Origin of the sequence: Streptomyces sp. NPDC093544, assembly GCF_040683495.1 — a bacterium.
Lineage (GTDB): Bacteria > Actinomycetota > Actinomycetes > Streptomycetales > Streptomycetaceae > Streptomyces.
Genome location: NZ_JBFBEA010000039.1, coordinates 1 through 55718, shown reverse-complemented (window position 1 = coordinate 55718; position 55718 = coordinate 1). Strand labels below are relative to the sequence as shown.

39 protein-coding genes are annotated in these 55718 nt (G+C 70.2%); 17 read left to right on the top strand and 22 right to left on the bottom strand.

Annotation, left to right across the window (positions count from 1 at the left end; translation table 11 throughout):
- Nucleotides 1–147: 147 nt before the first annotated feature.
- Genes AB0N66_RS38540 through AB0N66_RS38520 form a run of 5 tightly spaced genes read right to left on the bottom strand, consistent with a single transcriptional unit; the run spans nucleotide 148 to nucleotide 5803 of the window.
- The gene (locus AB0N66_RS38540) at nucleotides 148–1458 is read right to left on the bottom strand and encodes a DUF58 domain-containing protein (protein ID WP_365444217.1); all 1311 of its coding nucleotides are present in this window, start codon (nucleotides 1456–1458) and stop codon (nucleotides 148–150) included.
- Complete coding sequence (locus AB0N66_RS38535) at nucleotides 1458–2447, bottom strand: MoxR family ATPase (RefSeq protein WP_365444226.1); 990 nt, start codon at nucleotides 2445–2447, stop codon at nucleotides 1458–1460. Before AB0N66_RS38535 ends, AB0N66_RS38540 begins: the two co-directional genes overlap by 1 nt.
- Nucleotides 2447–3661 carry a DUF4350 domain-containing protein gene (locus tag AB0N66_RS38530; RefSeq protein WP_365444214.1) on the bottom strand — a complete coding sequence of 405 codons (1215 nt, stop codon included), beginning with the start codon at nucleotides 3659–3661 and terminating at the stop codon, nucleotides 2447–2449. The genes AB0N66_RS38535 and AB0N66_RS38530 overlap by 1 nt, the downstream gene beginning before the upstream one ends.
- Nucleotides 3658–4410: a DUF4129 domain-containing protein gene (locus tag AB0N66_RS38525; protein ID WP_365444211.1), complete on the bottom strand. Its 753-nt coding sequence runs from the start codon at nucleotides 4408–4410 to the stop codon at nucleotides 3658–3660. The genes AB0N66_RS38530 and AB0N66_RS38525 overlap by 4 nt, the downstream gene beginning before the upstream one ends.
- Nucleotides 4411–4414: 4 nt before the next feature.
- Nucleotides 4415–5803 carry a hypothetical protein gene (locus tag AB0N66_RS38520; RefSeq protein ID WP_365444208.1) on the bottom strand — a complete coding sequence of 463 codons (1389 nt, stop codon included), beginning with the start codon at nucleotides 5801–5803 and terminating at the stop codon, nucleotides 4415–4417.
- A gap of 141 nt (nucleotides 5804–5944) precedes the next feature.
- On the opposite strand from AB0N66_RS38520, the gene mtnA reads away from it, so the two are divergent.
- From mtnA to AB0N66_RS38485, 7 genes are all read left to right on the top strand, one after another.
- Nucleotides 5945–7090, top strand: a complete 1146-nt coding sequence (gene mtnA / locus AB0N66_RS38515) for an S-methyl-5-thioribose-1-phosphate isomerase (protein ID WP_365444205.1) — start codon at nucleotides 5945–5947, stop codon at nucleotides 7088–7090.
- 8 nt (nucleotides 7091–7098) lie between these two features.
- On the top strand, nucleotides 7099–7788 hold the full coding sequence (gene mtrA, locus AB0N66_RS38510; RefSeq protein ID WP_199820881.1) for a two-component system response regulator MtrA: 690 nt from the start codon (nucleotides 7099–7101) through the stop codon (nucleotides 7786–7788).
- 1 nt (nucleotide 7789) lies between these two features.
- Complete coding sequence (gene mtrB / locus AB0N66_RS38505) at nucleotides 7790–9883, top strand: MtrAB system histidine kinase MtrB (RefSeq protein WP_365444201.1); 2094 nt, start codon at nucleotides 7790–7792, stop codon at nucleotides 9881–9883.
- Nucleotides 9873–11717, top strand: coding sequence for an LpqB family beta-propeller domain-containing protein (locus AB0N66_RS38500; protein WP_365444198.1), 1845 nt, complete (start codon nucleotides 9873–9875; stop codon nucleotides 11715–11717). Before mtrB ends, AB0N66_RS38500 begins: the two co-directional genes overlap by 11 nt.
- A 184-nt stretch (nucleotides 11718–11901) precedes the next feature.
- Complete coding sequence (locus tag AB0N66_RS38495) at nucleotides 11902–13053, top strand: ComF family protein (protein ID WP_365444195.1); 1152 nt, start codon at nucleotides 11902–11904, stop codon at nucleotides 13051–13053.
- A gap of 283 nt (nucleotides 13054–13336) precedes the next feature.
- Nucleotides 13337–14062, top strand: coding sequence for a ribosome-associated translation inhibitor RaiA (gene raiA / locus AB0N66_RS38490; protein ID WP_365444192.1), 726 nt, complete (start codon nucleotides 13337–13339; stop codon nucleotides 14060–14062).
- 204 nt (nucleotides 14063–14266) lie between these two features.
- Nucleotides 14267–15013 (top strand): response regulator transcription factor, encoded by a 747-nt coding sequence (locus AB0N66_RS38485; RefSeq protein WP_365444189.1) that lies wholly within the window; start codon nucleotides 14267–14269, stop codon nucleotides 15011–15013.
- 48 nt (nucleotides 15014–15061) lie between these two features.
- On the opposite strand, the gene AB0N66_RS38480 is transcribed toward AB0N66_RS38485, so the two are convergent.
- A complete protein-coding gene (locus tag AB0N66_RS38480; protein WP_365444186.1) occupies nucleotides 15062–16252 on the bottom strand; it encodes a crosslink repair DNA glycosylase YcaQ family protein in 1191 nt (396 codons plus the stop codon).
- A 213-nt stretch (nucleotides 16253–16465) separates the two neighbouring features.
- Entirely contained in the window at nucleotides 16466–17047 is a 582-nt protein-coding gene (locus AB0N66_RS38475) for a GNAT family N-acetyltransferase (RefSeq protein ID WP_365444183.1), read from the bottom strand.
- Nucleotides 17048–17291: 244 nt separating this feature from the next.
- Between AB0N66_RS38475 and secA the strand changes: the two genes are divergently transcribed.
- On the top strand, nucleotides 17292–20105 hold the full coding sequence (gene secA, locus AB0N66_RS38470) for a preprotein translocase subunit SecA (protein ID WP_365444180.1): 2814 nt from the start codon (nucleotides 17292–17294) through the stop codon (nucleotides 20103–20105).
- 91 nt (nucleotides 20106–20196) lie between these two features.
- Here the strand turns inward: secA and AB0N66_RS38465 are convergent, their stop codons facing one another.
- Entirely contained in the window at nucleotides 20197–20868 is a 672-nt protein-coding gene (locus tag AB0N66_RS38465; RefSeq protein WP_365444177.1) for an Rv3235 family protein, read from the bottom strand.
- Nucleotides 20869–21190: 322 nt separating this feature from the next.
- On the opposite strand from AB0N66_RS38465, the gene AB0N66_RS38460 reads away from it, so the two are divergent.
- The 4 genes from AB0N66_RS38460 to AB0N66_RS38445 all read left to right on the top strand — a co-directional run bounded on the left by AB0N66_RS38460 (nucleotide 21191) and on the right by AB0N66_RS38445 (nucleotide 31103).
- The gene (locus AB0N66_RS38460; protein ID WP_365444174.1) at nucleotides 21191–21706 is read left to right on the top strand and encodes a hypothetical protein; all 516 of its coding nucleotides are present in this window, start codon (nucleotides 21191–21193) and stop codon (nucleotides 21704–21706) included.
- Between the two features lie 77 nt (nucleotides 21707–21783).
- Complete coding sequence (locus tag AB0N66_RS38455; RefSeq protein WP_365444171.1) at nucleotides 21784–22449, top strand: HAD family hydrolase; 666 nt, start codon at nucleotides 21784–21786, stop codon at nucleotides 22447–22449.
- A gap of 307 nt (nucleotides 22450–22756) precedes the next feature.
- Nucleotides 22757–25063 (top strand): LuxR C-terminal-related transcriptional regulator, encoded by a 2307-nt coding sequence (locus AB0N66_RS38450; RefSeq protein ID WP_365444168.1) that lies wholly within the window; start codon nucleotides 22757–22759, stop codon nucleotides 25061–25063.
- A gap of 1102 nt (nucleotides 25064–26165) precedes the next feature.
- Nucleotides 26166–31103, top strand: a complete 4938-nt coding sequence (locus AB0N66_RS38445; RefSeq protein ID WP_365444165.1) for an NAD-glutamate dehydrogenase — start codon at nucleotides 26166–26168, stop codon at nucleotides 31101–31103.
- A 62-nt stretch (nucleotides 31104–31165) separates the two neighbouring features.
- Here AB0N66_RS38445 and AB0N66_RS38440 read toward each other — a convergent pair whose 3' ends face one another.
- Together AB0N66_RS38440 and AB0N66_RS38435 are read right to left on the bottom strand one after the other, a co-directional pair.
- On the bottom strand, nucleotides 31166–31981 hold the full coding sequence (locus AB0N66_RS38440; RefSeq protein WP_365444223.1) for an ABC transporter ATP-binding protein: 816 nt from the start codon (nucleotides 31979–31981) through the stop codon (nucleotides 31166–31168).
- Nucleotide 31982: 1 nt separating this feature from the next.
- Nucleotides 31983–32924, bottom strand: coding sequence for an ABC transporter permease (locus tag AB0N66_RS38435; RefSeq protein ID WP_365444162.1), 942 nt, complete (start codon nucleotides 32922–32924; stop codon nucleotides 31983–31985).
- A gap of 184 nt (nucleotides 32925–33108) precedes the next feature.
- Between AB0N66_RS38435 and AB0N66_RS38430 the strand changes: the two genes are divergently transcribed.
- Entirely contained in the window at nucleotides 33109–33813 is a 705-nt protein-coding gene (locus AB0N66_RS38430) for a TetR/AcrR family transcriptional regulator (protein WP_365444159.1), read from the top strand.
- Nucleotides 33814–33846: 33 nt separating this feature from the next.
- Here AB0N66_RS38430 and AB0N66_RS38425 read toward each other — a convergent pair whose 3' ends face one another.
- The 3 genes from AB0N66_RS38425 to AB0N66_RS38415 are packed head-to-tail and all read right to left on the bottom strand — an operon-like array spanning nucleotide 33847 to nucleotide 36156.
- A complete protein-coding gene (locus tag AB0N66_RS38425; protein ID WP_365444156.1) occupies nucleotides 33847–34536 on the bottom strand; it encodes a methyltransferase domain-containing protein in 690 nt (229 codons plus the stop codon).
- Between the two features lie 10 nt (nucleotides 34537–34546).
- Nucleotides 34547–35518, bottom strand: coding sequence for an ADP-ribosylglycohydrolase family protein (locus AB0N66_RS38420; RefSeq protein ID WP_365444153.1), 972 nt, complete (start codon nucleotides 35516–35518; stop codon nucleotides 34547–34549).
- Nucleotides 35515–36156 carry a TetR/AcrR family transcriptional regulator gene (locus AB0N66_RS38415; RefSeq protein WP_365444150.1) on the bottom strand — a complete coding sequence of 214 codons (642 nt, stop codon included), beginning with the start codon at nucleotides 36154–36156 and terminating at the stop codon, nucleotides 35515–35517. The genes AB0N66_RS38420 and AB0N66_RS38415 overlap by 4 nt, the downstream gene beginning before the upstream one ends.
- Nucleotides 36157–36177: 21 nt before the next feature.
- On the opposite strand from AB0N66_RS38415, the gene AB0N66_RS38410 reads away from it, so the two are divergent.
- Nucleotides 36178–36315 (top strand): hypothetical protein, encoded by a 138-nt coding sequence (locus AB0N66_RS38410; RefSeq protein WP_365444147.1) that lies wholly within the window; start codon nucleotides 36178–36180, stop codon nucleotides 36313–36315.
- A complete protein-coding gene (locus AB0N66_RS38405) occupies nucleotides 36275–37198 on the top strand; it encodes an oxidoreductase (protein ID WP_365444144.1) in 924 nt (307 codons plus the stop codon). Before AB0N66_RS38410 ends, AB0N66_RS38405 begins: the two co-directional genes overlap by 41 nt.
- Here the strand turns inward: AB0N66_RS38405 and AB0N66_RS38400 are convergent.
- The 3 genes from AB0N66_RS38400 to AB0N66_RS38390 form a co-directional block, all read right to left on the bottom strand.
- Nucleotides 37195–42219 carry an amino acid adenylation domain-containing protein gene (locus AB0N66_RS38400; protein WP_365444142.1) on the bottom strand — a complete coding sequence of 1675 codons (5025 nt, stop codon included), beginning with the start codon at nucleotides 42217–42219 and terminating at the stop codon, nucleotides 37195–37197. The two genes, AB0N66_RS38405 and AB0N66_RS38400, sit on opposite strands and share 4 nt — an antisense overlap.
- Before the next feature lie 215 nt (nucleotides 42220–42434).
- Nucleotides 42435–43415: a UDP-glucose 4-epimerase GalE gene (gene galE, locus AB0N66_RS38395; protein ID WP_365444140.1), complete on the bottom strand. Its 981-nt coding sequence runs from the start codon at nucleotides 43413–43415 to the stop codon at nucleotides 42435–42437.
- 111 nt (nucleotides 43416–43526) lie between these two features.
- Nucleotides 43527–44804, bottom strand: a complete 1278-nt coding sequence (locus tag AB0N66_RS38390; protein ID WP_365444220.1) for a glycosyltransferase 87 family protein — start codon at nucleotides 44802–44804, stop codon at nucleotides 43527–43529.
- 93 nt (nucleotides 44805–44897) lie between these two features.
- Here AB0N66_RS38390 and AB0N66_RS38385 point away from each other — a divergent pair, with 93 nt between their 5' ends.
- Nucleotides 44898–46448 (top strand): glycosyltransferase family 39 protein, encoded by a 1551-nt coding sequence (locus AB0N66_RS38385; protein ID WP_365444137.1) that lies wholly within the window; start codon nucleotides 44898–44900, stop codon nucleotides 46446–46448.
- On the opposite strand, the gene AB0N66_RS38380 is transcribed toward AB0N66_RS38385, so the two are convergent.
- The gene (locus AB0N66_RS38380) at nucleotides 46445–46969 is read right to left on the bottom strand and encodes a MarR family transcriptional regulator (RefSeq protein ID WP_365444134.1); all 525 of its coding nucleotides are present in this window, start codon (nucleotides 46967–46969) and stop codon (nucleotides 46445–46447) included. The two genes, AB0N66_RS38385 and AB0N66_RS38380, sit on opposite strands and share 4 nt — an antisense overlap.
- 151 nt (nucleotides 46970–47120) lie before the next feature.
- Between AB0N66_RS38380 and AB0N66_RS38375 the strand changes: the two genes are divergently transcribed.
- Nucleotides 47121–47534: an organic hydroperoxide resistance protein gene (locus tag AB0N66_RS38375; RefSeq protein WP_365444131.1), complete on the top strand. Its 414-nt coding sequence runs from the start codon at nucleotides 47121–47123 to the stop codon at nucleotides 47532–47534.
- Here the strand turns inward: AB0N66_RS38375 and AB0N66_RS38370 are convergent.
- The 5 genes from AB0N66_RS38370 to AB0N66_RS38350 form a co-directional block, all read right to left on the bottom strand.
- Complete coding sequence (locus AB0N66_RS38370; RefSeq protein ID WP_365444128.1) at nucleotides 47524–49113, bottom strand: hypothetical protein; 1590 nt, start codon at nucleotides 49111–49113, stop codon at nucleotides 47524–47526. The two genes, AB0N66_RS38375 and AB0N66_RS38370, sit on opposite strands and share 11 nt — an antisense overlap.
- Before the next feature lie 222 nt (nucleotides 49114–49335).
- Nucleotides 49336–51630 carry a bifunctional glycosyltransferase family 2 protein/CDP-glycerol:glycerophosphate glycerophosphotransferase gene (locus AB0N66_RS38365; RefSeq protein WP_365444125.1) on the bottom strand — a complete coding sequence of 765 codons (2295 nt, stop codon included), beginning with the start codon at nucleotides 51628–51630 and terminating at the stop codon, nucleotides 49336–49338.
- 134 nt (nucleotides 51631–51764) lie between these two features.
- Nucleotides 51765–52646, bottom strand: a complete 882-nt coding sequence (locus tag AB0N66_RS38360) for a carbohydrate ABC transporter permease (RefSeq protein WP_365444122.1) — start codon at nucleotides 52644–52646, stop codon at nucleotides 51765–51767.
- Nucleotides 52643–54001, bottom strand: a complete 1359-nt coding sequence (locus AB0N66_RS38355; RefSeq protein ID WP_365444119.1) for a sugar ABC transporter permease — start codon at nucleotides 53999–54001, stop codon at nucleotides 52643–52645. The genes AB0N66_RS38360 and AB0N66_RS38355 overlap by 4 nt, the downstream gene beginning before the upstream one ends.
- Before the next feature lie 11 nt (nucleotides 54002–54012).
- Nucleotides 54013–55419: an ABC transporter substrate-binding protein gene (locus tag AB0N66_RS38350; protein ID WP_365444116.1), complete on the bottom strand. Its 1407-nt coding sequence runs from the start codon at nucleotides 55417–55419 to the stop codon at nucleotides 54013–54015.
- Nucleotides 55420–55718 lie beyond the last annotated feature (299 nt).

Here is a 55718-nt window from a genome sequence, read left to right as displayed (position 1 = left end):
ACTGCAGGGGGGACCCTGTGGGAGAGTAGGACGCCGCCGAACAAGTTTTGGAGAAAACCCCTGTACCGGGAAACGGTACGGGGGTTTTCTGCGTTTGAAGGGGAGTCTTCTGGCACAGGAGACTCCCCTTTCTTCTTTTGTGCTTGCTTATAGTCGGCCGGCGGCCTTCAGTGCCAGATACACGTCCGCGAGAGCCGGTGCCAGGTTCTCCGGAGTCGCGTCGACGACAGTGACACCGTGGCGTTGTAGCTTTTCGGCTGTGCGCTGGCGTTCTGCCTGGGCCTGGGCTGCGGCTGCTGCTTCGTACACCGCTTCGGTGTTGCCGCGAGCCGCGGCCATGCGGGCGATGTGCGGGTCCGCCACTGATGCCACGAGCACTGTGTGGCGTTGCGTCAGGCTGGAAAGTACGGGGAGCAGGCCTTCCTCGATGGGGGCCGTGTCCAGGCTCGTCAACAGCACGATCAGGGAGCGGCGTGGGGCCGTACGGAGTGCTGTGGCGGTGAGGCCGCGGGCGTCCAGCTCGACGAGTTCCGGTTCCAGGGGTGCCATTGCGTTGACCAGAGACGGGAGGAGCTCGCCTGCCGGTCGGCCCTGGACGAGGGCGCGTACACGGCGGTCGTAGGCGAGGAGGTCCACGCGGTCGCCGGCTCGGGAAGCGAGGGCTGCGAGGAGCAGGGCCGCGTCCATGGAGGCGTCGAGGCGCGGGGCGTTGTCGACGCGGCCTGCCGAAGTTCGGCCCGTGTCGAGGACGAGGAGGATGTGGCGGTCGCGCTCGGGGCGCCAGGTGCGTACGGCGACTGTGGTGTGGCGGGCTGTGGCGCGCCAGTCGATGGAGCGGGTGTCGTCGCCGGGGACGTACTCGCGGAGGCTGTCGAATTCCGTGCCCTCGCCGCGGGTCAGCACGCTGGTCCGGCCGTCGAGTTCGCGGAGCCGGGCCAGTCTGGAGGGGAGGTGCTTGCGGCTGGTGAAGGGCGGCAGGACTCGTACCGTCCAGGGGATCTTGTGGTTGCCCTGGCGGGAGAAGAGGCCGAGCGGGCCGTATGAGCGGATGGTGACCCGGTCGGACTGGCGGTCGCCGCGGCGGGTGGGGCGTAGGCGGGTGGTCAGGCGTCGGCGCTCGCCGGCCGGAACCGTCAGGCGGTGGCGGGAAGCGGCTACTTCGGTGCCGGGTTCCCAACTGCTTGGCGGCCAGGCGTCGCGGAGCTGGGCGCGGAGCGGGCGGCCGGAAGGGTTGGTGACCGTCAGGGTTACGTCGGCGGTTTCGCCGAGGCGTACCGAGGTGTCGCCGGAGCGGGTCAGGCCGAGGCGGCGTACAGGTGCTGCCAGGGCGGCGTCGCAGGCGCAGGCCAGGGCCAGGGGGCCGTTGACGGCGAGAATGCCTGCCCAGCTCGGCTCCCAGATACCGATGGGGAGTGTGCCCAGGGCTGCCAGGAGGGCAGCGCGTCCGGTGAGCGCCATCAGCGGGGGACGGGAACGTGGGTGAGGATCGCGGTGATGACGGAGTCGGCGGTTACGCCTTCCATCTCGGCCTCGGGACGGAGTTGGACCCGGTGGCGGAGCGTGGGGAGGGCGAGGGCCTTTACGTCATCAGGGATGACGTAGTCGCGACCCGTCAGCCAGGCCCAGGCTCGGGCGGTGGCCAGGAGCGCTGTCGCGCCGCGCGGGGAGACGCCTAGGGCGAGGGACGGTGACTCGCGGGTGGCGCGGCAGATGTCCACTACGTAGCCGGTGATTTCGGGGGAGACCGATGTCTTCGCGACCGCGGCGCGGGCGGCTTCCAGGTCGGCGGGGCCCGCTACGGGGCGTACGCCGGCGGCGCGCAGGTCGCGCGGGTTGAAGCCCTCGGCGTGGCGGGTGAGGACGCTGATCTCGTCCTGTCGGGACGGCAGAGGGATCGTCAGTTTGAGCAGGAAGCGGTCCAGTTGGGCTTCCGGGAGGGGGTACGTGCCCTCGTACTCGACCGGGTTCTGGGTCGCGGCGACCAGGAACGGATCGGGGAGCGGGCGTGGGGTTCCGTCGACCGTGACCTGGCGTTCCTCCATGGCTTCGAGGAGGGAGGACTGGGTCTTGGGCGGGGTGCGGTTGATCTCGTCGGCGAGCAGGAGGTTGGTGAAGACCGGGCCTGGCTGGAAGGAGAACTCGGCGGTGCGGGCGTCGTAGACGAGGGAGCCGGTGATGTCGCTCGGCATCAGGTCCGGGGTGAACTGGACGCGTTTGGTGTCGAGTTCCAGTGCGGCTGCCAGAGCGCGCACGAGCAGCGTTTTCGCGACTCCGGGTACTCCTTCGAGGAGCACGTGTCCGCGGCACAGGAGGGCGACGACGAGGCCAGTCACGGCGGGGTCCTGGCCGACCACGGCTTTGGCGATTTCGGCGCGCAGAGCCTCCAGGGAGGCGCGGGCGGTGCCCTGGTCCCCGGTGTTCCCGGCGTTGTCAGTGGTCGGGTCCATCATGAATGGCGTACCTCTCTTTCGAGGGCGTCGAGTTGGTCGGCGAGGGAGATGAGGGCCGCGTCGTCGCGGGGTGACGGCCCGAAGAGGAGGGAGTGCAGGGCCTGTCCGTCGCGCTGGCCGCGGAGCTGGGCGGACAGGGCGGGAAGCAAGGACTCGGGCGCGTGTGCCTGAGTGACGGGGACGCCTACGAGGGGGGCGAGGCGGGTGCGGGTGGTGGAGCGCAGAGCGGTGGCCGCGCGGTCGCGGGCGTTGGCCTTGCGGTAGAGACGGGCGCGGCCTTCGACGGTTTCGGAGGCGCGGATCGCTACGGGGAGGCGTTCGGGTACGAGGGGGCCCAGTCGGCGTGCCCTCCAGAAGGCGGCGAGGGCTGCCGCGATGAAGAGCTGCAGCGTGCCCCAGAGCCAGCCCGAGGGCAGCAGGTCGAAGAAGCTCTGGTCGCCCGCGTCGGTGGCCGAGGGGTCGGAGAGCGAGGGGAGGTACCAGACCAAGTGGGGGCGGGAACCGAGCAGTTGGAGGGCGAGCGAGGCGTTGCCCTGCTTGTCGAGGCGGGAGTTGTAGAGGATGTCGGGGGCGCCGAGTACGACGGTGTCGCCGTCCCCCTTGAGCGCCGGGATGCGCAGCAGGGTGGGCAGGCCTTCGCTGAGGTAGCACGCGTCGGCGGTGGGATCGCTGGTGGTGTAGCGGATACCGCCCGTGTCGGCGGTGCCCGCGCGCTCGGCGGCGGGCAGGTCGCAGTTGGGGGAGAGCTTCGAGTCGAAGCTGGTCACGGGGTCGGCGGTGACTGCTGGGGCGAGGGTGCCCAAGGAGGGCGATGTCGGGGAGATCAGGATCGTGCGGCCGCCGGAGTTCTCGGTCGCCGTACGGAGGAGGGTCTGCTGTCGGTCGGTCAGCAGGTCCGGGGCGGCGACCAGGAGCGTGGTGTCGGGGCCGGCCGCGGTGCGGGCCTCGTCCAGGGTGCTGACCAGGCGCGTGGAGACGCCCTGGTCGGCGAGGAGTTCGGCGACGGCCCGGCTGCCGGAGGGGTCGGCGGAGCGGGGGTCGAGACGGCCGTGCTGGGCGTTGGAGCGGACGGCGGCGATCGCAATGGCGGCTGCCAGGAGGAGCACGACCGCGAAGACGACTCCGCGGGCGCGCGTCCACCGCTGGCGGGCGGTGGGCGACACCGAGGTCTGGGCCGAGGTCGAGGTCGGCTGGAGGGTGGCCTCGGTCATTGGGCGGCCCCCTGGCGGGCGTTGTCGGCCGGGCTCTGGGCGCTGCTGCTCGCGAGTACGGGTTTGGTGCGCTCCAGGTCGCGGTCGAGCTCGGTGAGGCGGTGGTATGTGTGCGGTTCCGCGGTTCGTCCGCCGTACGTCACGTCGTCGAAGTCCCGTGCCGCGTCGCGCAGTCGGTCCGCGTGGGAGGGCAGCGTGCGGGCAGCTTCGGCGGCTGCCTCGTCCGCGGTGCGGCCGGGGCGCGGATCGAGCAGGGCGCGCTCTTCCAGAGACCGGACCATGGCGCGCATGCGTTCCTGGACGGCCTGGTTCCAGTGGCCCTGGGCGGCGTGTGCTTCGGCCGACGCGCGGTGTTCGGCGGAGCTGCGGGGGTCGTCGTCGAAGAGTGCCGGGGCCGACGTGGGCGCGCGGTGCGGGGTGCCAAGGCGCCACCACAGTGCGGCAAGGACCGCCAGCACGGCCAGCACGATGACGACGAGTCCGATCATGCCCCCGGGAGCCACGGTCGAGGCGGCGCCGAACAGCTTGTCGACCCAGTCCCAGAAGGCGTCCAGGGCGCGCTGGGCCAGGCTGGGATCGTTCTCGTGGTACATCGGCTTGGACAGCTCGCGTTCGGCCGCCTCCCGCGCGGAGTCGCGTGGGATCGCCACCGGCGGTTCGTCGCCGGTGAGCGGCCGTGCCAGGACGGCTGTGGCGCCGATGCGCGGTAGTGCCAGTACCGCTGTGAGAACTCCCCCCGCCAAGCTCACCCCATCAACTCCCCGGAGTGGTGCCGGAGGCGGCGGAGCCGTAGTCCTGGACGCCGGCGGCGCGGGCCAGGTCGAGGTCGAGGGCCTCGCGGCGGATGCGCTGGTCGATGTAGAGGAGCACCGTGACGCCGGCGGTGATGGGGAAGGTGAGCATGGATCCGATCACCGAGCCGATCCCGCTGATGATGAGGAACGTCCAGCCGAGGGAGCCGCTTTCGCTGTCCAGGAAGCCGGTGATGCCGTCGCCGCTCAGGGCCGCGGCGAGGAAGGTGAAGGGGATGACGACGATCGAGGCCATGATGTTGGCGATGATCGTGGCGAGCAGCTGGATGCCGAACACCCGCCACCAGGAACCGCGGACGAGCTTCGCGGAGCGGCTCATCGACTTGAAGACGCTCTGCTTCTCCAGCATCAGGGCGGGCGAGGCGAGCGAGAAGCGGGTCATCAGCCAGACGGCGACAACGCCCGCACCGAGTCCGCCGATGACGGCGAGCGCGATGCCCGCGTCGCCCGAGACGGCCACTCCGACGATCACTCCGGGCAGGGTGCCGATCGCGACGATCGCGACGGCGATGAGCGGCAGCAGGATGGTCAGGCCGAACAGCTTCGGAAGCTGCGGACGGGCATCCCGCCAGGCCTCGGAGGTGGTCACCGGCTTGCCGAGCACGGCGCGGCTGGTCACGGTCGTGAGCAGGGCCGTCGCGACGATGGTGCCGAGCAGGGTGATGAGCAGGACGGCACCGGAGCTCGCCAGGGTGGTCCCGAGGGCGCTGCCCACCTCACTGACGGTGGCGGTCGAGTCGTTGAGGGTGTCCGTGGTGGAGCTGTCGTCCAGGATGAAGCCCTGGAACAGGATGATCGCGATCTCTGTGACGACGGCGACGGTCAGCGAGATGCCGAGGACGGTGCGCCAGTACGTGCGCATCGTGGAGACCGCGCCGTCGAGGATCTCGCCGATACCGAGCGGACGGAGCGGGATCACACCGGGTTTGGCCGCGGGCGGCGGGCCACCCCAGTTGCCTCCCCAGCCGCCGGGACCACCGGGGCCTCCCTGGCCGCCGTAGCCGGGACCGGTGCCTCCCCAGCCGCCGCCCCCTTGACCTCCGTAGCCACCCGGCGCTCCGTAGCCCCCCGGGCCGCCGGGGTACTGGCCGCCCCAGCCCGGGCCGGGCGGAGGTGGCGGGGTTTGGCCGGGGACGGCGTCCTGGGGGCTGGGGGCCGACCACTGGCCGGGCGGGGGCTGCTCTTTGGACCATTGCGAAGGGGTATCCGGCTGGTCCGTGCTGCCCTGGTCAGCGGGCTTCTCCGTGGGCTGCGCGGCGCCGGAGGTGTTCGGCCCCTGCCCGTCGGAGGGGGCAGATCCGGGCGAGGCCCAGCCCGGAGTGTCGTTCATCGTCGCTCCTTCACGGTGCCCGACCGCGGGGCGCGGCGGCAGGTTGGCAGCCATCGTGCCACGGTGTGCACGGCTGGGGACCAGTGGTCGTATGAGCTGCACACCTTCAATTGTCTGCCCGGTACGGGGCAGACTGGGCAGATGGCTGATCAGCACGCGCAATCCCGCGAGGACAGCGGGCCGACGGAGATACCTGCGATCCGCTGGGACGAGCCGCCCGAAGGCCCCGTACTGGTGCTTCTCGACCAGACGAGACTGCCGGCCGAGGAAGTCGAGCTGGTGTGCACGGACGCGCCCGCGCTGGTGGAGGCGATCCGTACGCTCGCCGTGCGCGGGGCGCCGCTGCTCGGTATCGCCGGGGCGTACGGCGTCGCCCTCGCCGCCGTACGAGGCTTCGACGTGGACGATGCCGCCCGCGCGCTGGCCGGGGCCCGGCCCACCGCGGTGAACCTCGCTGTCGGTGTAGACAGGGCGCAGGCGGCGTACCAGGCCGCGCTTTCCGGCGGCGGCGATTCGAAGCAGGCGGCCGCTGCGGCGCTCGCTGCGGCGCGGGCGCTGCATCGGGAAGACGCCGAGGCCAGCGCGCGGATGGCCGTGCACGGCCTGGCCCTGCTCGACGAGTTGCTGCCGGGCGGCGGGCACCGGATTCTGACGCACTGCAACACCGGGGCGCTGGTGTCCGGTGGGGAGGGCACGGCGTTCGCGGTGGTCCTCGCGGCGCATCGGGCGGGTCAGCTGCGAAGGCTCTGGGTGGACGAAACGCGCCCGTTGCTGCAAGGTGCTCGCCTGACGGCCTACGAGGCGGCGCGCAACGGAATGGCGTACACCTTGCTCACGGACAACGCGGCGGGCTCGCTGTTTTCGGCGGGAGAGGTGGACGCGGTACTGATCGGGGCCGACCGGATCGCGGCCGACGGTTCGGTGGCGAACAAGGTGGGGAGCTATCCGCTCGCGGTACTGGCCCGTTACCACCACGTGCCGTTCATCGTGGTGGCGCCGCTGACGACGGTGGACCTGGACACCCCGAACGGGGCATCCATCGAGGTCGAGCAGCGTCCCGGTCATGAAGTGACGGAGATCACAGCACCGCAGGTGCCGGTGGTGGGAGTGGAAGCGGGAGGCGGGATACCGGTGGCACCCCTGGGGACCCAGGCGTACAACCCGGCGTTCGATGTGACGCCGCCCGAGTTGGTGACGGCGATCGTGACCGAAGAGGGCGCTGTGTCGCCCGTGACAGCTGAGGCGCTTGCCGAGCTGTGTGACAGGTCACGCCAGGTAACGATTTAGTTAATGGGATGATGTCGTTTATGAAGGGACGAGTCCTTGTCGTCGATGACGACACCGCACTGGCCGAGATGCTCGGCATTGTGTTGCGTGGTGAAGGTTTTGAGCCGTCTTTCGTAGCCGACGGCGACAAGGCGCTGGCCGCTTTCCGTGAGAGCAAGCCCGATCTGGTGCTCCTGGACCTGATGCTTCCCGGCCGGGACGGTATCGAGGTGTGCCGCCTGATCAGGGCGGAGTCCGGGGTGCCGATCGTGATGCTCACGGCGAAGAGCGACACCGTCGATGTCGTGGTGGGCCTCGAGTCGGGCGCGGACGACTACATCGTGAAGCCGTTCAAGCCAAAGGAGCTGGTCGCACGGATCAGGGCGCGGCTGCGCCGTTCCGAGGAACCGGCGCCGGAGCAGCTGGCCATAGGTGACCTTGTCATCGACGTGGCCGGTCACTCTGTGAAGCGGGACGGGCTGTCCATCGCGCTCACGCCGCTGGAGTTCGATCTGCTGGTGGCACTGGCCCGCAAGCCGTGGCAGGTCTTCACGCGAGAGGTGCTCCTGGAGCAGGTGTGGGGCTACCGGCACGCCGCCGACACCCGCCTGGTCAACGTCCATGTCCAGCGGCTGCGCTCCAAGGTCGAGAAGGACCCGGAGCGGCCGGAGATCGTGGTGACCGTCCGTGGTGTCGGTTACAAGGCCGGACCGAGCTGACATGTCCCGGGACAGTGCCGCTTCGGCGCCCGGTGAGCCGGGGGTCCGCTCGGGGCGGCCTGTCGGCCAGCAGGTGACGGGCTCCCCGGGCTCCCGCTGGATGCAGTTCGTCGAGGGCGGGCTGCTTCAGGGCGGAGTCCAGGGCAGCCCGGTCCTTCGGCTTTTCATGCGCTGGGTGCGCCGTCCGCTGCTGCCGGTGATACGGCTGTGGCGGCGCAACATCCAGCTCAAGATCGTCGTCACCACGCTGCTGATGTCCCTCGGCGTGGTGCTGCTGCTCGGCTTCGTCGTCATCGGGCAGGTACGCAACGGCCTGCTGGACGCCAAGGTCAAGGCGTCGCAGAGCCAGGCCACCGGAGGCTTCTCGGTGGCCAAGCAGAACGCCGACTCGGCGGCGACGGCGAACGGCGCCGACACGTCGAGCCCGGACGGCCGCCCCTCGAAGAACGTCAGCCAGTGGATGAGCGACCTCGTGGTGTCCCTCTCCAGCGGCGGCCAGGGCGCCTTCGACGTCGTGACGCTCAGCTCCACCGCGGCCGGTGACGGCGGCGGCGGGCTCGGGCCGCGCTCCTCAGGCAACGTCGACCCGACGCTGAGTGTGCCGGAGGACCTGCGCGACCGCGTCGAGGGCAGCACGGTGGCGGCTCAGAGCTACACACGGGTCGTCTACAAGGACGCCAAGGATTCGCAGCCGGCGCTGGTCATCGGCAAGCAGGTCAACGACCCCAACGGCGACTCCTACCAGCTCTACTACCTCTTCCCGCTGACGCAGGAGGAGAAGTCGCTGAGCCTGGTCAAGGGCACGCTCGCGACGGCGGGGCTGTTCGTCGTGGTGCTGCTGGGAGCCATCGCCTGGCTCGTGGTGCGCCAGGTCGTCACGCCCGTACGGATGGCGGCGGGCATCGCCGAGCGGCTGTCCGCCGGGCGCCTCCAGGAACGTATGAAGGTCACCGGCGAGGACGACATCGCACGGCTCGGCGAGGCCTTCAACAAGATGGCGCAGAACCTGCAGCTGAAGATCCAGCAGCTGGAGGAACTGTCGCGGATGCAGCGGCGGTTCGTCTCCGATGTCTCGCACGAGCTGCGTACGCCGCTGACGACCGTCCGGATGGCGGCCGACGTCATCCACGACGCGCGCGTGGACTTCGATCCGATGACCGCACGGTCGGCCGAGTTGCTCGCCGACCAGCTGGACCGTTTCGAGACGCTGCTCGCGGACCTGCTGGAGATCAGCCGCTTCGACGCGGGCGCGGCGGCACTGGAGGCCGAGCCCATAGACCTCCGTGTGGTGGTGCGACGGGTGGTCAGCGGGGCCGAGCCGCTCGCCGACCGCAAGGGCACGCGCATACGCGTCCTCGGCGACCAGCAGCCGGTGATCGCCGAGGCGGATGCCCGGCGGGTGGAGCGGGTGCTGCGCAATCTCGTCGTCAACGCCGTGGAGCACGGCGAGGGCAAGGACGTGTTCGTCAAACTGGCAGTGGCGGGCGGAGCGGTCGCTGTCGCGGTGCGCGACTACGGAGTGGGCCTCAAACCCGGCGAGGCGACCCGGGTCTTCAGCCGCTTCTGGCGGGCGGATCCGGCACGCGCGCGTACTACGGGCGGAACGGGGCTCGGGCTGTCCATCGCCCTGGAGGACGCGCGGCTGCACGGCGGCTGGCTGCAGGCGTGGGGCGAGCCGGGCGGCGGTTCGCAGTTCCGGCTCACGCTGCCCCGTACGGCGGACGAATCGCTGCGGGGGTCGCCGATACCGCTGGAGCCCAAGGACTCGCGGCGAAATCGTGGACTTAATGACGCCGGTCTGCCGCTCGGTGGCGGTAGCAAGCTCGCGACGGTGCCGGTGCAGCAGCCCGTCGGCGGGAGTACGCCGCCTCGGACGACCATGGGTCCGCGACCGGCCGGGGCGTCGCCCACGGCCGACCCGACGGCGCTGCCGGGCAACGGCGCGCGCGTGGTGCCACGGCCCACCGGGACCGCACGACGTCCGGACGACACACCTGCCGCAGGCGGGGAGCGGGCCGGACAGGAGCGCGGGGCAGCCGACGGAGAGCCGGAGGGGCTCGGACAAGGGCAAGGGGAGGCATTTCGTGGGCGCTGACCGCGAGGGGAACGGCGGTCGACGGCGTCCGGTGCGTATGGCGGCGTACGTCGGCTGCGGTGCGCTGCTGTTGGCCGGGTGCGCCTCCATGCCGGACAGCGGGGACCTGCGTGACGTCGAGTCCACGCCACGTGCGGACTCGCAGGTCCGGGTCTTCGCGATACCACCGCGGGAGGACGCCCAGCCCGCGGAGATCGTGCGGGGCTTCCTGGAGGCGCTGACCAGCGACGACCCGCAGTACACGACGGCGCGCCTGTACCTGTCGGCGAGCGCCCGCAAGACGTGGGACCCCTACGAGTCCACGAACGTCCTCGCGGACGGACCCAACACCGAAGTGGTGCACTCGGGGACCCGAGAAGGCACCGCCGACGATCTCCTGTACCAGCTGAGCGGCAACAAGGTCGCCACGGTGGACACGCAGCACGCGTACGCGCCGGAGTCCGGCTCGTACACCGAGTCCGTGCATCTCACTCAGCAGCCGGACAAGCAGTGGCGCATCGACGGGCTGCCCCAGGGCGTGGTGATGGGCAAGTCCGACTTCGAGCGCAACTACGACTCCGTCAACAAGTACTACTTCGCTTCCAGCGGGTCCTCCGGGACGGGCGGACAGCTCGTGACCGTCGCCGACCCGGTCTACGTACGCGGGGAGGTGGATCCGATGACGGAGATGGTCCGCACCCTCCTGCAGGGGCCCACCAGTTGGCTGGACCCGGTCGTGACGTCGAGTTTCCCCTCCGGTACGGGGCTGAAGAAGGGCGTCAAGTCTCTGTCGCCCGATGACCGCAACAGGGTCACGGTTCCGCTGAACAGCAAGGCCGACCGGGTCGGACAGGCCCAGTGCACCAAGATGGCGACCCAACTCCTCTTCACACTGCAGGACCTGACGCCCACGGGGGTGGACGAGGTGGAGCTGCAGAAGTCGGACGGTTCGCAGCTGTGTGTGCTGACCGAGGGCCGGGCGGAGAGCGTCGCCTCGCACAGCACGGGACAGCCCCCCGAATACCAGTACTTCATCGACGGCAAGCAGCGCCTCGTACGGATGCCCAGCGGCAACGGGGACAAGCAGCCCGAGCCGGTGCCCGGTGCGCTGGGTGAGGGCGACACGAAGCTGCGGTCGGCCGCGGTGTCGCGGAACGAGGACGTCGCGGCCGGGGTCTCGACCGACGGGAGTTCGCTGTACGTCGGGTCGCTGGTGTCGGGCAGCTCGCTCGGCGAGGCGGTGCTGCACAGCGGGGGCAAGACCGCCGACGACCGGCTGACGACGCCCAGTTGGGACGGGCGGGGTGACCTCTGGGTGGCCGACCGCGATCCGGAGAACCCCCGGCTGCTCCTGCTGGAGAAGGGCGCGGGCGAACCGCTGGTGGTCTCGGCGCCGGGCCTCGACGGGCGCATCGAGGCGGTGCGGGTCGCTGCCGACGGGGTGCGGATCGCGCTGATCATCGAGAAGGACGGCAAGAGCTCGCTGCAGATCGGCCGTATCGAGCGCGACACCGAGTCCGCTGAGCGCCCTGTCGTCTCGATCCTCGAACTGCGTGCCGCGGCACCGCAGCTGGAGGAGGTCACGGCCATGTCGTGGGCCGGGGACAGCCGTCTGGTGGTGGTCGGGCGCGAGGAGGGCGGCGTCCAGCAGATGGCGTACGTCCAGGTCGACGGCTCCACTCCGGTGGGTACGGCGCCCTCCTCGCTGACGGGCGTGAAGGAGATCGCCGCGTCCGAGGACGAGCGGCTGCCGCTGGTGGCGCACTCGGAGGAGGACGGGATCGTGCGGCTGTCGTCAGGGGAGCAGTGGCAGACGGTGGTCAAGGACGGGACGGCGCCGGTCTATCCCGGGTAGCGCGCCGGACTGCGGTGACGCTGGCGGGGTCGGCAGGTCACGGCGCCGACAGGTCGCGGGGCCGGCAGGTCAGGGGGCTGGCAGGTCACGGGTCGGCGGGGCTGTCCGGCGGCTTCGCGGGTTGTCCACAGGGTGTTATCCACAGGGGTGGCCGGTCTGCCCGTGGCTTGGCACAGTGGTGGGCATGCGGGGGTGGTGGCAGGACCTCACCGATCTGGTGCTGCCGGCCGAGTGCGGAGGCTGCGGGAGGCCTCGCACGGTGCTCTGCCCTGAGTGCCGTGCCGCCCTGACAGGGGCCGCACCGAGCCGGGTGCGACCGGTGCCGGAGCCGACCGGGCTGCCTGTGGTGCACGCGGCGGGTCCCTACGAGGACGAGGTGCGGGCGGCGCTCCTCGCCCACAAGGAACGGGGTGCGCTGCCGCTCGCGGGACCCCTCGGCGCGGCGCTGGCCGGGGCTGTGCGGGCAGGGCTGGGGTACGCGCGCCTCCCTGTGCCGGACGGGCGGCTCATGGCCGTGGAGGGCTGGCTGAGGGCCGGGAACGGGCAGCTGCGGACCGAGGGTCCGTCGGGAGTGGGTGGCGTTCCGCCAGGGACTGTGGACGGCTGGTCGGGCGCGAATGGATCGCGAGTGGAACAGGGGGGTTGGGCAGGGGTTCCGGACGGTGGTCCGGGAGGCGGTGCTGGGTGGCCGCCGTTGCCGGGGAGAGAGCGGGTGCGTCCAGGGAATTCCGGGGGAGTGGGGCCTGGGGCCGTGCTGCTTGTTCCCGTGCCGTCCTCGCGGCGGGCGGTGCGGGCGCGCGGCCATGATCCGGCGCGGCGGATCGCGCTCGCCGCGGCGGGTGAGCTGCGGCGTGAAGGAACGCCGGCCCGGGTGCTTGCCGTGCTGCGGCAGCGGCGTGCCGTGGCCGACCAGTCGGGGCTCAACTCCCGGCAGCGGCTGGACAATCTCGCGGGCGCCCTGGAGGTGGCCGCCGGGGGTGAGCGGCTGTTGGCGGCCGGTAGTCGCATCGTGCTGGTGGACGACCTGATGACGACGGGCGCCTCGTTGGCGGAGGCGGCACGGGCCGTACGGGCGGTGGTGCCGGACACCGATGCCGCCGACGCTTACTGCGCGGCTGTACGGGCAGCGGCAGGAGGACGAAGGGCGGGGGCACCGGTGGCGGGGATGGCGGCCGGACCACAGGTGATCCGGGGAATCGCGGGTAGGTGCCGGACCGGAGGCGTGATGGGCATGGGCGGAGCGGGAGACATGACGGGTACGGGCAACGTGGGAGTCATGATCTGCGCGGCTGTGGTCGCGGCGCCTCCGGACTCGTTCGAAATAAACCGGAACTGACTGGAAACTTGCATCGTTGCAGGTAATGAGTCGGCCAATTCACCTGAACGGAGGTACGCCGCAGTAGAGGGTGACGTCATCCGTCCGGGCGAGATATGTTCGGTTGTGAGGCAATGGCGCGGGCCGTACCTCGCATTTCCGAATGCCGTGCCGCGGGTTTTCTGCAATCACCCGCCTCGGTTGGGGTGTAGATCTTGCCCATGGGGGAGGAGGAGGTGAAAGTCACCGAGTCCGAGGTTCCGGGACTCACCGGAGCCTGGTGCAAAAGGGAGATGCTCCGCCAGTGGAGCGGGGCTATCCGGGAACGGAGTTCTGCGTGGACATCGTCGTCAAGGGCCGCAAGACCGAGGTGCCCGAGAGGTTCCGCAAGCACGTGGCCGAGAAGCTGAAGCTGGAGAAGATCCAGAAGCTCGATGGCAAGGTGATCAGTCTCGACGTCGAGGTGTCCAAGGAGCCCAACCCCCGGCAGGCCGACCGTTGTGACCGAGTGGAGATCACGCTTCGCTCCCGCGGTCCGGTGATCCGGGCGGAGGCGTCGGCAAGCGATCCGTATGCGGCACTCGACCTGGCGGCGGACAAACTCGAAGCCCGGCTGCGCAAGCAGCACGACAAGCGCTACACCCGCCGTGGCACGGGCAGGATCCCGGCGGCAGAGGTCGCCGACCGCGTCCCGGACGCCGCGACGCTGAACGGCGACGGCAGTGTCGTCCACGACGAGGAACCCGACAGCGTGCCGATCAAGAAGGTCGGCCCCCTCGAGGTCATGGGCGAAGGCCCCCTCGTCGTCCGCGAGAAGTCCCATGTGGCCGCACCGATGTCGCTCGACCAGGCTCTCTACGAGATGGAGCTGGTCGGGCACGACTTCTATCTGTTCGTCGACTCCGAGACCAAGGAACCGAGTGTCGTCTACCGGCGGCACGCGTACGACTACGGCGTCATCCACCTCAACACGGACCCGATGGTCGCCCGCGCCGGGTCGGCCGCGCCGGGCGGAGCGCTCGGCGGCTGACCCACCCCGGTGACAGTTGAGCCGGTGCCCCTGGAGCGTTCGTGCGCCCCCAGGGGCACCGGTGTGCGACCTCTCGCGCCCCGCTCTGTCACCGGATTGGCGCCCGGGCATGGAATCATGGCCGCACCGGCCCAACCCGTGGGCCGCTGCCTTGGGTTGGCGATGGCACAGAAACACAGGCCACGGCCTTCAGGGGGAGGAACGATGGCGGACAGCTTCGGACCGATGCGTGACGGAGATGCCGACGACGGCGTTGCCGGCATGGGCCCGGACGCGGGGTCTCCACGCAAGGAGCCCATCCGGGTCCTGGTCGTGGACGACCACGCCCTCTTCCGCCGCGGTCTGGAGATCGTGCTCGCGGCCGAAGAGGACATCCAGGTCGTCGGTGAAGCGGGTGACGGTGCCGAGGCGGTCGACAAAGCGGCCGACCTGCTGCCCGACATCGTGCTGATGGACGTACGCATGCCGAAACGGGGCGGTATCGAGGCGTGCACCTCCATCAAGGAGGTGGCCCCCAGCGCGAAGATCATCATGCTGACGATCAGCGATGAAGAGGCCGATCTCTACGACGCGATCAAGGCGGGCGCGACCGGTTATCTCCTCAAGGAGATTTCCACGGACGAGGTGGCCACGGCCATTCGCGCCGTCGCCGATGGGCAGTCACAGATCAGCCCCTCCATGGCGTCGAAACTGCTCACCGAGTTCAAGTCGATGATCCAGCGCACCGATGAGCGACGACTGGTGCCCGCGCCGCGGCTGACGGAGCGCGAGCTGGAGGTTCTCAAGCTGGTCGCCACGGGGATGAACAACCGGGATATCGCCAAGGAGTTGTTCATCTCCGAGAACACGGTGAAGAACCATGTGCGCAACATCCTGGAGAAGCTTCAGCTGCACTCCAGGATGGAGGCCGTGGTGTACGCGATGCGGGAGAAGATCCTCGAGATTCGCTAGTCACTCGGGTGTGATGGGTGACGTGAGTGTGTCGGGTGAGCCGGGTGGTCACGCGAGTACGTGGGACAGCTCTCTGGCGAGCGGGGCGCGCAGCTCCGGGGCGTCCACCCGTTCCACCCGTACGTCCGTGCAGTCCACCCAGCTCGCGGCCTCCACCAGGGCCTGGGCCACCGCGGGGACTGCCTTGGGGCCGTCCAGGGTGACCTGCTTGGCGACCAGGGTGCGGCCCTCGCGGGCGGGGTCCACGCGGCCGACGAGTCGGCCGCCGGCGAGGACCGGCATCGCGAAGTAGCCGTACACCCGCTTCGGCTTGGGCGTGTACGCCTCCAGGCGGTGGGTGAAGCCGAAGATCCGCTCCGTGCGGGCCCGTTCCCAGATGAGGGAGTCGAACGGCGAAAGCAGCGTCGTACGGTGGCGGCCGCGCGGGGTCGTTTCCAGGGCCACCGGGTCTGCCCACGCGAGCTTGCCCCAGCCCTCCACCGTCACCGGGACCAGGCCCGATTCCGCGATCACTGCGTCGACCTGCTCGCCCTTGAGGCGGTGGTAGTCGGCGATGTCCGCGCGCGTGCCGACGCCCAGGGACTGGCCCGCGAGGCGGACGAGGCGGCGCAGGCACTCCGTGTCGTCCAGCTCGTCGTGGAGCAGCGTGTCGGGGATGGCGCGCTCGGCGAGGTCGTACACCCGCTTCCAGCCGCGGCGTTCGGTGCACACCACCTCGCCGTACATCAGGGCCCGCTCCACGGCGACCTTGGTGCCCGACCAGTCCCACCACTCGCTGGTCTTCTTCGCACCGCCCAAATCCGTGGCGGTGAGGGGGCCTTCGGTGCGGAGCTGTTTGATGACCTGGTCGTAGGTGCCGTCCGGCAGGTCGTGGTTCCAGTGCGGGCGGGCGCGGTAGGCGCGGCGGCGGAAGGCGAAGTGGGGCCATTCCTCCACGGGGAGGATGCAGGCCGCGTGGGACCAGTACTCGAAGGCGTGGGGGGCGCCGTCGGAACCCGGCGTCCAGTACGCGCGGTCCACCGTCTTGCGGCCCACCGCGCCCAGGCGGGCGTACGGGATGAGTTCGTGGGAGCGGGCGAGGACGGAGATCGTGTCGAGTTGGACCGCGCCGAGGTGTCGCAGGACTCCGCGTACGCCGGCTCCGCGGTTCGGGGCGCCCAGGAAGCCCTGTGCCCGTAGGGCGATTCGGCGGGCTTCGTCTGCGGAGAGTTCGGTGGTGGGGGGCGGGAGGGTGGCCATGTCCTCACGGTAGGCGGTGCCACTGACAGTGGGGGGTGGCCGTGGCGCCGGCTGGGGTGGGCGCCGGCTGGGGTGGGTGCCCGGCGTGGGGGTTGGGGTTGGGGTTTTCGCCCCCTCCGCCCCTACCCGTCCCGTACCTGGGGGCTGCGCCCCCAGACCCCCGCTTTCGGCCTGGACGGCCTCGTCCTCAAACGCCGGACGGGCTGAAAGACCTCACGGGCTGGAGGGTGTCGGCGTCGGCAAGTACGGCGCTGTCGAGGGGAGGCCCAGGTCTGACGGGAGCAGGGAGGCTACCCAGCAGTCTCGGCGTACGCCCTTGTTGTTGATGGCGGAGCGGAGGGTGCCTTCGACGGTGAAGCCGGCGTGTTCGGCGACGGCTCGGGAGGCGGTGTTGCCGACCTCGGCGCGCCATTCCACACGGTCGAGGGAGATGTCGGTGAAGGCCCAGCGGGAGGCGGCGAGCGTGGCCTCGGTGATGTAGCCGTTGCCGCGGTGTTCCTTCTTCGCCCAGAAACCGATCTCGCCGACGCCCAGGGAACGCATCGTGATGCCGAGCATGCCCACCAGTTCCCCGGAGGGGAGGAAGGCCCCGAAGGTGAACATGGAGCCGTCCGCCCAGCCGTCGGGCACCATCTGGTCCGTGAAGCCCTCCGCGTGCTCGCGGAGATAGGGCGACGGGATCGTGGTCCAGCGCTGGATGTCGGCGTCCTGGACGGCGTCGTACACAGCGTCGGTGTCGTCCGGGCCGACGGCGCGCAGCAGCAGGCGGTCCGTGGTGAGTGTGACGGGGTCCATCGGCCGATTCTGCTCGGGTGAGCGCGAGGACGCCATTCCTTTGCTGAGAGTGAGACCGCGATTACTTTTCGCGACGCGAACGCGGCACCTTCCGCAACCCCTGGCCGTTGTCGTAGTGGCTGTCACGAGCAGGCCTCCCGGCGCGGTGGGGTCCTCGCTTACGATGGCCGTTGCTCAAGCTGCAAATTGAATCTGTCATTGAAACCGACCGTCCCAGGCCCGACCGGCAAGGAGACATAGCCCAGTGTCCGTCCTCTCAAAGATCATGCGTGCAGGCGAAGGCAAGATCCTGCGCAAACTGCACCGCATCGCGGACCAGGTCACCTCCATCGAAGAGGACTTCGTCGACCTCTCCGACGCCGAGCTGCGGGCCCTCACCGATGAGTACAAGCAGCGGTACGCCGACGGCGAGAGCCTCGACGACCTGCTGCCCGAGGCCTTCGCGACCGTCCGCGAGGCAGCCAAGCGCGTCCTTGGCCAGCGCCACTACGACGTGCAGATGATGGGTGGCGCCGCGCTCCACCTCGGCTATGTCGCGGAGATGAAGACCGGCGAGGGCAAGACCCTGGTCGGCACGCTTCCCGCGTATCTGAACGCCCTCACCGGAGACGGCGTCCACCTCATCACGGTCAACGACTACCTGGCCGAGAGCCAGTCCGAGTTGATGAGCCGCGTCCACAAGTTCCTGGGTCTGAGTGTCGGCTGCATCCTCGCCAACATGACGCCGGCCCAGCGCCGCGAGCAGTACGCGTGCGACATCACGTACGGCACGAACAACGAGTTCGGCTTCGACTACCTGCGCGACAACATGGCGTGGTCGCAGGACGAACTGGTGCAGCGCGGCCACAACTACGCGATCGTCGACGAGGTCGACTCGATCCTCGTCGACGAGGCCCGTACGCCGCTGATCATCTCCGGTCCGGCCGACCAGGCCACCAAGTGGTACGGCGACTTCGCCAAGTTGGTCACGCGTCTGAAGAGGGGCGAGGCGGGCAACACCCTCAAGGGCATCGAGGAGACCGGGGACTACGAGGTCGACGAGAAGAAGCGCACCGTCGCCATCCACGAGTCCGGCGTCGCCAAGGTCGAGGACTGGCTGGGTATCGACAACCTGTACGAGTCGGTGAACACCCCGCTCGTCGGCTACCTGAACAACGGCATCAAGGCCAAGGAACTCTTCAAGAAGGACAAGGACTACGTCGTCATCGACGGCGAAGTCATGATCGTCGACGAGCACACCGGCCGTATCCTCGCCGGCCGCCGCTACAACGAGGGCATGCACCAGGCGATCGAGGCGAAGGAAGGGGTGGACATCAAGGACGAGAACCAGACGCTCGCCACGATCACCCTGCAGAACTTCTTCCGCCTCTACGGCAAGCTCTCCGGCATGACCGGTACGGCGATGACCGAGGCCGCCGAGTTCCACCAGATCTACAAGCTCGGCGTCGTCCCGATCCCGACCAACATGCCCATGGTCCGCAAGGACCAGTCTGACCTGATCTACCGCACCGAGGTCGCCAAGTTCGACGCGGTGGTCGACGACATCGCCGAGAAGCACGAGAAGGGCCAGCCGATCCTCGTCGGTACGACGTCGGTCGAGAAGTCCGAGTACCTCTCGCAGCAGCTCTCCAAGCGCGGCATCCAGCACGAAGTGCTGAACGCGAAGCAGCACGACCGTGAGGCGCCGATCATCGCCCAGGCCGGCCGCAGGGGCGCTGTGACCGTGGCCACGAACATGGCCGGCCGTGGTACGGACATCAAGCTCGGCGGCAACCCGGAAGACCTCGCCGAGGCGGAGCTGCGCCAGCGCGGCCTCGACCCCGAGGAGCACATCGAGGAGTGGGCCGCCGCGCTGCCCGCCGCCCTGGAGAGGGCCAAGAAGGCGGTGCGGGCCGAGTTCGAGGAGGTCAAGGACCTCGGCGGGCTCTACGTCCTGGGCACCGAGCGGCACGAGTCGCGGCGTATCGACAACCAGCTGCGCGGTCGTAGCGGCCGTCAGGGCGACCCGGGCGAGTCCCGCTTCTACCTGTCGTTGGGTGACGATCTGATGCGCCTCTTCAAGGCCGCGATGGTCGAGCGGGTCATGTCGATGGCGAACGTTCCCGACGACGTACCGATCGAGAACAAGATGGTCACGCGCGCGATCGCGTCCGCCCAGTCGCAGGTCGAGCAGCAGAACTTCGAGACCCGTAAGAACGTTCTGAAGTACGACGAGGTCCTCAACCGGCAGCGCGAGGTCATCTACGGCGAGCGCCGCCGCGTCCTGGAGGGCGAGGACCTGCAGGAGCAGATCCAGCACTTCACGGACGACACGATCGACGCGTACATCGAGGCCGAGACCGCCGAGGGCTTCGCCGAGGAGTGGGACGTCGACCGGTTGTGGGGTGCCTTCAAGCAGCTCTACCCGGTGAAGGTGACCGTCGAGGAACTGGAGGAGGCCGCCGGTGACCGTGCCGGTCTGACCGCCGACTTCATCTCCGAGTCCATCAAGGACGACGTCCACGAGCAGTACGCGGCCCGCGAGGAGCAGCTCGGCTCGGAGATCATGCGTGAGCTGGAGCGCCGGGTCGTGCTGTCGGTCCTCGACCGCAAGTGGCGTGAGCACCTCTACGAGATGGACTACCTCCAGGAGGGCATCGGCCTGCGCGCCATGGCACAGAAGGACCCCCTGGTCGAGTACCAGCGCGAGGGCTTCGACATGTTCACCGCCATGATGGACGGCATCAAGGAGGAGTCCGTCGGCTATCTGTTCAACCTGGAGGTCCAGGTCGAGCAGCAGGTCGAGGAGGTTCCGGTCGCGGATGCCGCGCCTTCGCTGGACAAGAAGTCGGACACCGTCCCCGCGGGTGCGCGTCCAGAGATCCGCGCCAAGGGACTTGACGCCCCGCAGCGGCCGGACAGGCTGCACTTCTCCGCGCCCACCGTGGACGGCGAGGGCGGGGTCATCGAGGGCGACTTCGCCAGCGACGACGACGAGCCGGTGCGCTCCGAGTCGGACGGCCTCACGCGCGCGGAGCGCCGTAAGCAGCAGAAGGGTGCGCGTCGCCGCAAGAAGTGACCGCTGCTTCAGCGGTTCAGTAGTCGGCTGAGGGCCGGGCACCTTTGGGTGTCCGGCCCTTTGCGCTGCCCTTGGCTGCGCTGCCCTTGGCTCAGTCGTCCTTGGCGTGCGGCATGCGGGGGCCGCCCAGTTCGACCGCCGTGCAGCGCCAGCGGAGGTCGGGGGCCTGTTCCAGGCGGAAGGCCATGGCGCGCAGCTGGTCGCCGGCGCCGATGCGGGCGAAGGCCTCGATCGCGCCGGGGCGGGGGACGTAGTAGCCGATGTCGCGGACGACCGGGCGGGTGCCGCGGGTGCGCAGGAGACCGCGTTCGGCGAGCCAGGCCAGTTCGTCGTAGGCGCGGCCCGCGGTGTGGCGCAGCATGCAGTGGACGGGGCGCTGGCCGCTCAGGACGGCGAGGAGGAGGTCGGCGAAGAGGTCGGTGGGGCGGGGGCGGGGAGCGGGCGTGTGGGGGGCCAGGGCCGGCCTTTGGGGAGCTTGAGCGGGGGCCGGCCTGCTCGGGGCTCCAGCGGGGGCGGTGAGGGGCGGGGCTCCGGCTGGTGTCGTCCGTGGGCGGCTGTCGGTGGGTCGGCGGGTTCCGGGTGGTGTGGTGCGGGCGGGACCTCCGGTGGGGGACGTCGGTGGCGGGCTGCCTCCCGGGGGCGTACGAGGGGTGGTGCCTCCGCCTGGTGTGCGGGGTTGGGTGCTGCCGGGGTGGCGGGGGTCCTGGCGGCCGGGCGGGCGGGTGCCCGGGTGGCGCGTCGTCCTGGTCATCACCTTGTTCATACGTGGTCCCCGCTCGCTGGGCCCGGCTCGATACCGGGCGGTAACTTTTGCGTTGGGGATCTTGTACGAGGCGGGGGCGGGCCTTTGCAAGGACGTGGGGCCCGCGTCGGGGTGGCCGGAAAGTTCACTCATCAGGGTGGCCGGGAGGTGCGGAGGGCTTGGCGGGGCCGGGATGTACCGGGTGAATCGCGAGCCGGAGGTGGACGCTCCGGAGGGTCCGGCCGGGGACTCGAAAGGGGACGCCCACACGTATCCTGAAGGCCCTCCCGGGAAGCGCGGGACCACCCTTCTCGGAGCTCTCCCCCTACGAAAGCGGCCAGCCATGCGCGTCTACGTCCCCCTGACCCTCTCCGGTCTCGCCGAGGCGTACAAGACGGGGGAGCTGGGGGCGGGACCTTTCGTCGCGTACGCCGTCACGCCCGCGTTGCGGGAGTGGTATCTCTCCGACGACATCGAGGAGCTCGAGTACGCGGCGCTGAACCGTGCCGCGCTGGCGTCGCTGCGGCTGCTCGCGGTCGACCTGGGTGCCGTGCGGCGGCGGGTGGTCGTCGCGGTCGATGTGGCCGACCGGGACGCGGTCGCCGATCCCGACCGGGCGCTGGAACCTGCGGCGCTCGGTGAGGTGCGGGTTTCCGGGGCCGTGTCCCTGGCCAAGGCGGCTGCGGTGCATGTCGACCTGGCGGACGCGGAAGCGGACATCACCGCTGCGGTGGAGGCGCTGGGGGCGGCTGATCACGGGGACGACGACGCTCAGTTCATCGTGGACGGGGCCGAGGACCACGAGTTGCTGTGGTTCGCCACGCAGGAGATTCCCAACCTGGTGGGGTTGGGGGACTGAGGCTTCGCTGCTCGCGCCGCGGCGGCTGCGGACGGGCCGTCTGGAGCGTTGTCAGTGGGGGCGGGTACTTTCTTGGTATGGGGAAGTACGGAGCAGCGCACATCGTGTGGGACTGGAACGGGACTCTGTTCCACGACAATGTCGCGATCATCGGGGCGACGAACGCGGCGTTCGCCGAGCTGGGTCTTGAGCCGATCACGCTGGAGCGGTACAGGGCGTTGTACTGCGTTCCGGTGCCGAAGTTCTATGAGCGGCTCATGGGGCGACTGCCGACCGACGCCGAGTGGCAGATCATGGACGAGACCTTCCATCGGTACTACGCGGAGCAGCGGGCGGTGTGCGAGCTCACCGCGGGTGTGCCGACGCTCCTGACGGAGTGGGGGTCGGCGGGGCACAGCCAGTCGATCCTCAGTATGTACGTGCATGACGAACTGGTCCCGTTGGTGAGGGAGTTCGGGATCGAGCCGCATTTCGTGCGTGTCGACGGGCGCACCGGACCCTCCGGCGGCAGCAAGGCCGAGCACATGGTGCGGCACCTGGGCGCGCTCGCCGGTGTGGAGCCGGCCCGCGTGGTGGTGATCGGTGACGCTGCCGACGACGCGATAGCCGCCCGGCATGTGGGAGCGCAGGCGGTCCTCTACACCGGCGGTTCGCACGGCCGCGCCAGCCTGGAGGAGGTGGGCGTGCCCGTGGTGGACAGCCTGGAGGAAGCGGTCGTGGAGGCACAGCGGCTGGCGGCCTGACCAGGGTGAGGCGGCCTGACCAGGGTGAGGCGGCCTGGTCGGCGCGAGGTGGTGGCCCGACCGTGCTGCCGCGGCGGCGGTCTCGCAGCCTCACGTGGGCATGGCGATGACTGGTGGTCGGCGCCGGCGTCGGCGCGGGTGACTGGTCAGGGCTTCGCGCAGGGGTGAGCCGGGCGTGTTCGGTGGGGTGTGTTGTGAGGGGGCGGGGACTTGAGGCGAAGACGTTAACGCTCCGCATCTGGGTGCGTACGCTGTGCGGGGGGTCAAGGCCCTGGTGTGAACGGTGGTGCGTGCTGCGGGGGGCGCGATGGGATTCGGGTTCGGCTTTGGGCAGCGGCGGGGCGGTCACCTTCCCGTCGAGCTCACCAGCTTCGTCGGGCGGGCCGAGGAACTCGCTCTGGCGCGGGGCGCGTTGGAGCGGGCGCGGCTCGTCACGCTGGTGGGGCCCGGCGGGGTCGGCAAGAGCCGTACGGCGTTGCGGGTGGCGGCCGGGGTCGGGGAGCGGTTCCCCGACGGGGTGTGGCTGGCCGAGCTGTCGGAGCTGCACGACCCGGAGCTGATACCGGCGACGCTCGCCGCGGTGCTCGAACTGCCGGAGCAGTCCGGCATGAAGCCGCTCGACGCGGTGGTCGCCCATCTCCAGGGGCGCCGCCTGCTGATCGTCCTCGACACCTGCGAGCACCTGGTCGACGGCTGCGCGATGCTCTCCGCCATCCTGTTGCGCGAGGCCGAGGGCGTCAGCATCCTCGCGACCAGCAGGCAGCCCCTGGACGTGCCGGGCGAGCACTGCCTGCAGATCGCGCCGCTCGCCCGTGACGACGCGCTGGAACTGTTCGTGCAGCGTGCGCGGGCGGTGGTGCCGGGGTTCGCCATGATGGACGGCGACCAGGAGCAGTTGCTGGCGCTCGTCGACCGGCTCGACAGGATTCCGCTGGCGCTGGAACTGGCCGCGGTGCGGCTGCGTGCGGTGCCGGTGGCGGAGCTGGTGGCCCGGCTCGACCGTCGGTTCGAAGTGCTCACCGGCGCGCGGCGCACAGCGCTGACACGGCACCAGACACTGCGTACGGCCATCGGCTGGTCGCACGAGCTGTGTACCCCCGAGGAGCGGTCGCTGTGGGCGCGGCTGTCCGTCTTCGCGGGCTCCTTCGAGCTGGCGGCGGCGGAGCGGGTGTGCGCGGGCGGCGAGTTGCAGGCGGGCGGGGTCCTTGAGCCGCTGATCGGGCTCGTCGACAAGTCGGTGGTGCAGCGGGTCGGGCAGGACGGCGGGCGTTATCGGCTCCTGGACACGATTCGGGAGTACGGCGCCGACTGGCTGGAGGAGTCGGGTGGCGGGGCGGCCGTACGGGAGCGGCACTTCGCGTATCTGCGGGACCTGGGAGTCCGCTTCGAGGACGGCTTCTTCACGCCACGGCAGACGGAGTTGCACCACGAGGTGCGCGCCGGGATCGCCGATCTGCGGGCCGCGCTGGAGTACGCGTACGAGAGCGGGGTGCCCGGCAGGGCGGAGGAGGGGCTGCGGCTCGCGGCCAGGCTGTGGCCGCACTGGCGGGCCCGCGGGGCGTTGTCCGAAGGGAGGTACTGGATCGAGAAGGGGCTGGAGCGGGTTCCGGGGGACTGTCCGGCGCGGGCCTGGGGGCTGTTGGTGACCGGCATGTTCGGGGTGTGGAATTCCGATCTGGCGCTCGCGCTGGAGCGGACGCGGCAGGCCGAGGAGGTCGCGGCGCGCGTCGGCGGGGAGACGGAGACGCTGGGGCAGATCGCGCGCGGTTACCTCGGCGGGCTGCGGGCCTTGTGCGGGGAGGTGAGTTTCGAGGAGGGGCTGGCCATGGTGGAGACGGAGCGGCAGCTTGTTCTCGCGCGCGACGACCTGTTGGGCATCGCGCTGCACCACTACGAGGGGGCGCTCGTGCGGGCCGTACTCGGCGATGTTCCTGGCGCGCTGGAACTGTGCCGGGTGGGGCTCGCCCGGCTGGAGGAGACCGGCGAGCGGCAGATGCACGCCTCCACGCTCGGGGCGTACGGGCTGATTTCGTGGCTCGCCGGGGACCGGACGGAGAGTCCCGCCCGGCTGCGGCAGGCCCTCGAAGAAGTGGCCGGGATCGGTGAGGTGCTGGTGGCGGGGCTGTGCTGCCTCGGGCTCTCCTGGTCGGCGGCGTACGAGAAGCGGTATGTCAGGGCTGCCTGGTTGCTTGGCTACGCGGAGAACGCGCAGCGGTTGCACAGTGCGCCGATCGGGCTGTTGCCCTCGGTGCTGCAGCAGCAGGAGTCGGTGCGCAAGGAGATCAGGGTCGCGCTGGGGGGTCCGCAGTTCGAGCGGTGGCGGGTGGTGGGGGCGAGGTTGAGTGGGGCGGAGGTGTTGGACGCGGTGCGGGGGGATGTGGATACGCCGGGGGCGGTGCCGGGGCCTCGGGGCGGGGTTCGGCGGGGTGGGGCGGATGCGTTGACTCGGCGCGAGCGGGAGGTCGCTGCGCTGGTGGCGCAGGGGCTCTCCAATCGGGAGATCGCTGAGCGACTTGTTATCTCCAAGCGGACCGCTGACGCGCATGTCGAGCACATTCTGGCGAAGTTGGGGGTGGGGTCTCGGGGGGAGATTCCTGCGGTGCCGGACGCCTAGCGGCGGGCTGGGGTGGGTGTGCTGAGCCCCGGTGCCTGGGTGCCCCGGGGGGCTTACCGGCGTTGAACAGGTACCCGGCGTGGGGCTGGGGTCGGGGTGGGTCACGCGGCCGGCGCTGTACGGGGTGCCGCTCCTTTGGGACGGGCGCCACCCCTGGCAGTACGCATGCCCACAGCTAAGACGGTTGCAGCGGTACGCATGCCCGCAGCGACGACGGCTCATTGGGTGCGCGTGCCCGCAGTGAAGGCGGTTGCAGCGGCACGCGTGCCCGCGGCTATGACAGGCCGCGCGCAGCCATAGGTACACCTACCCGTTGGCCGGATTCGCCTATACGTATACGGATCTTCGTGGGTAGCGATGGTGGGGGCAGGGAGGGTGGGGGAGGCTCGGGGCGTGCTGTCTGGGGTGTGGAATCCGTAGGGAGCGGTTGGGTGTCGGCAGTGTTGGTTCCCGTCCCCACGGGCCTTTGCTGTCATGGCAGGCGCCCGGCCGTCTCGCCCTGGGCGGTGTCACGGCGGCTGCCCTCGTCGGCGGGGCAGCCGCTGTCCACTGTCAGGGGCAGCGGCCATCCCGGTTTGCCAACGGGCCCGGCCGGTACGGGAGTCGCCCGCACTGCACGTCCGCGTCCCTTTCGTCCCTGTGCAGAGTGTCAAAGTTCGACCCCTGCTTTTGTACACATACGGCTCATGACGACTCCCCGGTGGGGAGCGATAGCCTGGGGGCGTGATCAGCGCGATATCTCGCGGGGGCCTTGACGCCCCTGCTTCGCGCCCGGACAGCACGGACGACATCCGTGACCGGGCGGCGGTCGTTGATCTTCGCAGGCGGGTCGGGGAGTCAAGGACAGCGCGGACACCCGGAGCGACATCCAGAGCGCCGAAGGCACCCGAGACAGCGTCTGGGGCACCTGAGGCACCGGCGGCGCCGAGAGCAGCGTCACAGTCGCCGCGGGTGCCGAGAATGGCCGATAACCCCCCGCTCATCTCTGCATGCGGCATAGCGTCGGACCAGACCGGACACCCCGCGTCACGGCGTTACGTCGGAGAAGAGACCGTACTTCCTTCTACGTCACGCAATGGCGCGCGACAGGAGCCAGAGGACAATGCAGACCAAGCTGGACGAAGCCAAGGCCGAGCTGCTCGAACGGGCCGCCCGGGTAGCTGAGAACAGCCCGGTCGGGGCGCACCTACCGACTGGGACGACGGACGAGGGCACCCCCGACCGGGACACCGTGCTCGCGTTCCTCCAGCGCTACTACCTGCACACCGCAGCGGAGGACCTGACCGACCGCGACCCGGTCGATGTCTTCGGAGCCGCCTTCTCGCACTACCGACTGGCCGAGAACCGTCCCCAGGGCACGGCCAACGTCCGGGTCCACACCCCGACCGTCGAGGAGAACGGCTGGACCTCCAGCCACTCCGTCGTCGAGGTCGTGACCGATGACATGCCCTTCCTCGTCGACTCGGTCACCAATGAGCTTTCGCGCCAGGGGCGCGGCATCCACCTCGTCATCCACCCGCAGGTCGTCGTACGGCGTGACCTCACCGGCAGGCTCATCGAGGTCCTGACGACCCGGCCCACCGGCGACCTCCCGCACGACGCCGCCGTCGAGTCCTGGATCCATGTCGAGGTCGACCGCGAGACCGACCGTGCGGATCTGAAGCAGATCACCGCCGATCTGCTGCGCGTGCTCTCCGACGTCCGCGAGACCGTCGAGGACTGGGAGAAGATGCGCGACGCCGCGCTGCGGATCGCGGAGGAACTGCCCAAGGAGCCGACCGCGGACGACCTGCGCGACCAGGAGGTCGAGGAGGCCCGGGAGCTGCTGCGCTGGCTCGCGGACGATCACTTCACCTTCCTGGGATTCCGGGAGTACGAGCTGCGGGACGACGACTCGCTCGCCGCCGTGGCCGGTACCGGTCTCGGCATCCTGCGCTCCGACCCGCACCACACCGGCGAGGACAGCCACCCGGTCAGCCCGTCCTTCGAGCGGCTGCCGGCCGATGCCCGCGCCAAGGCCCGCGAGCACAAACTGCTGGTGCTGACCAAGGCCAACAGCCGGTCCACCGTGCACCGCCCCTCGTACCTCGACTACGTCGGTGTGAAGAAGTTCGACGCCGACGGCAATGTGATCGGCGAGCGGCGCTTCCTCGGGCTCTTCTCCTCGGCCGCGTACACCGAGTCAGTGCGGCGGGTTCCCGTGGTGCGCCGCAAGGTCGAGGAAGTCCTGCGCGGCGCCGGGTTCTCGAACAACAGCCACGACGGGCGCGACCTGCTGCAGATCCTGGAGACGTACCCGCGCGACGAGCTGTTCCAGACCCCGGCGGACGAGCTGCGGTCCATCGTCACCTCCGTCCTGTACCTCCAGGAGCGGCGCCGACTGCGGCTGTACCTGCGCCAGGACGAGTACGGGCGTTACTACTCCGCCCTCGTCTACCTCCCGCGCGACCGTTACACCACCGGCGTACGCCTGCGGATCATCGACATCCTCAAGGAAGAGCTGAACGGCACCAGCGTCGACTTCACGGCCTGGAACACCGAGTCGATCCTGTCCCGGCTGCACTTCGTGGTCCGGGTGGAGCCGGGCACCGAGCTGCCGCAGCTGTCCGACACCGACAAGGAGCGCATCGAGGCGCGGCTCGTCGAGGCCGCCCGCTCCTGGGCCGACGGCTTCGGGGAGGCGCTGACCGCCGAGTTGGGCGAGGAGCGCGCCGCCGAGCTGGTGCGCCGCTACGGGGGCGCCTTCCCTGAGGGATACAAGGCCGACCACAACCCGCGCGCCGCCGTCGCCGACCTGGTCCACCTCGAGCACCTGGCCAAGGACGACAGCAAGGACTTCGCGCTCAGCCTGTACGAGCCGGTCGGCGCAGGACCTGGTGAGCGCCGCTTCAAGATCTATCGCACCGGCGAGCAGGTCTCGCTCTCCGCGGTCCTGCCCGCGATCAACCGCATGGGCGTCGAGGTCACCGACGAACGTCCGTACGAACTGCGCTGCTCGGACCGTACGACCGCCTGGATCTACGACTTCGGACTGCGCCTGCCCAAGTCCCTGAACGGCAACGGCGATTACCTCGGTGAGGACGGTCGCGAGCGGTTCCAGCAGGCCTTCGCCGCCACCTGGACCGGCGCGGCCGAGAACGACGGCTTCAACGCGCTCGTGCTGAGCGCCGGGCTCAACTGGCGCCAGGCGATGGTGCTGCGCGCGTACGCCAAGTACCTGCGCCAGGCGGGCTCGACCTTCAGCCAGGACTACATGGAGGACACCCTCCGCAACAACGTCCACACCACCCGGCTGCTCGTCTCGCTCTTCGAGGCGCGGATGTCGCCGGACCGCCAGCGCGCCGGAGTCGAGCTGACCGACGCGCTGATGGAGGAGCTGGACGCCGCGCTCGACCAGGTGGCCAGCCTGGACGAGGACCGGATCCTGCGCTCCTTCCTCACCGTCATCAAGGCGACCCTGCGCACGAACTTCTTCCAGGAGGCGCTGGGCGCGAAGCCCCACAGTTACGTCTCCATGAAGTTCGACCCGCAGGCCATCCCGGACCTTCCGGCGCCGCGACCGGCGTACGAGATCTGGGTGTACTCGCCGCGCGTCGAGGGCGTGCACCTGCGGTTCGGCAAGGTCGCGCGCGGTGGACTGCGCTGGTCCGACCGGAAGGAAGACTTCCGGACAGAGATCCTCGGTCTGGTGAAGGCGCAGATGGTGAAGAACACCGTCATCGTGCCCGTCGGCGCCAAGGGCGGATTCGTCGCCAAGCAGCTGCCCGACCCGTCCGTGGACCGCGACGCGTGGCTCGCCGAGGGGATCACGAGCTACAAGACCTTCATCTCCGCGCTGCTCGACATCACCGACAACTTGGTGGCCGGTGAGGTCGTCCCGCCCGCGGACGTCGTACGGCACGACGGGGACGACACCTATCTCGTCGTCGCCGCCGACAAGGGCACCGCGACCTTCTCGGACATCGCCAACGGAGTCGCGGAGAGCTACAACTTCTGGCTCGGCGACGCCTTCGCGTCCGGCGGCTCGGCCGGTTACGACCACAAGAAGATGGGCATCACCGCGCGCGGTGCCTGGGAGTCCGTGAAGCGGCACTTCCGGGAGCTGGGCGTGAACACCCAGACGCAGGACTTCACGGTGGTCGGTGTCGGTGACATGTCCGGTGACGTGTTCGGCAACGGCATGCTGCTCAGCGAGCACATCCGGCTGGTGGCCGCGTTCGACCACCGGCACATCTTCATCGACCCGACGCCGGACGCCGAGACGTCGTACGCCGAGCGCCGCCGTCTCTTCGAGCTGCCGCGCTCCTCGTGGGCCGACTACAACAGTGGGTTGATCTCGTCCGGCGGCGGCATCTTCCCGCGTACCGCCAAGGCCATCCCGATCAACGCGCACATCCGCGAGGCCCTCGGCATCGAGTCCCGCGTCGCCAAGATGACCCCGGCCGACCTGATGCGGGCGATCCTCCAGGCGCAGGTCGACCTGTTGTGGAACGGCGGCATCGGTACGTATGTGAAGGCGTCCACCGAGACGCACGCGGACGTCGGCGACAAGGCCAACGACGCCATCCGCGTGGACGGCGCCGACCTGCGGGTCAAGGTCGTCGGCGAGGGCGGCAACCTGGGGCTCACCCAGCTCGGCCGGATCGAGTTCGCGCAGCACGGCGGCAAGATCAACACCGATGCCATCGACAACAGCGCGGGCGTGGACACCTCCGACCACGAGGTGAACATCAAGATCCTGCTCAACGCGGTGGTGACCAACGGCGACCAGACCGTCAAGCAGCGCAACAAGCTGCTCGCCCAGATGACCGACGAGGTCGGCGCCCTGGTCCTGCGCAACAACTACGCACAGAACGTGGCGATCGCCAACGCGCTGGCTCAGTCGCCGGACATGCTCCACGCCCAGCAGCGCTTCATGCGCACTTTGGTCAGGGAAGGCCACCTCGACCGGGCCCTGGAGTTCCTGCCCACCGACCGGCAGATCCGCGAGCGCCTCAACGCCGGGCAGGGGCTGACCGGTCCGGAGACGGCCGTCCTCCTCGCGTACACGAAGATCACGGTCTCCGACGCGCTGCTCGCCACCTCGCTGCCGGACGACCCCTACCTCCAGCGCCTGCTGCACGCGTACTTCCCGACCGCGTTGCGTGAGAAGTTCCGCGAGCAGATCGACGCGCACGCGCTGCGTCGCGAGATCGTGACGACCGTCCTGGTCAACGACACGGTCAACACGGGCGGTACGAGCTTCCTGCACCGCCTGCGCGAGGAGACGGGCGCCTCTCTTGAGGAGATCGTCCGGGCGCAGACCGCGGCCCGCGCGATCTTCGAGTCGAGCCAGGTGTGGGACGCGGTGGAGGCGCTCGACAATGTCGTCGCCGCCGCTGTCCAGACCCGGATCCGGCTGCACTCCCGCCGCCTCATCGAGCGCGGTACGCGCTGGCTGCTCAACAACCGGCCGCAGCCGCTCCAGCTCGCCGAGACGATCAGCTTCTTCAGCGACGGGGTCGAGCAGGTCTGGTCCCAGCTGCCCAAGCTGCTGCGTGGCGCGGACTCGGAGTGGTACCAGCAGATCTACGACGAGCTGACGGGCGCCGGCGTCCCGGACGGACTGGCCACCCGCGTGGCCGGGTTCTCCTCCGCCTTCCCGACGCTGGACATCGTCGCGGTGGCCGACCGCACAGGCAAGGACCCGATGGCCGTCGCCGAGGTCTACTACGACCTCGGTGACCGTCTCGGCATCACCCAGCTCATGGACCGGATCATCGAGCTCCCGCGCGCCGACCGCTGGCAGTCCATGGCCCGCGCCTCCATCCGCGAGGACCTGTACGCGGCCCACGCGGCCCTCACCGCCGACGTACTGACCGTGGGCAACGGCACCTCGACCCCCGAGCAGCGCTTCAAGGCCTGGGACGAGAAGAACGCGGCGATCCTCACCCGGGCCCGCGCGACCCTGGAGGAGATCCGCAGCTCGGACTCGTTCGACCTGGCGAATCTGTCGGTGGCCATGCGGACGATGCGGACGTTGCTGCGGACGCATTCGTAGCCGTACGTGATGCGCAGAAGACAGGGGCGCCCCTGTCTTCTTGTTCGAGCGCGCGGGGGGCTCTACTTCCCCGTGAACTTCTCGTACTCCTTGAGCACATCCTCCGTCGGCCCGTCCAGGCGGAGCTCACCGCGCTCCAGCCACAGCACCCGGTCACACGTATCCCGGATCGACTTGTTGTTGTGGCTCACGAGAAAGACGGTGCCCGCGGTCTTCCGCAGCTCCCGGATGCGTGCCTCAGAGCGCTTCTGGAAGGAGCGATCCCCCGTCGCGAGGGCCTCGTCGATCATCAGGACGTCGTGGTCCTTGGCGGCGGCGATGGAGAACCGGAGACGAGCCGACATGCCGGAGGAGTACGTCCGCATGGGCAGCGTGATGAAGTCGCCCTTCTCGTTGATGCCGGAGAAGTCGACGATCTCCTGGTAGCGCTCGCGCACCTGCTCCTTGGACATGCCCATCGCGAGGCCGCCGAGGTAGACATTGCGCTCGCCGGTGAGGTCGCCCATCAGGGCCGCGTTGACGCCGAGCAGCGAGGGCTGGCCGTCGGTGTAGATCTTGCCGTTCTCCACCGGGAGGAGGCCCGCGCATGCCTTGAGCAGCGTGGACTTGCCCGAGCCGTTGGTGCCGATCAGGCCGATGGCCTCGCCCCGGTACGCCGTGAAGGAGACGTTCTTGACGGCGTGCACCTTGCGGACGCCGGAGGCCTTCTCGGTCTTGCCGCGGTGCAGGATGCGGTTGAGCGCGGCGGTGGCGGAACCGCGGCCGCCGCCGGTGCCGTTGACGCGGTAGACGATGTCCACGTGGTCGACGATGACGGTGGGGACCAGCTCGCCGGGGGTGTCGACGGGGGCGCTCTCGGGGTTGCTCTTCGTGATGATGTCAGCCACGGCCGTACGTCTCCTCAGCCTTCCAGAAGTACAGGAACCCGCCCACGCCGGCGAGCAGGGCCCAGCCCGTCGCGACCGCCCACACGTGCGGCGGCAGCTGGCTGGCATGGAAGCTGTCGATCAGCGAGAACCGCATCAGGTCGATGTAGACGGCGGCGGGGTTGGACTGCAGCGCGACCAGGACCCAGCCGGGCAGGTCCTGGTTCCTCAGGACGTGCTCGATGCTCCACATGACACCTGAGATGTACATCCAGGTGCGCAGCAGGAACGGCATGAGCTGCGAGATGTCGGGGAACTTCGCGCCCATCCGGGCCATGATCATCGCGACGCCCGCGTTGAAGATGAACTGGAGCGTGAGGGCGGGGATGACGAGCAGCCAGGACGTGCTGACCGGCACGCCGAAGGCGAGCAGGATCACGACCAGCGCGCACATCGAGAACAGCAGCTGCTGGAGCTGCTGGAGGCAGTACGACACAGGCAGCGCGGCCCGCGGGAAGTGCAGGGCCCGTACGAGCCCGATGCTGCCGGAGATGGCCCGCGTCCCCGCCATGATCGAGCTCTGTGTGAAGGTCCACACGAAGACGCCGGTGACCAGGAACGGGATGTAGTCGGGGATCCCCTTACTGGTGCCCATCAGGATGCCGAAGATGAAGTAGTAGACCGCCGCGTTCAGCAGCGGGGTCGCCACCTGCCAGATCTGGCCGAGCTTCGCCTGGCTGTACTGGGCGGTGAGCCTGGCGGTGGCGAAGGCGGTGATGAAGTGGCGCCGTGCCCACAGCTCGCGGATGTACTCGGGCAGGGAGGGGCGGGCGCCGCTGACAGTGAGGCCGTACCGGGCGGCGAGCGCCTCGGCGCTCTCGTCGGCGGGCCGGCCGGCTGTCTTGTCGGCGGGGGAGGCCGACACCGGGGGCGGTGTGTCGAGGACCTGGCTCACATCCGCTGCTTTCGCTCGGGGGGTGTGGGGTGCGAGGCGAACTCCGGTCCGTCCTTGACCTGGTTCTTGCATCGTCTTTGCCGTCTTCTTACGTCGGGACGGGACCGTATCGTCGCAACGCGAGCCTAGGCCTTTTCCACGTCGGAACGCAACCGTTCCGTCGTCACGCCCTATGCTGGAACGCATGACGACGAACGCCGACGCCACCGGGACCGTGACCGGCACCGTGACCCGGGCCAGGGCCGGGACCGGCGGCGGGACCGGCGGCGGGACCGGGGCTGCTTCGGGGAAGACCCCGCGCCGCCGGGCTCCCGCGGGCGCTGCCGTTCTGCGGGAGGATGTGACCGAAGCCATCCGCGCCGCCGTCTTCGAGGAGCTCGCGGCCGTCGGCTACGCCCGGATGTCCATCGAGGGCATCGCCCGTCGCGCGGGCGTCGGCAAGACGGCGGTGTACCGGCGCTGGCGCTCGAAACTCCACCTCGTCCTCGACCTGGTCTCGGCCGTCGCGGTCCAGGGCCTGCCCGCGCCGGACACGGGCTCCCTGGAGGGCGACCTGCGGCTGCTGTACGAGGTCACGTCCCGCGCGCTGCGCCACCCGGTCGCCGGCCAGATCATCCCCGACCTCCAGGCCGAGGCGGCCCGCAACCCCGAGATCGCCGACGCCATGCAGAAGGCCCTGCGTGAGGGCCAGCAGGGCGTCACGAACGGGATCGTCGCGGCGGCCGCCGCGCGGGGAGAGGTCCGCGAGGGAATCAGCCTCGACCTCGCGCTCGACCTGATGTCCGGGCCGCTGTACTGGCGGGCGGTGGTGGTGCGCAGCCCCAAGCTGCCCAAGGGCTATCTGGCGAGCCTGGCCCGGGCCACGGCGGCGGCGCTCAAGGCGTTGTGAGGGCCGGCGCCGTCGCCTGTCTCGGCCTGGGACCTAGCTCTTCACGGCAACGAACCCGAACAGGTCCGGGATCCCGCCGGGACCGGCCTCGGCGGTGCGCACCACCCGTAGGCCGGCCGCCGTGGTGGCGTTGAGCAGGTCCGCGAGCGGGAGGTGCCAGGCGCCGACGCGGGCGCGGACCCCCGCGGGGTTCCACGCGTCGAAGGTGCGGGAGCGGTCTTCGTACCGTTCGTCGACGACGATCCTCGGCCGGTCGCTCCAGTCGGCGAACGCGCCGATGTAGCAGGGGTGTACGCCCAGGTGTGTGAAGCGGCCGCCGGGGCGCAGGACGCGGGCGATCTCGCGGAGGACGGCCGCGTAGTCGGGTACGTCGGTGTGGGCCAGGACGCAGGCGGCGGCGGGCAGGGAGGCGTCCGCGAACGGGAGCGCCGTCGCGTCCGCTCTGGCCACGGGCAACCGGCCCACCGCGTGGCGGAGTTGACCGCCCGACAGATCCACACCCACGGGTGTCCACCCCAGCCCCGCCAAGGCGGGCGCGTGGGCGCCCGTTCCGCAGCAGACGTCCAGGCATGTCCCCTCGCCGGGGCCCAGCAGATCCTCAAGTACGGCGTGCACCCGCCGGATGTACTCGCCGGGCCCGGCGGCCGACATGAAGTCGTTGTACCAGTCGGCGTGTTCGTCGTACGTCGCCCTCGTGGTCCCGCCTGTCGTGTCTGCTCCCATGTCGCCGATGCTAGGGACGACGCACGGGGGCGCGGGGGGCTGTTCGCTCAGGGCTTCGGCTCGCCAACTTGCTTGCCAGGGCGGTGAGTTCCGCCGCGTGGAGTATCCGTCCGCCGGAGCCCGGCAGAGGTACGTGCAGGGGCTCGGTCCAGCGGGCCGGAATGGCATCCGCCCCGTATACGGCTCCTGCCAGGGCGCCCGTCACCGCCGCGACGGTGTCCGTGTCGCCGCCGAGGTCGATCGCGGCGCGCACGGCATCCTCGTACGACCCTGTCGTCCGCAGAGCCCACACGGCGGAGCCGAGGCAGGGCCACACCGCTCCGTTGAACTCGGTTGCCTGGTCGGGGTGCCAGTCGGGGGCGAGGGCGGTGGCATAGCGGGGCCGGTGGTCCGGGTGGGTGGCGGTGAGGGTTTCCGGGATCGCGGTGAGGGGGTCGTGGCCCTCCAGCGCGACCCGGATCAACTCGTGGAGGATCGCGGTGCCTTCCCAGGCCGCCCGGTCGCCGTGGGTGAGGGCGGCGATGCGGCGGGCGGCGGCCATGGTGGCGCTACGGCCGTGTGGGGCGAAGTACACGGCTGAGGTGGCCGCCCGCATCAAGGAGCCGTTTCCCGCCGCTCGTTGGTTCTCCTGGAAGTGGATCGCGGCGGCCAGGTCCCAGGGGTCTTCGCTCGTGAGGACCGCCTCCGTCTGCAGGCCGATGTCCTTGGGGTCGGCTGCCGCCCATCGCCGGAACCGGCTGAAGATGTCCGGGAGTTCGAGGCCGGCGTGGTCGATGAGTGACTCGCCGACCAGGACCGCCATCTGCGTGTCGTCGGTGGCCTCGCCCGGATCCCAGCCACCGCCTCCGCACATCTCCCCGCCGTGACCGGGGGTGGGGAAGCGTTCCGTGAACGCGCCTTCGGGACCGAACTCGAAGGGGGCGCCGAGGGCGTCGCCCACTGCGGAGCCGAGGATCGCGCCGATGGCGCGGGCGGTGGTCACTGAGGGAGCGTACAGGGGTGTTCGTCCGGCTGGGGGGTGTCCGGGGCGCAGCCTCTGAGGGTGTAGGCGATGACGTTTTCCAGGTCCGAGTCCGTCGACTCGGTGGAGAGGGTGCCGCTCACGGCGAGGCTGGCGAAGCCGTGGAGGGTGGTGAAGAGGGGGACGGCGACGCTGTCGACGGGGCCTGCGCGGACCTCGCCCCGGCGCTGGCCCTCCTCTATGAGACGGATGGCCAGTACGGACATGCTCTGGGAGGCCCGCACCAGGGCCTCGGAGGCCGCCGGGTCGTGCTTGATCGAGAACATGAGATCCAGGAGTTCCGCGTTGGAGGCGGCGAAACCGACGTAGGCGCGGGCCAGGGCGCCGATGCGGTCGGCGAAGGTCTCTTCCACCGTCGCCTGTGACGCCGCCAGCGCCTCGGCCATGCGCTCGAAACCGACCTGCGCCAGCGCGTCAAGGAGTGCCTGCTTGTCCTTGAAGTGACGGCTCGGCGCGGCGTGGCTGACGCACAGTTCGCGGGCCAGTTCGCGCAGGGACAGGGCGGCCGGGCCCTTCTCCCTGAGCGTCTCCTCGGCGCGGATCAGCAGCGCGGCGCGCAGGTCTCCGTGGTGGTAGCGGCGGGTCTTCCGAGTCTGCATGGCCCTCAGTGTAATGGCCATGTGACCGATGGCTACATTGTTGTCGCCGTCACCATTGTTGGCGCCGACATCATTGTAGGCATTGACAGCATTGTTGTCGGCGCCTACATTCTTGTCCATGGCTACGAAGCAGAAGTGGAACGCAAGCGACCTCGTTGACCAGAGCGGCCGTACCGTCGTCGTGACCGGCGCCAACAGCGGGCTCGGTATCGCCACCGTCGACATCCTGGCCAAGGCGGGCGCACACGTCGTGCTCGCCGTACGGGACCTGAAGCGTGGCGAGGCCGCCGCCCGTACCGTCCAGGGCGCCAAGGGCACCGTCGAGGTGCGCCGCCTCGACCTCGCGGACCTCGCCTCCGTGCGGGAGTTCGCCGAGTCGTGGCAGGGAAGCCTGGACCTGCTGATCAACAACGCGGGCGTGATGAACATCCCCGAGGCCAGTACCAAGGACGGCTTCGAGATGCAGTTCGGGACGAACCACCTGGGGCACTTCGCCCTGACGAACCTGCTGCTGCCGTACGTCACCGACCGCGTGGTCACCGTGGCGTCCGGCGCCCACAAGATCCCCAGCAGCAACTACATGCGCTTCGACAATCTGAATCTGACCGGCGAGTACTCACCCATGGCCGCCTACAGCCAGTCCAAGCTCGCCAACCTGCTGTTCACCCTGGAACTCCAGAGCCGACTGGCCGCCGAGGGATCGTCCGTACGGGCCCTCGCCGCGCACCCCGGCTGGGCCGCCACCAACCTCCAGGGTCACGACGCGAGCATCGCGCGGCGCGCCTTCATGGCGGTGGGCAACCGGGTCATCGCCCAGGACAACACGGCCGGCGCCCTGCCCACGCTGTACGCCGCCACCCAGGATCTGCCTGGCGCCAGTTACGTCGGACCGGACGGGTTCGCCGAGCTGCGCGGCGGGCCGACGCTCGTCGGCCGGTCGGCCGCGGCCAGCGACCCGGAGTCCGCCGTCCGCCTGTGGACGGCCTCCGAGGAACTGACCGGCGTCACCTTCCCCCAGCTGAGCGGGGCAGTGAGCGTCTAGGGCCTGTCCGGCGGCGGTTCGGTGTCCTCGCTGGTCAGGAGACTGGTTTTTGGCGGCTGTTCCGAAGCGAGGTCGAGTCGGCGGGCGAGCAGGGCGACGGTCGGGTTCTCGAACAGCGCGCGCACCGGAAGCTCGACATCCAGCACGGCCCGTACCCTGCCGGTCAGCCGCAGGGCGAGCAGCGAATGCCCGCCCAGTGCGAAGAAGTCGTCGTCGGCGCCGATGGAGGGTACGTCGAGTATCTCGGCGAACAGTTTGGACAGGACCGCCTCCGAGCCTGCCGAGGGCATCCGGCCGGTACGTGGGGCGGGCAAGGACGGGAGGGCGGGCGCCGTGGTCGCGGTGGTCGCCGGCAGAGCGTGATCCCGTATCGGCGAATCCTGTGGGGACTCCAGCGCCGAGACCACTTGGTGCAGGGCTTCGACCAGCGCGGTGCACACCCAGTCGGTGCCGATCGACGGCAGCGCCTGTGCGACGAGCAGGAAGCCGTCCGCGGAGTCGTCGACCGACAGGAAAACCGGGTAGTTCGTCCGCTCCTCGCCCGCCAGGAGCGTGACGCCCGGCACTATCTCCGTCACCCCCGGTTCCAGCACGACGGATGTGGCGTGCCGGTAGTTGAGGACGGTCGTGAACAGCGGCAGTCCGGCGTCCACCGCGGCGCACCGCTGCGCCCGTGCCAGCGAGGCGTGTTCGTGGCGCATGAGCTCGGCCAGGAGCCGGTGCGTACTTCGCACGCACCCAGCGACGTCTGGCGCGCCCGCCGCCACCCGGACCGGCAGCGTGTTGATGAAGGCGCCGATCCCTCGCTGCGCGTCCGCGCCACCTCGCCCGAACAGCACCGTGCCGAACACCGCGTCGTCCTGGCCGGTGGTGCGTGCCAGCGCCCGTCCCCAAGCGACGTGGAACAGCGTCGCCGACGACACTCCCGCTGCTCGCGCAGTCCGCCGTACGCGCGCGGCCAGCTCCGTGTCGAGCCAGGTCCGTGCCTCGTCGACGCCGAGGCCGTTCCCCCGTACGTCCAGAACGCCGAACGGCGCCGTCGGTCCGGCCACCCCGTCCAGCATCCGCCGGAAGAACCCGTCGTGCTCCGCCTCTTCCGCGTCGAGGACCGACCGCGCGACCACCGTGCGGTACGGCACGGGGTCCGGCAGCCGCCCGCCGGCGCCCGCCATGTGCGCGCCGATCTCGGCGAGCAGCAACTGCAGCGACGTGTTGTCGTCCACCAGGTGATGCAGCAGGAGCGAGACGAGCCAGCGCCCGTGTTCCGCGTCGAACATGGTGGAGACCCGCAGCAGCGGTGCCGCTTCGAGATCCATCCGGTACCGGCGCGCGTCGACCGCGCTCGCCAGGTCCGCGGCCGAGCCCGGCCCGAGCCACCGGACCGGCAGCTCCTCGCGCCGCCGTACCACCTGGACCGGCAGCGGAAGTCCCCGCCACACCACCGCGGTCCGTAGGACGTCGTGACGCTCGACGGCCTTGTGCAGTCCGTCGAGGAACGCGTCGAGCCTCGCCCGCGAGTCGACGGCCAGCAGCCCGGAGATCACATACGGGTCGCCCTCCTGCGCCAGGACATGGTGGAAGAGCATGCCCTCCTGGAGGGAGGTCAGCGGATAGATGTCCTGCACGCCCAACGCCCCCTCCGGGACGGTGGTCAGCACCTGGTCGATCTCCCCCTGGGTCAGTTCGACCAACGGCAGCATTTCCGGGGTGATCGCCCCGGTCCCGGGCGTCAGCAGGTTCGGCGGTATCTCTGTCTCCTCTGTCCCGGCGATCTGCGCGCCGAGCGTCAGGGCGAGGCCGGCCGCGGTCGGTGCCGAGAACACGGCGCGGACGTCCAGCCGTATCCCCTGGACGCGCAACGCCTCCACCAGCTGCACCACCAGCAGGGAATGGCCGCCCAGCTCGAAGAAGTTGTCGTCGACGCCCACCCGGCCGACGCCGAGAACCCGCGCGAACGTCGTGCACAGCAGTTCCTCGTCCGGCGTGGACGCCTCCCGGCGCGCGTCCTCGCGGGCCGCCGCGTAATCGGGAGCCGGCAGCGCCGCCCGGTCGAGCTTTCCGTTCACCGTGAGGGGGAGGGCGGGCAGCTCCACGAAGGCAGCGGGCACCATGTGCGCGGGCAACGCCGCCGCCACCCACGGCCGCAGCTCACCGGCGTCGAGACCGCCGGCCGACGTCAGGTAGCCGACGAGACGCAGGTCGCCAGGGGAGTCCTCGCGTACCACGACGGCGGCCTCGCCGACCCCGGGATGGGCGGCGAGCCGCGCCTCCACCTCGCCCGGCTCGATCCGGAAACCCCGCACCTTGACCTGCGAGTCGGAGCGCCCGAGGTATTCAAGGCGCCCCTCACGGTTCCACCGGACGACGTCCCCGGTCCGGTACATGCGCCTGCCCGGTTCCCCGAACGGACAGGCGACGAACCGCTCCGCCGTCAGACCGGGGCGCCCCAGGTAACCGCGCGCGAGCTGGGCACCCGCCAGATGGAGGTCGCCCGCCACGCCCACCGGCACCGGACGCAGCCGGGCGTCAAGCACGTACGCGTCCAGGCCCGGCAACGGCGGCCCGATCACGCTCGACGCCCGCGCCGAGCCGGACTCCACAGGCAGCTCCTGGCAGCTCGCGTGGACCGTCGTCTCGGTGATCCCGTACATGTTCACCAGGCGCGGCGACTGGGCGCCGTGCCGTGCGAACCACCCCTGGAGACGCGCATGGTCCAGTGCCTCGCCGCCGAGGACCACCGTGCGCAGCGCCAGCCGTGCGGACAGCTGCGGTGCCTGTTCGTCGGCGCGCACCAACTGGTAGAAGGCTGAGGGGGTTTGATTCAGCACCGTGATCCGCTCGCGCACCAGCAACGCGAGGAACCGCGCCGGCGAACGCGAGACCGAGAACGGCACGACGACGAGCCGGCCGCCGTGCAGCAGTGCTCCCCACAGCTCCCACACGGAGAAGTCGAAGGCGAACGAGTGGAACAGCGTCCACACGTCCTGCGGGCCGAACGCGAAGCGCTCACGCGTCGCCGCGAGCAGACTCACGACGCTGCCGTGCGTCACGGCGACCCCCTTCGGCCGCCCCGTCGAACCGGACGTGAAGATCACGTAGGCCGGCTGTCGCGCGTCCACGCCCCGCGTGAGGTTCGCCCCGCTCAGCCCCGCCAACTGCTCGGCCGTCCCCGGCTCGTCCGACACCACGACGGGCACCCCGCCCGATATCGCACCGGCGGACGCGGTGTCGGTCACCGCCAGCAGGGGCGTGGAGTCCTCCAGCAAGGAGGCGATGCGCTCCTGCGGATAGCCGGGATCGACCGGGACGTAGGCCGCACCGACCTTCAGTGTCGCCAGGATCGCCACCACCAGCCCGGCGGAACGCTCCAGCACCACGGCCACACGCGTGTCCGGCCCTGCGCCCCGGGACCGCAGCAGGCGGGCGAGCCGGTTGGCCCGCGCGTTCAGCTCTCCGTACGTCAGCGACTTGGTGCCGTGCGTCGGCGACTTCGTGCCGTACGTCAGCGACTTGGCGTCGTGCGTCGGCGACTTCGTGCCGTACGACAGCGACTCCGCGCCGTACGTCAGTGCCGTCGCTCCCGGAGCGCGTGCCACCTGCGCCTCGAACAGCTGCGGCAGCGACGTTCCGGACGCCGGCGGCGCCGGACGGCTGCCCAGGGCCAGGACGCGGTCACGTTCGGTGTCGCCGAGCAGCTCGGCGTCGCCCACCGTCGCGGCGGCCCCGGACCGGACCGCCCAGTCGAGCACGCGCCGGAATCTGTCCGTGTGCTCAGCGACGTCGTGCGCGTCGTACCTGTCGGCGGCGGCGTCGACGACGATCTCCATGCCGTCACCGCCTCGCCTGTCGTACACGGCGAGCGACACGTCCTCCACCGGCCCGTTCGACAGGTTCCGGCCGCTGACCGCACACCCGCCGAAGGACGTCGCCGAGTGGTCGAACGACATCACGTTGACGCGGAAGTCGGCAAGAGCGCCCCGCTCGACGAGCCTCAGGTCGCGGAGTATGTCCTCGTAGCGGTACCGCTGGTGCCGCAGCCCGCGCCGCACCGACGCCGTGACCTCCGCCGCCACCTCGCCCAGCGACATGCCGGCCCGCACGCGGCAGCGAACGGGAAGGACGTTCGAGGTCATGCCGGGTATTCGGAGCCGCCGGGACCCCGAACGGCCGAGCACGGGGATGCCCACAAGAAAGTCCTCCGCCCCCGTGACGCGGTGCGCGTACACCGTCGAGGCGGCGATGACCAGGCCGGACAGGCTCGTCCGCAGTTCCCGGGCCGCCTCGCGCAGCGCCTCCGTCCCGGCCGGACCGATCTGGTGTGTCGCACGCACCGTTGCCCGCGAGCGGGCACCCGCGGTGCCGCGTCCCCCGAAATCGAGCGGCGCGGGCGGCTGCGCGAGTGTCTCCCGCCAGTACGCCTCGTCCGCGGCGTGGTCAGCCGACGCGCGGTAGGCCGCTTCGTCCTCGAACAGGACGGAAACCGGCGCCAGCCGCCCCTCGTCCGGGTCGCCGCCGGTCGTCAACGCGTCGTAGACCTGTGCGACGCGTCCCAGGATGACCGAGCCGCTGAACCCGTCGACGGCGATGTGGTGGCACCGCTGGTAGCAGAGATAGTGGCCGGCGCCGACGGTGATGAGCGCCGTGGTGAACAGCGGACCCTCCCGGAGATCCGTTGAGCAGCCCATGTCGGCCCGCATCCACTCCTCCGCCGCCGCACGTGGATCGGCCTCGGCGCTGACGTCCACCCGGCGCACTGTCCAGTCGTCGCGGTCCCCCACGACCTGCCACACGTCCGCGCCGTCACTACCGAACCGCAGATGGAACGCGTCGACCTCGCGCAGCCCCCTCCGCAGTGCTTCCTCGAACGCGGTGGGATCCAACGGGCCCCGGAACTCGAAGTACTCGCCGATGTTGTAGCGAGGGTCGTCGGGCGCGAGCTGTTGGGCGTGCCAAATTCCCAGCTGCCCGGCCATCAGATCCGACCGGGTTTCCTCGCACTCCGCCATGAACAAGTCCCTCAAGGTGCGGTGGTACAAAAAGTGAGTCCGAGTATGCGTGCTTCGATTTCCCGCTGACCAACGCGTCTCATGGGCGGGCCCGGCCGCTGTCACGGCTGGAGTGCTACGGGGCTCCGGCAGGGTCAACTGCCGTGCGACGTGGCCGAAGTGCCGCTGGAGCACCAGGACCTGTCGGGCTCTCCCCGCCGGCTCCACGGCCGGTATCGGCCGGACAGGTCCTAGTCCCGCGCCGCCCCCGGATGCAGCCGCACCCACCCCGCCCACGCCGACGTGATCATGTCCTGGACGTCGTACTTCGCCTTCCAGTCCAGTTCCACGGCGATGCGGTCGGCCGAGGCCACCACGCGGGCCGGGTCGCCGGGGCGGCGGGGAGTGGTCACCGGAGGGCGGTCGTAGCCGGTGACCGCGTTGACGAGGTCGATCATCTCGCGGACCGAAACGCCTTCCCCGCGGCCGATGTTGAGGGTCAGGTCCGTCCCGGGGGACGCTTGCAGGGCGCGGGCCGTCGCCACATGCGCCTCGGCCAGGTCCACCACGTGGATGTAGTCGCGGACGCAGGTCCCGTCGGGGGTGGGGTAGTCGTCGCCGAAGACGCGCGGCGGCGCGTCCTCGGTGAGCTTCTCGAAGATCATGGGGACGAGGTTGAAGACGCCGACGTCCGCGAGTTCGGGCGTCGCGGCGCCCGCCACGTTGAAGTAGCGGAGGGACGCGGTGGACAGGCCGGTGGCGCGGCCCGTCGCGCGGACCAGCCACTCGCCCGCCAGTTTCGTCTCGCCGTACGGGCTCATCGGCGCACACGGAGTCTCCTCCGTCACCAGATCGACGTCGGGCATGCCGTACACCGCCGCCGAGGAGGAGAAGACGAAGGAGGCGACGGACGCGGCGGTCACCGCCTCCAGCAGCACCCGCATACCCTCGACGTTCTCCCGGTAGTAGTGCAGGGGGAGGTCCACCGACTCGCCGACCTGCTTCTTCGCCGCCAGATGTACGACGCCGGTGACGGAGTTCTCCTCGATCGTGCGGGCCAGCAGTTCGGCATCCAGCGTCGAGCCGACCACCAGCGGGACACCGGAGGGCACCCGCTCCTCGATGCCGGTGGACAAGTCGTCGTAGACCACGGCCTGTTCGCCCGCGTCGAGCATCGCGCGGACGACATGCGCCCCGATGTAGCCGGCGCCGCCGGTGATCAGCCAGGTCATGTGCGGCCGTCCCCTCGTGAGTGAGCCCGGTGAGTCCGGTGAGTCCGGTGGGCCCGTGAACCCGTGCTCCCGCCCGTGTCCCGCGGTCGCGTATCAGTGAATCAGGCGCCTTCAGCGCCTGACTCTCGAGACGGCGGGAACGGGGAGCGGGTTCCGGTAGGACACGTCCGACGTGGTCCCAAGGACCACAGTCGAGCCCGACCGCCACAGCCGCGTGAAGGACAGCGCCGCGGCAGACGCCAGCAGACCGTTGCGTACGAGCATCAGCAGGCAGCCCGTCCACGTGCTGTTGATGACCTCCACGTACATGACGGGGTACACGACGGAGCTGACCGCCGTCGCCGCCACGATCAGTGCCGCCACCGGGCGCTGGGTGGTGTGCCGTGAGGTCAGGCACACGGCGGACAGGCCGAGCAGCCACACCATGTACTGGGGGCTGATCACCCGGCTCGTCACGGTGAAGAGCAGTACGGCGGCGAGGGCTGCGTCGTACGGAGTCGCCGCCGTCCAGTGCCGCGCGCGCACCCGCCACAGCAGCAGGAGCCCGAAGGAGGCGACGGTGAGGGCGAGGAAGGCGGCCGCGACGGAGGAGACGTAGGGGCCCACGAACTCCATCGCGCCGTACTGGTAGCGCGTTCTGCCCGGCCACCCGGCGTGGCGCGCGAAGCCGAGGACCGTGCCGCCGAGCGACTCGATCTGCACGCCACGGCCACCCTGCTGGCGCAGGAAGCCGAAGGGGTTGCTGAACGCGGCGACCAGCACCAGGAGCATGGCCGCCGCCGTGACCACCGCCGATGTCCAGGCCTGCCGTGTAGTACGGCCTTTCGGTGTGCCGATGAGCGCCAGTGCGGGCCAGACCTTCACCAGCGCCCCCAGCGCGGCGAACGCGCCGCACGCGCGCGTGGAGCGCGACAACGTCAACAGAGAGATGACGGCGAGTGCCGTGACCTGGACGTCGTAGCGAACGAGTGGCAGGTGCAGGAGGAGAGGGAGCGCCGCGATCCACAGCGCCGCGCCGGCCAAAGTGCGGCCGGGGCGGGTGCCCGCGCGCGTGAGCGCGATCGTGATCACGGCGTCCGAGGCGAGCGTGAACGCCACGAAGGCCGTGAAGTACGTCAGGGCCGGCAGCAGTGCCGGCGCGAGCAGCACGGGGCCGGCGCCCGGCGGGTACTGCCACAGCCGGTCGTCCGCCGGAAAGGCGCCGTGGGACAGCACGCCGTACCAGCGGAAGTACAGGCTGCTGACCTCGCGTGAGACCCCGCCTCGGCCGAGCAGACGGAGGTGGTCGTGGGCGAGCAGCCACAGCATCAGGGCGCGGGTGGCGAGCCAGGCGGCGCCGAGGAGGAGCGGGCCGCGGTGTTTCGTCAAGGTGATCGTCAAGGTGCTCATCACGGCCGGATGGTAAGCCGCATGGATGGGTCAAAAGGGTTGATACGCCGCCAATACCGCTCAAAGGTTGTTTAATCGCACAAGATCTTGCTCATGGTGAGCTCGTTGGCGAGGCGGTCGGGGATCGGACGCACCGAGGTCGTGGCGGTGCTCGTGCCCGTGACCGTCATGCTCGCGATCGGGCTCTGGGGCCTCGACCGCGGCGGCATGTGGCGCGACGAGGCCGTCACGTTCCAGGTCGCGCGGCGCTCGGTCCCGCAGATCTGGCAGCTGCTGCACAGCGTGGACGCGGTGCACGGCCTGTATTACCTCCTCATGCACGTCGTCCTCGTCCCGCACCCCGGCGAGGTCGCCCTCCGGCTCCCCTCGGTCTGCGGGGCCGCGGCGACCGCGGGCCTCGTCGCCGCCCTCGGCGTCCAGCTCGGCCGCCCGCGGGTCGGCCTGTGGGCGGGCCTGTTGTACGCCGTCACGCCCATGGCCGGGCACTTCGCGCAGGAGGGACGGTCCTACGCGCTGGTCGCGGCCGGTGTCGCGGCGGCGACGCTGCTGCTGGTGCGGGCTGTGCGGACGGGAACCTGGTGGGCGTACGGCGTCACGGTCGCCGTCACGTGCCTGCTGCACGAGTTCGCGGTGCTGGTGCTGCTCGCGCACGCGGTGACCCTGGCGCTCGCGCGGGTGCCCCGGCGGGTGTGGCGCGGGTGGGGGCTGGCGGCCGGCGCCGCGGTGCTGGTGCTGCTGCCGCTCGCCCTGGTCTCCGAGGGGCAGTCCGCGCAGGTCGCGTGGCTGTCGGTGCCCGGGCTCGACAGTGTGGACCATCTGCTGCGGGCGTTCGCGGGGCCGGCCCAGCTGGTTCTTGTGCCGTACCTGGTCCTCATCGTGCTGGCCCTGCGTTTCCCGCTCCCGCGGAAGGGTGAGCGGCGAGGGGCGCGGAAGGGCGAGCGGCGGGGCGAGCTGACGCTCCGGGCGGTCGCCCTGCCCCTGATGGTCGTCCCGCCCGCCGTACTGATGACCGTGTCCCGTTTCTGGCCGCTGTACGACGAGCGCTATGTGCTGTACGCCCTCGCCGGGGCCCCGCTGCTGGCCGCGGCCGGAGCCGAACGCCTGGTGCAGATGGCGCCGAGGCTGGCCGTCAGCACCCTCACCGGCGTCCTCGCCATCGCCCTCGTCTTCGTCTGGCAGCTCCCCGTCCTTAGACAGGACCGCACTCCCGACCGCCGCCCCGACAACCTCGCCGCCGTCTCCGCCGTCGCCGGGCGGGAACTGCGGCCCGGTGACCCGGTGCTGTTCCTGCCGTCGATCGTGCGGCGCTCGGCGCTGGCGTATCCGAACGGCTTCCGCGGGGTGCGGGACATCGCGCTCAGGGAGCCCGGGCCGGTGTCCGGGACCCTGTACGGGCAGGAGACGGACCCGGGTGAACTGCGGCGACGGCTCGACCGCCTCGACCGGGTGTGGGTGGTCGCGGAGCCGTTCGCGCTACGGCCTGCCTGGTATCCGGGGAGCGCGACCGAGCGGGTCAAACTCACCGTGGTCGGGGAGCAGTTCGTACCGCGGCAGGAGGTCGCACGCAAGGGCGTGACCCTGCGGCTGTACGTGCGCCGGCCACCGTATCCGTTCATGAACTGGGCAGCCGACCAAGCCGACTAAAGAGCGTTGCCGCCCGCGGTCTCCTCCAGTGCCGCCGCGTCCAGGGCCGCCGTCAGGTGGTCGAGGCGGGTCCGGAGCTCTTGGATCTCCTCCAGGCTCGCGCCCGTCGCGGCGGCGATCCGGCGCGGCACGACCAGCGCGCGCTCGCGCAGGGCGACGCCCTCGTCGGTGAGGTGGACGTGCACGGAACGCTCGTCGCGGGCGCTGCGCTCACGGCGCAGGAGACCGGCCGTCTCCAGCCGCTTCAGCAGCGGCGACAGCGTCCCGGAGTCGAGCCGCAGGTGCTCGCCGACCTTCTTCACGGGCAGCTCGCCCCGCTCCCACAGCACCAGCATCACCAGGTACTGCGGATAGGTGAGCCCGAGGTCCTTGAGGAGTACGCGGTAGACGGCGCCGAAGGCGCGCGACGCGGCGTTCAGGGAGAAGCAGATCTGGTTGTCGAGACGCAGGAAGTCCCCGTCGGGCGGGCCCTGAGGTCTCGGGGCCGGCGGACTCGGGGTCGGCGTCGGGGTGGCGGTCATGGGTCCAGGGTAGCTGCTGCTCGCCATTCAGTTGTGCACAATTGAATTGCGTGCTCTAATTGGCGATGCGAGGCGGCCGGACCGGCCGCCCAGGCAAGGCATTCAGTACATTCAATGCATTTAAGACACCGACTTGACAGGGATGGTCCCCATGGACGCGATCTACACCGCCGTCGCCACCGCCACCCACGGCCGCGACGGCCGTGCCGTCAGCTCCGACGGCAAGCTCGACCTCCAGCTGGGCATTCCGGCGGAGATGGGCGGCAACGGCCAGGGCACCAACCCCGAGCAGCTCTTCGCCGCCGGCTACGCCGCCTGTTTCGCCAGCGCGCTGGCCGTCGTAGGCCGCACCGCGAAGGTCGACGTCTCCGAGGCCGCCGTGACCGGTGAGGTCGGCATCGGCAAGCAGGGCGAGGGCTTCGCCCTGAAGGTCACGCTCCGCATCGAGCTGCCCGAGACCGTGGACGAGGCCACCGGCCGCAAGCTGGTCGAGCAGGCCCACCAGGTCTGCCCCTACTCCAACGCGACCCGCGGCAACATCCCGGTCGAGCTCGTCATCGAGTAGCACGCGCGCTCCCGTCCACCCGCGCCAGCACCTCGCCCGTCTCCCGGCTCCACGCCACCACCACCGCCTCCTCGGGCATCCGTTGCCGGGGCGTCAGCAGCAGCCAGCGCACGTGGTAGCGCTGGGCCACGGCGGTGCGTTCGGCGCGGGTCGAGGACGGGGCGAGGTAGGTGCGGACCGCCGCGAGCCGCCGCTGCCGTTCCCCCTCGTCGAGGGCGGGGTCGGGCAGGGCGGGCGCGGCGAGGTCCACCCCGTGGCCCGCGATCAGCCGGACCGCGTAGTACCCGTCCGCGATGACGGCCTCTCCGGGCCGGATGTACCGCGCCGCCCAGGCGTACGTCGGCCAGCGCGGCGGCTGTTCGAAGCCGACCGGGTCGAGCGAGCGCGGTACGACGGCCCCGGCCTGCACGGTCAGAAAGCCGACGCAGGCCCCCGCGGCCGCAACCGCCCCGAGCCCGCGCCGCCAGACCGGCCACGGCCGCGCCGCCGCCAGCTCCACCGCGAGCGCGAACTGCGGCGCAACCAGCGTCAGCCCCAGGATCCCGCCGAAGGCGTAGTGCCCGCTGACCCAGCCGTACGCCACGGCCGCGCAGTCCAGCGCGAACATCAGCACGAGCGGATCCCGTGCGGACCTCCGGGCCCGCAGCCACAGCGCGGGCACCCCGGCCGGCGCCAGCCAGAAGTGGCCCGGCATGCCCTCGTACAGCCGCTCATGAGTCGCGTCCAGGCCGCGGGCCCCGATCTCTGAGAAGGCATCGAAGTACGGCCAGGAGTACGCGACCAGCAGTGCCGTCACCCCTGCCAGTGCCCACCGGCCCAGGACGGCGGCCTGCCACCTGCGCTGCCATCCCGCGACGACGGCCACCGCGCCGAGCACCGCCCCGAGGGCCGTGACCGGGTGCACGAGCAGGATCAGCCCGTACAGGGCGCCGACTCCCGCGTAGCCGGAGAAGCTCCGCAGTCCGCTCGGGCCGACGTACCGGACCGGACCGCCGCCCCCGCTGCCCCCTCGCGCGCGCGTGCCCGTCAACGCCCAGGCCCAGAAGGTCAGTCCGATGGCGAACGTGGACGGATCGCCGAGGTTCCCCGTCATCGGCAGCAGCCCCAGAGAGCCGCTCCACCAAGCGCTCTCGGTGCCCCACAGGAGGGTCATCGCGAAGAGCGCGAGCACGGGCGCCCAGGGCCGGCGCGGTGCCAGGACGCGGACGAAGCGGGCGAGGCCGGTCAGCAGGACCAGCAGGTTCAGCGGTCCTGCCAGTCGTACGACCGCCCAGCCGCCCAGGTCCGTCAGCCGGGCGAGGATTCCCTGCGCGACGGCGTAGGGCGAGTAGTACGGGCTGCCCGCGCCGGGCAGGTCCGCCGTCGGGTGGAGGGGGTGAAGGAGACTCGCCCTGAGCCGTTCGACGACCGCCGCGTGCTGGCCGGCGTCGCAGCACAGCGGGACGCGCCAGTACGCGAGCGACATCACCAGCCAGAACAGACCGCCGAAGACCTGGTACGGGGTCGGGCGCCAGGGAGCGCCCCCGCGCAGGGCGGTGGCGCCCCGCACGGCCCGCCGCAGAAGGACGTCGGCGCTCACCGGGTGGCGGGGCGGGGCTGGGCGACGGCTTGGGGCATTTGTCGTCTATTCCCGGCGACGTCGACCACCTAGCGGGCCGTCACCTCATTGGGTGCGCTCGGCGACTCCATCAGTGGGCGCCGAGGTGGGGATTCCGGGGATTCATCGCCCCGGTCGCCCGGCCGGCCTCCAGGTGACGGGGCGATTGGGCGTGGGCCTGCTGGAGGACATGGGCGATCCGGTTCAGAGGTTCTCGGTGACGGGGACGTGCACGGGGCCGGCGGGCCGCGGCACGGTGGCGAGGGGTGCGGCGGGGCGGGCGGCGGCGGCCGACGGGACGGGATGCCGGTCCGCCGCCGGCACGACCGGCGTCTCGCCTTCCCCCAGCACGACCCGGCGTACGACTCGCTCGGCGGCGCGCCCGTCGTCGTACGGGCAGAAGCGCTCACGGAACGCGGCCCGGAGCTGTGTGGAGCGCGAGCCGCGCCAGTGCCCCGTCGCGAAGATGTCGATCAGCTCGTCCTCGCTGCGGGCCACCGCGCCCGGCGGGAAGGTGCGCAGGTCGAAGTAGGTGCCACGGGCCGCCTCGTACGCCTCCCAGTCGTCGGCGTGCACGACGATCGGGCGGTCGAGGCCCGCGTAGTCGAACATCAGGGACGAGTAGTCCGTGACCAGCGCGTCCGAGGCGAGACACAGGGACTCGATGCTCGGGTGGTCGGAGACGTCGATGAGGCGGCCGCCCGAAGCATGGGTGAGCGGGGCGTCGTAGGAGTGGTGGGCGCGGGTCAACACCACGAAGCGCGGGCCGAGTTGGCGCAAGACGCGCTCCAGGTCGAGGGTGCGGCGCTGGGAGCGGCGGTAGTCGCGGTACGTCGGCGCGTACAGGACGGCGACCGTGCCCTCGGGGATGCCGAGCGACTCGCGCATGCGGGTCACGTCCGCCGAAGTCGCCTGCTGGAACACGTCGTTGCGCGGAAGGCCGTACTCAAGGGTCGTGTACGAGGCCGGGAACACGCGCTCCCAGACGAGGGTGGAGTGGCGGTTGGCGGACAGGCAGTAGTCCCACTTGTCGGCGCCCCGCAGCAGCTCGGCAAAGTCGGTGTCGCGGGCTGCCGCCGGGCGGTCCTGGAGGTCGAGGCCCATGTACTTGAGTGGGGTGCCGTGCTGCGTCTGGATCATGATCTGGCCGGGGCGCTTGACCAGCCTGTCGTCGAAGTCGACGTTGTTCACGAGGTACTTGGAGCGTGCAAGGGCCGTCCAGTAGGCGGCCGAACCTGGGCGGATCCTGCGCGTCGCGGCCGGGATCGTGTGGTGGTGCTCGGGGCGCGCGATCCACGTGGTGCGGATGTGCGGCGCCAAGGCGCGGAACGCGGACTCCAGGGCGCCCGGGTTGCAGCCGTGGCCGCGGCCCCGGTGACTGGAGAAGACGGCGCGGTCGGCGCGCAGGGGGAGGCGCCGCTGGACGCGGTAGTGGAGTCGGAGGGCGCTGCTGTGTGTCGCGCGGAGCGCCTTTGAACCGACCTTCAGGAAGCGCCTGTTGAGGCTCGACGCCAGTGACAGGAGCCGGTACGTGCGGTGCGTGCCGAAGCGGACCAGAATGTGCCGCAGGCGGGCGCCGACGCGGACCTGGGCGCCCGGTGTGCGGTAACGGCGGTAGTGGGCGCGGGACTTGCGCAGGAAGTCGGCGCGGGAGCCGCGGGGTAGCCGGTCGCGCCTGACGAACACCGCGGAGAGGTGGTCGACCATGCGACGGAACAGGACCGGGCGCCAGTGGGCCAGCTCCGGGTGCGAGTCGAGGTACGCGAAGACTCGGTCGTACTGCTCGAAGATGTCGAAGTGCCTGACGCCGCTCGTGCCGAGGGTGCCGCTAGTGCCGTTCGTGCCGGGGATGTTGCCCTGGCGGCGCCTGCGGTGGTGGACGCAGACCCGGTCCAGGGTGGCGATCGTCTCCGCGGACATCAGTACCGGATAGGTCCAGGGCGTGTCCTCGAAGCTGCCGGGCGGGAAGGTGAAGCCCTCGCGCTCGACGAACTCCCGGCGGTACGCCTTGTTCCACACGACCGGCAGAGCCGTGAGCAGGCCCGGCCGGTCGTCCAGTCGGAAGGGGGCCGGGCCCACCTCCGTCAACTGGTGCGCGAGCTGGTTGCGGACGGCCGCGCCCGACCAGTCCGTGCGTGCGTGGTCGTAGACCAGGACGTCCGGTTCTGAGGCCTCCTTCAGACGGTCGGCGACGGTGCGCAGTGCGTCCGGAGTGAGGGTGTCGTCGCCGTCCAGGAAGATCAGGTAGTCGCCTCTCGCGTGCTTCAGGCCCGCGTTGCGAGCGCGGCCCGGGCCCACGTTCTCCGGCAGACGGACGGGGCGTACGCGGGCGTCACGGGCCGCGAACTCGTCGATGAGCGCCCCGCAGGCGTCGGGCGAGCAGTCGTCCACCGCGATCAGTTCGAGGTCCGGGTAGGACTGGCCGAGGACGGATTCAAGGCATTCGCTCAAGTACGCCTGAACCTTGTACGCGGGGACGATGACACTGAACCTGGGCAAGGCACATCCATGGGTCGGCGTGGCATTACGCCCGGGAACGGCCGAAGGGGTGACCTGGTTACGCCGGTTGCGGCATCCGGGGGAACGCCGGATGCCGCAACTCGGTGAATCTGCCGCTACTTGACCTGCTTGACCTACTTCACCGCGCCCGCCATCACCCCCGACACGAACTGCCGCTGGAACGCGAAGAACACGGCGAGCGGGATCACCATCGAGATGAAGGCGCCCGGCGCCAGGACCTCGATGTTGCTGCCGAACTGCCGTACCTGCTGCTGTAGGGCGACCGTCAGCGGCTGCGAGTTCGAGTCCGAGAACACCAGGGCGACCAGCATGTCGTTCCACACCCACAGGAACTGGAAGATCCCGAGGGACGCGATCGCGGGCGCGCCCAGCGGAAGGACGACGGTCAGGAACAGCCGGGCCTCTCCCGCGCCGTCCAGGCGTGCCGCCTCCAGGAGTTCACGTGGGATCTCCGCGAAGAAGTTGCGCAGCAGGAAGATCGCGAAGGGGAGTCCGAAGCCCACATGGAAGAGGACGACACCGATGATGTCGCCGAAGATCCCGATCTTTCCGAAGAGGTCGGAGAGTGGGATCAGCGCCACCTGTACGGGTACGACGAGCAGCGCCACCACCGCCATGAACCACCAGTCGCGGCCCTTGAAGTCCATCCATGCGAAGGCGTATCCGGCCATCGCGCCGATGATGACGACCAGCAGGGTCGCCGGGACCGTGATGTAGATGGTGTTGAAGAGGGCGCTGGTGACGTCGCCGTTCTCCAGGAGCGACCGGTAGCTCTTGGTGGTCAGCTGGGCGGGTGCCGAGAAGACCTTCCACCAGCCCGAAGCGGCGATGTCGGTCGGGTCGCGGAACGACGAGACCAGCAGGCCGAAGGCGGGCACCAGCCAGAACAGCGCGACCAGGAACAGGAAGACGCGCAGTGCTCCGCCGGCCGCCCCGCTAGCCACCCGGGCGGCGAGGGAGCGCTTGGCGCGTACGGACGTGTCGAGTGCGGTCATCGCTGGCGCTCCTTCCCGAGACGGCGGAGATTGACGTACATCATCGGCAGGACGAGCAGCAGCAGGATGACGCCGATCGCGCTGCCCACGCCGTAGTTGCCGCCGCCGCCGAAGGAGGACTGGAACAGCTGCAGGGCGAGCACGTTGGCGTCGTCCTGGCTGGGCTGCGGCGCGATGATGTAGATCAGGTCGAAGATCTTCATCACGTTGATCATCAGCGTGACCAGGACGACGATCAGGACCGGTGCGAGAAGGGGAACGGTGACCCTTCTGAACACCTGCCACTCGTTCGCGCCGTCGACTCTCGCCGCTTCGAGGAGATTGCGGTCGACACCCGCGAGCCCCGCGGCGATCAGCACCATCGCGAAGCCCGCCCACATCCAGACGTACGACAGGATGATGGACGGTGTCACGAGCGTTGGGCCGAGCCAGTCGATGCCGTTGTACGGAGCGGCGAAATTCGAGCCTGGGAGCCGGAGTTGGGCTCCGTCCGCCTCCTGGGGAAGGGTGAAGGTGCCGTCGGCGCCCGTGGTCGCGGAGGCGACTGTGCTGCCGTCCTTCACCGCCTCGACCTTGACGCCCTTCAGGGCCTTCTCGCCCGGGTCGATCTTGCCCTTCTCGCCGCCACCGCCGAGCTTGAAGTCCAGCCAGACCGTGCCGGTGATTTCGTCGTTGGCCGCCGGCGTCCTGGCGTCCTCGGGGGTTCCGGGGAGCTTGTTCGGTGCGATGCCGACGAGCGGGAGCAGGGCCGGAGAGCCTGCCTGGACCGTCCCGGTACTGGTGAAGGAACCGCCGCCTGACGCCTTCAGGTCGCTCACCTGGGCGTTCGGTCTCGCCTTCGGGTAGACCGAGGAGTCGACGAAGGCGTCATGCACCGACGTGACGATCGCGTTGGCGACACCCTGGTCCGGGTCCTGCTCGTACACCAGCCGGAAGATGATGCCCGCGGCGAGCATCGAGATCGCCATCGGCATGAAGACGATCAACTTGAACGCCGTACCCCAGCGCACCCGTTCGGTCAGCACGGCGAAGATCAGGCCGAGGACCGTGACCACCGCCGGGGCCACGGCGACCCAGATCGCGGTGTTCCGCACCGCGGTGAGCGTCGAGTCGGTGGTGAAGATGTCGATGTAGTTGTCCAGGCCGACGAAGCCCGAACCGTCGGCGTCGTAGAGACTCCGCCAGACCGAGTACCCGATCGGGTACACCACGAGCGCGCCGAGCAGGAGCAGTGCGGGCAGCAGAAACAGCACCGCCACCAACAGCCTGGTCCCGGTCACGCTCTTGCGCGTTTTCCCGACGGGGGGCACCGGCAGTTCGCCGGTACCGCCCGCCCTCACTGTCGAAGACGACATCCCGTGTGCCGTCAGCTGCTCTTGTACGCCTTGGCGGCGTCGGCCTCTAGCTGTTTCTGGGCGCCCGCGACGTCGGACGGGTCCTTCAGGAAGTCCTGCAGGTCCTTCCACTCGCCGATGCCCTGCGTGCCGCCGAAGGCCGCCGGGGCCTGGTCCGACATGTCGAAGCGGAAGTCGTCGCCCGCGGCGAGCAGCGCCTTGGCGATGTCCCGGGTGACATCGTCCTTGTAAGTGCCCTGGTCCATCGCCTTGTTGGGGGAGAGGAAGCCGCCCTGGGCCGCCCAGATCTCGGCCGCTTCCGTCGAGGCGAGGAAGGTCAGCAGCGCCTGGGCACCCGCGCCGCCCTTCAACGCCACGGCGACGTCGCCGCCGCTGACCACGGGGGCCTTGTCGCCGACCGCCGGGAACGGGAAGACCTTGGCGTCCGTGCCGACCTTCGCCTTGGTGTCCGCGTTGATGTTCGCCGTCACGAAGTCGCCCTCGAAGACCATCCCCGCCGGGGTGTCACCGGAGAACGTCTGCGTCACCGACTTCGGGAACTCCGTCTGCAGCGCGCCCGAGCGGCCGCCCGCGATCAGGTCGTCCTTGCCCCACAGTTCGGCGAGCGTGGTGAGCGCGTCCTTGACGGACGGGTCCGTCCACTTGATCTCGTGCGTGGCCAGCTGGTCGTACTTCTCCGGGCCCGCCTGGGAGAGGTACACGTTCTCGAACCAGTCCGTGAGCGTCCAGCCGTCGGCTCCGCCGATGGAGACCGCGGGGGAACCGGCGTCGGACAGCGTCTGCGCGGTGGCGATGAAATCCTTCCAGGTGGTGGGGGTTTCGGTGATGCCCGCGGCGTCGAAGGCCGCGGTGTTGTACCAGACGAGGGACTTGTTGGCGGCCTTCACGTAGATGCCGTACTGCTTGCCCTCGTACGCGCCCAGTTCCTTCCAGCCCGCTGAGAAGTTCTTGTCGAGCTGGGCCTGGGCGTCGGTGCCGATGTCCTTCAGCCAGCCCTTCTCCGCGAACTGGTGCAGGACGCCGACCTGGGGGAGGAACGCCACGTCCGGCGGCTTGCCGCCCTCGATCTTGGTACCGAGGAAGGTGGAGGTGTTGTTGCCGGTCGGCACGAAGTTGACTGTGGCGCCGGTGCGCTTCTCGAACTCGTCGAGGACCTTGGTGAAGTTGGCCTGCTCCGGGCCGGTCCAGACGGCTGCGACTTCGAGGGTCTGCCCGTTCAGTTTGGGGAGTTGGACGGAGGCGGAGCTTTCCGTGCCGTTGCTTTCGGTGCCGCCCGTGTCGCCGCTGTCGCTGTCGCCGCCGCATGCGGTGAGTGCGAGGGCGAGTACGGCTGCGGTTACTGCGGCTGTGGCGGTTTGTGCGGCTCGGGGTGACCTGTGCGTGTTGGGCGACCTACGTGTACGAAGAGTGCTGCGCATCTTTGCCCCGTTCATCGTTCCTCGTCGAACGTCCGGCGCTGTCCCGTTCGGTCTGGTCTACGCCCGTGTCTGCGAGGGCGGCAAGAGCGCCGACGCTGTCAAGTGAGCGATCGTGACCGCGTCGTAACGTGTTCTGGCGGGGCGCCTTATGCCGGGTGAGCGTGGGTGCTGTCCGGTGGGTGGGTCGGGGGCGTGCCGGTACGTCCCGCCCGTCGCCGCCGGATCAGACGTCGGGCAGGAAGTGACGGGTCCGGTGACGCGGACGTACGCGACGGGCATCTGGACGTGCCAGCAGATCC

What these genes read in the sequence shown, in the direction of transcription:
- AB0N66_RS38530 (WP_365444214.1), bottom strand. Translation starts at nt 3,661, where the DNA reads ATGACCGAGGCCACCCTCCAGCCGACCTCGACCTCGGCCCAGACCTCG.
- AB0N66_RS38350 (WP_365444116.1), bottom strand. Translation starts at nt 55,419, where the DNA reads ATGCGCAGCACTCTTCGTACACGTAGGTCGCCCAACACGCACAGGTCA.
- mtnA (WP_365444205.1), top strand. Translation starts at nt 5,945, where the DNA reads ATGGCTGATCAGCACGCGCAATCCCGCGAGGACAGCGGGCCGACGGAG.
- AB0N66_RS38385 (WP_365444137.1), top strand. Translation starts at nt 44,898, where the DNA reads ATGGTGAGCTCGTTGGCGAGGCGGTCGGGGATCGGACGCACCGAGGTC.
- AB0N66_RS38405 (WP_365444144.1), top strand. Translation starts at nt 36,275, where the DNA reads ATGGCTACGAAGCAGAAGTGGAACGCAAGCGACCTCGTTGACCAGAGC.
- mtrB (WP_365444201.1), top strand. Translation starts at nt 7,790, where the DNA reads ATGTCCCGGGACAGTGCCGCTTCGGCGCCCGGTGAGCCGGGGGTCCGC.
- AB0N66_RS38415 (WP_365444150.1), bottom strand. Translation starts at nt 36,156, where the DNA reads ATGCAGACTCGGAAGACCCGCCGCTACCACCACGGAGACCTGCGCGCC.
- AB0N66_RS38465 (WP_365444177.1), bottom strand. Translation starts at nt 20,868, where the DNA reads ATGAACAAGGTGATGACCAGGACGACGCGCCACCCGGGCACCCGCCCG.
- AB0N66_RS38360 (WP_365444122.1), bottom strand. Translation starts at nt 52,646, where the DNA reads ATGACCGCACTCGACACGTCCGTACGCGCCAAGCGCTCCCTCGCCGCC.
- AB0N66_RS38460 (WP_365444174.1), top strand. Translation starts at nt 21,191, where the DNA reads ATGCGCGTCTACGTCCCCCTGACCCTCTCCGGTCTCGCCGAGGCGTAC.
- AB0N66_RS38540 (WP_365444217.1), bottom strand. Translation starts at nt 1,458, where the DNA reads ATGGCGCTCACCGGACGCGCTGCCCTCCTGGCAGCCCTGGGCACACTC.
- mtrA (WP_199820881.1), top strand. Translation starts at nt 7,099, where the DNA reads ATGATGTCGTTTATGAAGGGACGAGTCCTTGTCGTCGATGACGACACC.
- AB0N66_RS38355 (WP_365444119.1), bottom strand. Translation starts at nt 54,001, where the DNA reads ATGTCGTCTTCGACAGTGAGGGCGGGCGGTACCGGCGAACTGCCGGTG.
- AB0N66_RS38455 (WP_365444171.1), top strand. Translation starts at nt 21,784, where the DNA reads ATGGGGAAGTACGGAGCAGCGCACATCGTGTGGGACTGGAACGGGACT.
- AB0N66_RS38485 (WP_365444189.1), top strand. Translation starts at nt 14,267, where the DNA reads ATGGCGGACAGCTTCGGACCGATGCGTGACGGAGATGCCGACGACGGC.
- AB0N66_RS38495 (WP_365444195.1), top strand. Translation starts at nt 11,902, where the DNA reads ATGCGGGGGTGGTGGCAGGACCTCACCGATCTGGTGCTGCCGGCCGAG.
- AB0N66_RS38445 (WP_365444165.1), top strand. Translation starts at nt 26,166, where the DNA reads ATGCAGACCAAGCTGGACGAAGCCAAGGCCGAGCTGCTCGAACGGGCC.
- AB0N66_RS38430 (WP_365444159.1), top strand. Translation starts at nt 33,109, where the DNA reads ATGACGACGAACGCCGACGCCACCGGGACCGTGACCGGCACCGTGACC.
- AB0N66_RS38535 (WP_365444226.1), bottom strand. Translation starts at nt 2,447, where the DNA reads ATGGACCCGACCACTGACAACGCCGGGAACACCGGGGACCAGGGCACC.
- AB0N66_RS38450 (WP_365444168.1), top strand. Translation starts at nt 22,757, where the DNA reads ATGGGATTCGGGTTCGGCTTTGGGCAGCGGCGGGGCGGTCACCTTCCC.
- AB0N66_RS38480 (WP_365444186.1), bottom strand. Translation starts at nt 16,252, where the DNA reads ATGGCCACCCTCCCGCCCCCCACCACCGAACTCTCCGCAGACGAAGCC.
- galE (WP_365444140.1), bottom strand. Translation starts at nt 43,415, where the DNA reads ATGACCTGGCTGATCACCGGCGGCGCCGGCTACATCGGGGCGCATGTC.
- AB0N66_RS38380 (WP_365444134.1), bottom strand. Translation starts at nt 46,969, where the DNA reads ATGACCGCCACCCCGACGCCGACCCCGAGTCCGCCGGCCCCGAGACCT.
- AB0N66_RS38390 (WP_365444220.1), bottom strand. Translation starts at nt 44,804, where the DNA reads ATGAGCACCTTGACGATCACCTTGACGAAACACCGCGGCCCGCTCCTC.
- AB0N66_RS38475 (WP_365444183.1), bottom strand. Translation starts at nt 17,047, where the DNA reads ATGGACCCCGTCACACTCACCACGGACCGCCTGCTGCTGCGCGCCGTC.
- AB0N66_RS38425 (WP_365444156.1), bottom strand. Translation starts at nt 34,536, where the DNA reads ATGGGAGCAGACACGACAGGCGGGACCACGAGGGCGACGTACGACGAA.
- AB0N66_RS38520 (WP_365444208.1), bottom strand. Translation starts at nt 5,803, where the DNA reads ATGAACGACACTCCGGGCTGGGCCTCGCCCGGATCTGCCCCCTCCGAC.
- AB0N66_RS38375 (WP_365444131.1), top strand. Translation starts at nt 47,121, where the DNA reads ATGGACGCGATCTACACCGCCGTCGCCACCGCCACCCACGGCCGCGAC.